General features: G+C 27.9%; 56 protein-coding genes, 1 riboswitch and 1 other annotated feature (2 of these 58 cut by a window edge). Of the genes, 40 read left to right on the top strand and 16 right to left on the bottom strand.

Annotated features, from left to right (window positions below):
- The 3 genes from AC4FQ1_RS09410 to AC4FQ1_RS09400 all read left to right on the top strand — a co-directional run.
- Window positions 1-62: the final stretch of a glutamate-5-semialdehyde dehydrogenase gene (locus AC4FQ1_RS09410; protein WP_491169541.1), read on the top strand. Its footprint begins 1,183 nt before the window's first position; the window shows 62 of its 1,245 coding nt (coding positions 1,184-1,245); the start codon falls outside the window, past its left edge; the stop codon is at window positions 60-62.
- 18 nt (window positions 63-80) lie between these two features.
- Window positions 81-530 (top strand): GNAT family N-acetyltransferase, encoded by a 450-nt coding sequence (locus AC4FQ1_RS09405; RefSeq protein WP_491169540.1) that lies wholly within the window; start codon window positions 81-83, stop codon window positions 528-530.
- Between the two features lie 230 nt (window positions 531-760).
- Entirely contained in the window at window positions 761-1,681 is a 921-nt protein-coding gene (locus AC4FQ1_RS09400) for a TraB/GumN family protein (protein ID WP_491169539.1), read from the top strand.
- A gap of 22 nt (window positions 1,682-1,703) precedes the next feature.
- On the opposite strand, the gene AC4FQ1_RS09395 is transcribed toward AC4FQ1_RS09400, so the two are convergent.
- Together AC4FQ1_RS09395 and AC4FQ1_RS09390 are read right to left on the bottom strand one after the other, a co-directional pair.
- Window positions 1,704-3,011: an FtsW/RodA/SpoVE family cell cycle protein gene (locus AC4FQ1_RS09395; RefSeq protein ID WP_491169538.1), complete on the bottom strand. Its 1,308-nt coding sequence runs from the start codon at window positions 3,009-3,011 to the stop codon at window positions 1,704-1,706.
- Complete coding sequence (locus AC4FQ1_RS09390) at window positions 3,002-3,343, bottom strand: PadR family transcriptional regulator (protein ID WP_491169537.1); 342 nt, start codon at window positions 3,341-3,343, stop codon at window positions 3,002-3,004. The genes AC4FQ1_RS09395 and AC4FQ1_RS09390 overlap by 10 nt, the downstream gene beginning before the upstream one ends.
- A gap of 207 nt (window positions 3,344-3,550) precedes the next feature.
- On the opposite strand from AC4FQ1_RS09390, the gene AC4FQ1_RS09385 reads away from it, so the two are divergent.
- The 5 genes from AC4FQ1_RS09385 (at window position 3,551) to AC4FQ1_RS09365 (ending at window position 10,253) form a co-directional block, all read left to right on the top strand.
- Entirely contained in the window at window positions 3,551-4,327 is a 777-nt protein-coding gene (locus AC4FQ1_RS09385; RefSeq protein ID WP_491149249.1) for an SDR family NAD(P)-dependent oxidoreductase, read from the top strand.
- Window positions 4,328-4,338: 11 nt separating this feature from the next.
- Window positions 4,339-5,142, top strand: coding sequence for an HAD family hydrolase (locus AC4FQ1_RS09380; RefSeq protein WP_491169536.1), 804 nt, complete (start codon window positions 4,339-4,341; stop codon window positions 5,140-5,142).
- A gap of 345 nt (window positions 5,143-5,487) precedes the next feature.
- Complete coding sequence (gene carA, locus AC4FQ1_RS09375; protein WP_491149245.1) at window positions 5,488-6,537, top strand: glutamine-hydrolyzing carbamoyl-phosphate synthase small subunit; 1,050 nt, start codon at window positions 5,488-5,490, stop codon at window positions 6,535-6,537.
- 23 nt (window positions 6,538-6,560) lie between these two features.
- The gene (gene carB, locus AC4FQ1_RS09370) at window positions 6,561-9,776 is read left to right on the top strand and encodes a carbamoyl-phosphate synthase large subunit (RefSeq protein ID WP_491169535.1); all 3,216 of its coding nucleotides are present in this window, start codon (window positions 6,561-6,563) and stop codon (window positions 9,774-9,776) included.
- Between the two features lie 234 nt (window positions 9,777-10,010).
- Entirely contained in the window at window positions 10,011-10,253 is a 243-nt protein-coding gene (locus tag AC4FQ1_RS09365; protein ID WP_303127292.1) for a hypothetical protein, read from the top strand.
- An 85-nt stretch (window positions 10,254-10,338) separates the two neighbouring features.
- Here the strand turns inward: AC4FQ1_RS09365 and AC4FQ1_RS09360 are convergent, their stop codons facing one another.
- The gene (locus tag AC4FQ1_RS09360) at window positions 10,339-12,240 is read right to left on the bottom strand and encodes a type I glutamate--ammonia ligase (protein WP_491169534.1); all 1,902 of its coding nucleotides are present in this window, start codon (window positions 12,238-12,240) and stop codon (window positions 10,339-10,341) included.
- A gap of 255 nt (window positions 12,241-12,495) precedes the next feature.
- Between AC4FQ1_RS09360 and murI the strand changes: the two genes are divergently transcribed.
- From murI to AC4FQ1_RS09320, 8 genes are all read left to right on the top strand, one after another.
- Window positions 12,496-13,269, top strand: a complete 774-nt coding sequence (gene murI, locus AC4FQ1_RS09355; RefSeq protein ID WP_303127296.1) for a glutamate racemase — start codon at window positions 12,496-12,498, stop codon at window positions 13,267-13,269.
- Window positions 13,270-13,502: 233 nt separating this feature from the next.
- Window positions 13,503-13,775 (top strand): STAS-like domain-containing protein, encoded by a 273-nt coding sequence (locus tag AC4FQ1_RS09350; protein WP_303127298.1) that lies wholly within the window; start codon window positions 13,503-13,505, stop codon window positions 13,773-13,775.
- A gap of 197 nt (window positions 13,776-13,972) precedes the next feature.
- Window positions 13,973-14,617: a DedA family protein gene (locus tag AC4FQ1_RS09345; protein WP_303127300.1), complete on the top strand. Its 645-nt coding sequence runs from the start codon at window positions 13,973-13,975 to the stop codon at window positions 14,615-14,617.
- A gap of 141 nt (window positions 14,618-14,758) precedes the next feature.
- The gene (locus AC4FQ1_RS09340) at window positions 14,759-15,283 is read left to right on the top strand and encodes a peptidylprolyl isomerase (protein WP_303127302.1); all 525 of its coding nucleotides are present in this window, start codon (window positions 14,759-14,761) and stop codon (window positions 15,281-15,283) included.
- 12 nt (window positions 15,284-15,295) lie between these two features.
- Window positions 15,296-15,664 (top strand): DUF3783 domain-containing protein, encoded by a 369-nt coding sequence (locus AC4FQ1_RS09335; protein ID WP_491149238.1) that lies wholly within the window; start codon window positions 15,296-15,298, stop codon window positions 15,662-15,664.
- Between the two features lie 6 nt (window positions 15,665-15,670).
- A complete protein-coding gene (locus AC4FQ1_RS09330) occupies window positions 15,671-16,348 on the top strand; it encodes a helix-turn-helix domain-containing protein (protein WP_303127306.1) in 678 nt (225 codons plus the stop codon).
- A 96-nt stretch (window positions 16,349-16,444) separates the two neighbouring features.
- The gene (locus tag AC4FQ1_RS09325) at window positions 16,445-19,906 is read left to right on the top strand and encodes a S8 family serine peptidase (protein ID WP_491169533.1); all 3,462 of its coding nucleotides are present in this window, start codon (window positions 16,445-16,447) and stop codon (window positions 19,904-19,906) included.
- Between the two features lie 60 nt (window positions 19,907-19,966).
- Window positions 19,967-21,199, top strand: coding sequence for a peptidoglycan-binding domain-containing protein (locus tag AC4FQ1_RS09320; protein WP_303127310.1), 1,233 nt, complete (start codon window positions 19,967-19,969; stop codon window positions 21,197-21,199).
- Window positions 21,200-21,243: 44 nt separating this feature from the next.
- On the opposite strand, the gene AC4FQ1_RS09315 is transcribed toward AC4FQ1_RS09320, so the two are convergent.
- Window positions 21,244-22,308, bottom strand: a complete 1,065-nt coding sequence (locus AC4FQ1_RS09315; RefSeq protein ID WP_303127312.1) for a YkvI family membrane protein — start codon at window positions 22,306-22,308, stop codon at window positions 21,244-21,246.
- Between the two features lie 142 nt (window positions 22,309-22,450).
- On the opposite strand from AC4FQ1_RS09315, the gene AC4FQ1_RS09310 reads away from it, so the two are divergent.
- The 4 genes from AC4FQ1_RS09310 to AC4FQ1_RS09295 all read left to right on the top strand — a co-directional run bounded on the left by AC4FQ1_RS09310 (window position 22,451) and on the right by AC4FQ1_RS09295 (window position 25,952).
- Complete coding sequence (locus tag AC4FQ1_RS09310) at window positions 22,451-23,548, top strand: hypothetical protein (protein ID WP_303127314.1); 1,098 nt, start codon at window positions 22,451-22,453, stop codon at window positions 23,546-23,548.
- A gap of 82 nt (window positions 23,549-23,630) precedes the next feature.
- A complete protein-coding gene (gene mnmL, locus AC4FQ1_RS09305; protein ID WP_303127462.1) occupies window positions 23,631-24,560 on the top strand; it encodes a tRNA modification radical SAM protein MnmL/YtqA in 930 nt (309 codons plus the stop codon).
- Between the two features lie 69 nt (window positions 24,561-24,629).
- The gene (locus tag AC4FQ1_RS09300; RefSeq protein ID WP_491169532.1) at window positions 24,630-25,343 is read left to right on the top strand and encodes a 2-phosphosulfolactate phosphatase family protein; all 714 of its coding nucleotides are present in this window, start codon (window positions 24,630-24,632) and stop codon (window positions 25,341-25,343) included.
- Window positions 25,344-25,385: 42 nt separating this feature from the next.
- Complete coding sequence (locus tag AC4FQ1_RS09295) at window positions 25,386-25,952, top strand: DUF1643 domain-containing protein (RefSeq protein ID WP_303127318.1); 567 nt, start codon at window positions 25,386-25,388, stop codon at window positions 25,950-25,952.
- 45 nt (window positions 25,953-25,997) lie between these two features.
- Here the strand turns inward: AC4FQ1_RS09295 and rbr are convergent, their stop codons facing one another.
- Window positions 25,998-26,588, bottom strand: a complete 591-nt coding sequence (gene rbr / locus AC4FQ1_RS09290) for a rubrerythrin (RefSeq protein WP_303127464.1) — start codon at window positions 26,586-26,588, stop codon at window positions 25,998-26,000.
- A 199-nt stretch (window positions 26,589-26,787) separates the two neighbouring features.
- Window positions 26,788-27,966, bottom strand: a complete 1,179-nt coding sequence (locus AC4FQ1_RS09285) for a class I SAM-dependent rRNA methyltransferase (RefSeq protein ID WP_491169531.1) — start codon at window positions 27,964-27,966, stop codon at window positions 26,788-26,790.
- A 147-nt stretch (window positions 27,967-28,113) separates the two neighbouring features.
- Here AC4FQ1_RS09285 and AC4FQ1_RS09280 point away from each other — a divergent pair, with 147 nt between their 5' ends.
- Entirely contained in the window at window positions 28,114-29,349 is a 1,236-nt protein-coding gene (locus tag AC4FQ1_RS09280) for an NAD(P)-dependent oxidoreductase (RefSeq protein ID WP_303127321.1), read from the top strand.
- 49 nt (window positions 29,350-29,398) lie between these two features.
- Here the strand turns inward: AC4FQ1_RS09280 and AC4FQ1_RS09275 are convergent, their stop codons facing one another.
- The 5 genes from AC4FQ1_RS09275 to yedE form a co-directional block, all read right to left on the bottom strand.
- On the bottom strand, window positions 29,399-29,542 hold the full coding sequence (locus AC4FQ1_RS09275; RefSeq protein ID WP_303127322.1) for a hypothetical protein: 144 nt from the start codon (window positions 29,540-29,542) through the stop codon (window positions 29,399-29,401).
- A gap of 63 nt (window positions 29,543-29,605) precedes the next feature.
- Entirely contained in the window at window positions 29,606-29,833 is a 228-nt protein-coding gene (locus tag AC4FQ1_RS09270) for a (2Fe-2S)-binding protein (RefSeq protein WP_303127324.1), read from the bottom strand.
- 193 nt (window positions 29,834-30,026) lie between these two features.
- Window positions 30,027-30,305, bottom strand: coding sequence for a putative Se/S carrier protein (locus AC4FQ1_RS09265; protein WP_491169530.1), 279 nt, complete (start codon window positions 30,303-30,305; stop codon window positions 30,027-30,029).
- Entirely contained in the window at window positions 30,286-30,489 is a 204-nt protein-coding gene (locus tag AC4FQ1_RS09260; RefSeq protein ID WP_303127328.1) for a sulfurtransferase TusA family protein, read from the bottom strand. The genes AC4FQ1_RS09265 and AC4FQ1_RS09260 overlap by 20 nt, the downstream gene beginning before the upstream one ends.
- 10 nt (window positions 30,490-30,499) lie before the next feature.
- Entirely contained in the window at window positions 30,500-31,567 is a 1,068-nt protein-coding gene (gene yedE / locus AC4FQ1_RS09255; protein ID WP_303127330.1) for a YedE family putative selenium transporter, read from the bottom strand.
- A gap of 184 nt (window positions 31,568-31,751) precedes the next feature.
- On the opposite strand from yedE, the gene AC4FQ1_RS09250 reads away from it, so the two are divergent.
- From AC4FQ1_RS09250 to AC4FQ1_RS09220, 7 genes are all read left to right on the top strand, one after another.
- Window positions 31,752-32,921, top strand: coding sequence for an aminotransferase class V-fold PLP-dependent enzyme (locus AC4FQ1_RS09250; protein ID WP_491169529.1), 1,170 nt, complete (start codon window positions 31,752-31,754; stop codon window positions 32,919-32,921).
- The gene (locus AC4FQ1_RS09245) at window positions 32,911-33,810 is read left to right on the top strand and encodes a selenium metabolism-associated LysR family transcriptional regulator (protein WP_491149222.1); all 900 of its coding nucleotides are present in this window, start codon (window positions 32,911-32,913) and stop codon (window positions 33,808-33,810) included. The genes AC4FQ1_RS09250 and AC4FQ1_RS09245 overlap by 11 nt, the downstream gene beginning before the upstream one ends.
- 471 nt (window positions 33,811-34,281) lie before the next feature.
- A complete protein-coding gene (ileS, locus tag AC4FQ1_RS09240) occupies window positions 34,282-37,392 on the top strand; it encodes an isoleucine--tRNA ligase (protein WP_491169528.1) in 3,111 nt (1,036 codons plus the stop codon).
- 163 nt (window positions 37,393-37,555) lie between these two features.
- Window positions 37,556-38,554: a LacI family DNA-binding transcriptional regulator gene (locus AC4FQ1_RS09235; protein ID WP_303127338.1), complete on the top strand. Its 999-nt coding sequence runs from the start codon at window positions 37,556-37,558 to the stop codon at window positions 38,552-38,554.
- Window positions 38,555-38,689: 135 nt separating this feature from the next.
- Window positions 38,690-39,136, top strand: a complete 447-nt coding sequence (locus tag AC4FQ1_RS09230) for a hypothetical protein (RefSeq protein WP_303127340.1) — start codon at window positions 38,690-38,692, stop codon at window positions 39,134-39,136.
- Between the two features lie 17 nt (window positions 39,137-39,153).
- On the top strand, window positions 39,154-40,530 hold the full coding sequence (locus tag AC4FQ1_RS09225; RefSeq protein ID WP_491169527.1) for an MATE family efflux transporter: 1,377 nt from the start codon (window positions 39,154-39,156) through the stop codon (window positions 40,528-40,530).
- Window positions 40,531-40,642: 112 nt separating this feature from the next.
- Window positions 40,643-41,329, top strand: coding sequence for a ferredoxin-like domain-containing protein (locus AC4FQ1_RS09220; protein WP_491169526.1), 687 nt, complete (start codon window positions 40,643-40,645; stop codon window positions 41,327-41,329).
- A gap of 69 nt (window positions 41,330-41,398) precedes the next feature.
- Here the strand turns inward: AC4FQ1_RS09220 and AC4FQ1_RS09215 are convergent, their stop codons facing one another.
- Together AC4FQ1_RS09215 and AC4FQ1_RS09210 are read right to left on the bottom strand one after the other, a co-directional pair.
- The gene (locus AC4FQ1_RS09215) at window positions 41,399-41,668 is read right to left on the bottom strand and encodes an ATP cone domain-containing protein (RefSeq protein WP_303127346.1); all 270 of its coding nucleotides are present in this window, start codon (window positions 41,666-41,668) and stop codon (window positions 41,399-41,401) included.
- A gap of 93 nt (window positions 41,669-41,761) precedes the next feature.
- Window positions 41,762-41,947 carry a hypothetical protein gene (locus tag AC4FQ1_RS09210; protein WP_303127348.1) on the bottom strand — a complete coding sequence of 62 codons (186 nt, stop codon included), beginning with the start codon at window positions 41,945-41,947 and terminating at the stop codon, window positions 41,762-41,764.
- Window positions 41,948-42,069: 122 nt separating this feature from the next.
- On the opposite strand from AC4FQ1_RS09210, the gene AC4FQ1_RS09205 reads away from it, so the two are divergent.
- Both AC4FQ1_RS09205 and AC4FQ1_RS09200 read left to right on the top strand, forming a co-directional pair.
- A complete protein-coding gene (locus tag AC4FQ1_RS09205) occupies window positions 42,070-42,645 on the top strand; it encodes a nucleoside recognition domain-containing protein (protein WP_303127354.1) in 576 nt (191 codons plus the stop codon).
- 15 nt (window positions 42,646-42,660) lie between these two features.
- Window positions 42,661-43,185: a spore maturation protein gene (locus AC4FQ1_RS09200; protein WP_491169525.1), complete on the top strand. Its 525-nt coding sequence runs from the start codon at window positions 42,661-42,663 to the stop codon at window positions 43,183-43,185.
- A gap of 203 nt (window positions 43,186-43,388) precedes the next feature.
- Here AC4FQ1_RS09200 and AC4FQ1_RS09195 read toward each other — a convergent pair whose 3' ends face one another.
- Entirely contained in the window at window positions 43,389-44,552 is a 1,164-nt protein-coding gene (locus AC4FQ1_RS09195) for a dicarboxylate/amino acid:cation symporter (protein ID WP_491169524.1), read from the bottom strand.
- A 235-nt stretch (window positions 44,553-44,787) separates the two neighbouring features.
- On the opposite strand from AC4FQ1_RS09195, the gene AC4FQ1_RS09190 reads away from it, so the two are divergent.
- The 4 genes from AC4FQ1_RS09190 to AC4FQ1_RS09175 all read left to right on the top strand — a co-directional run bounded on the left by AC4FQ1_RS09190 (window position 44,788) and on the right by AC4FQ1_RS09175 (window position 49,220).
- Window positions 44,788-45,228 (top strand): ACT domain-containing protein, encoded by a 441-nt coding sequence (locus AC4FQ1_RS09190; protein WP_303127360.1) that lies wholly within the window; start codon window positions 44,788-44,790, stop codon window positions 45,226-45,228.
- A 19-nt stretch (window positions 45,229-45,247) separates the two neighbouring features.
- Window positions 45,248-46,498 carry an aminopeptidase P family protein gene (locus AC4FQ1_RS09185; protein WP_491169523.1) on the top strand — a complete coding sequence of 417 codons (1,251 nt, stop codon included), beginning with the start codon at window positions 45,248-45,250 and terminating at the stop codon, window positions 46,496-46,498.
- Between the two features lie 84 nt (window positions 46,499-46,582).
- Window positions 46,583-46,758, top strand: a riboswitch (Lysine riboswitch).
- A 122-nt stretch (window positions 46,759-46,880) separates the two neighbouring features.
- Window positions 46,881-48,599: a Na+/H+ antiporter NhaC family protein gene (locus tag AC4FQ1_RS09180; RefSeq protein ID WP_303127364.1), complete on the top strand. Its 1,719-nt coding sequence runs from the start codon at window positions 46,881-46,883 to the stop codon at window positions 48,597-48,599.
- Between the two features lie 144 nt (window positions 48,600-48,743).
- Window positions 48,744-49,220 carry an Hsp20 family protein gene (locus AC4FQ1_RS09175; protein WP_491169522.1) on the top strand — a complete coding sequence of 159 codons (477 nt, stop codon included), beginning with the start codon at window positions 48,744-48,746 and terminating at the stop codon, window positions 49,218-49,220.
- Between the two features lie 22 nt (window positions 49,221-49,242).
- Here AC4FQ1_RS09175 and AC4FQ1_RS09170 read toward each other — a convergent pair whose 3' ends face one another.
- Window positions 49,243-49,731: an FUSC family protein gene (locus AC4FQ1_RS09170; RefSeq protein ID WP_303127368.1), complete on the bottom strand. Its 489-nt coding sequence runs from the start codon at window positions 49,729-49,731 to the stop codon at window positions 49,243-49,245.
- A gap of 139 nt (window positions 49,732-49,870) precedes the next feature.
- Window positions 49,871-50,108, top strand: a binding site (T-box leader).
- Between the two features lie 64 nt (window positions 50,109-50,172).
- Here AC4FQ1_RS09170 and metG point away from each other — a divergent pair.
- Together metG and AC4FQ1_RS09160 are read left to right on the top strand one after the other, a co-directional pair.
- Window positions 50,173-52,134 (top strand): methionine--tRNA ligase, encoded by a 1,962-nt coding sequence (metG, locus tag AC4FQ1_RS09165; RefSeq protein ID WP_491169521.1) that lies wholly within the window; start codon window positions 50,173-50,175, stop codon window positions 52,132-52,134.
- 78 nt (window positions 52,135-52,212) lie between these two features.
- Complete coding sequence (locus AC4FQ1_RS09160; protein WP_491169520.1) at window positions 52,213-53,589, top strand: methionine--tRNA ligase; 1,377 nt, start codon at window positions 52,213-52,215, stop codon at window positions 53,587-53,589.
- Between the two features lie 204 nt (window positions 53,590-53,793).
- Here the strand turns inward: AC4FQ1_RS09160 and AC4FQ1_RS09155 are convergent, their stop codons facing one another.
- On the bottom strand, window positions 53,794-54,468 hold the full coding sequence (locus AC4FQ1_RS09155) for a Crp/Fnr family transcriptional regulator (protein WP_303127374.1): 675 nt from the start codon (window positions 54,466-54,468) through the stop codon (window positions 53,794-53,796).
- A gap of 100 nt (window positions 54,469-54,568) precedes the next feature.
- On the opposite strand from AC4FQ1_RS09155, the gene AC4FQ1_RS09150 reads away from it, so the two are divergent.
- From AC4FQ1_RS09150 to rsmA, 4 genes are all read left to right on the top strand, one after another.
- A complete protein-coding gene (locus tag AC4FQ1_RS09150) occupies window positions 54,569-55,354 on the top strand; it encodes a TatD family hydrolase (RefSeq protein WP_491169519.1) in 786 nt (261 codons plus the stop codon).
- 223 nt (window positions 55,355-55,577) lie between these two features.
- Complete coding sequence (locus AC4FQ1_RS09145; protein WP_491169518.1) at window positions 55,578-56,633, top strand: resuscitation-promoting factor; 1,056 nt, start codon at window positions 55,578-55,580, stop codon at window positions 56,631-56,633.
- 161 nt (window positions 56,634-56,794) lie between these two features.
- Entirely contained in the window at window positions 56,795-57,346 is a 552-nt protein-coding gene (rnmV, locus tag AC4FQ1_RS09140) for a ribonuclease M5 (RefSeq protein WP_303127466.1), read from the top strand.
- A gap of 1 nt (window position 57,347) precedes the next feature.
- A protein-coding gene (gene rsmA / locus AC4FQ1_RS09135) for a 16S rRNA (adenine(1518)-N(6)/adenine(1519)-N(6))-dimethyltransferase RsmA (RefSeq protein WP_491169517.1) crosses the window boundary here: on the top strand, window positions 57,348-57,671 show its beginning. It continues 519 nt past the right edge of the window; only the first 324 of its 843 coding nucleotides appear in the window; the start codon lies at window positions 57,348-57,350; its stop codon lies beyond the right edge, outside the window.

Here is a 57,671-nt window from a genome sequence, read left to right as displayed (position 1 = left end):
TGGGACTTAAAGAGCTAACAACAATAAAATATATTATATATGGTAACGGACAAATAAGATAAAAGTGGTGAGGGTATTAAATGAAACTTTGTATTCAAAAATTTGATGAATTTACAAATGATGATTTATATAAAATACTCCAAGAAAGGTTTGAAGTTTTTGCCTGTGAACAAAAGATAACATGTGAAAATGAATTTGATGGAAAAGACGAGGATTGTATACATTTATATGCAAAAGACGGAGATAAAATAGCTGCATATCTTAGAATACTTCCTAAAGGTGTTGGATATAAGGATGCAGTAGGAATAGGCAGAGTTTTAGTAAAAAAAGAATATAGAGGATATGGTTTAGCAAAAGTTGTTTTAAGAGAAGCTATAAAATATATTAAACATAATTTTAATAATGAAAAAATAAAATTATCTTCTCAGGAGTATATAAGAAGTTTATATGAATCACTTGGATTTGTTGCAATATCAGATATATATGATGAGGCAGGAATACCACATATAAAAATGATGTATAAAGGATAAATTAAAAGCCTTCAGTTTATGAACTGAAGGCTTAATTAAGATAGTATTGAAATAGTAAGTGTGGTCAACTCTAAAATTTTAGTAGCTGCCCTTACTATAATTTTCTGAATATTCAAACAAATTATACTATAAATTTAAGATAAAATCAAATTTATACTATATTATAGTATTTATATTAAAATATGTTACAATTAAATTGAAAAAATATAAAAAATAGGAAGTGGGATGATATGGCAATAAAAAAATATAAAAAAGTAATATATGCTTTTATAGCTATTTTTATTTTTTTAGGTATAGTAATATATTTTTCTAATCTTGATTTAAAATCAGACTTAAAGCCTGAAGCAAAAGGCTTTCAATGGGAAGTTACAAAAAATAATAAAAGTATGTACTTAATAGGGACTATGCATCCTATAAATAAAGAATATAATTATTTCAATAAAAATGTAAAAGATATAATAAGAAAAACTGATGTATTAGCAGTTGAAATAAATCCATCTAAAGAGGAAATAGATAATATTAATGCAAAAAATGTATATATAAATGGACATAGTATAGAAGATGAACTTAATAAAAATCAAATAAAAAATTTAAAAAGTATATGTAATGAAATAGGTATAGATTATAAAGATATAAAAAATTTAAAGCCTCATATAATTATGAATAAATTAGAATCTGTTTTATATTATAAAGCAAATCTTGTAATGGAAACTTTTGATGATATGTTAAAAGATACTATAGTTAGTAAAGGAAAAAGAGTAGTTCAATTAGAAAATATGGAATTTCAAATTGATCTTTTAAGTAAAATTAATGGACTTGAATCATTAAAGTTAAATTTAAATAATTATAAGAAGGGAAAATTTTTAGAAAGTGGAGAAGAAACTATAAAATATTCAAAAGAACTTATGGATGGATATGCTAAAGGCAATAAAGCTATTATGGAAAAGGCAATAGAATTACAAAAGAAAAATCCATTAAGTTATAGGATAATGATAACTAATAGAAATAAAGTTATGGCTAAAAAGATAGATGAGCTTTTTTTAGATAATGAAACATATACTGTAGCTGTTGGTGCATTACATTTCTTTGGTGATGAAAGTATAATAAAGATGTTAGAGAATAAAGGTTATACGGTTAACTCTATAGAATAAAAAAGTGGCTTTAAGCCACTTTTTATTTGCATACATTTAAATTTTCTATATCAGTTAAAGTTTTTACTTTATATATATTTATAACTAAACCTAATAAGATAAAGTTTATAATAGCTGATGTTCCACCATAATTTAAAAATGGTATAGCTATATCAAAAATTGGGAATATTCCTAAGTTTACAAGAATACCAAATATAAATTTAACTGAAAGTGTAGTAAGTACTACTAATATTAAAGATTGATTATAAGAATTCTTAACTTTTAATAAAGCTTTGGATATTTTAAGCAATAATAAACAACTTATTGCAACTGTAAAGAATCCTGCTAAATAACCAAATTTATATATTATAAAAGTAAGTATAAAATCGCTAAGTGATATATTAATAGAGTGTAGATCTAGATTAGGTGCTTGCCCTAAAAGTACTGAATTTTCAAGAACCTCTTTAATTTGAGTATAAACATAACCTGAACCGTAAGGATCTAAGGTTGGATTTAAAAATCCAGTAATTCTATATAATCTATATGGAGCTGATAAAATAAACATTGCAAATAATGAAAATATTACTAATAGTGAAATGATTAAATATTTATTTTTAAAGCCTTTTAATTTAAGTATGGCAAGAACACCGATTAAATAAATCATTACACAAAATAAGTTTCCTAAGTATGTCAATAAGAACCCTGGTAATATAGTCAAAGCAAGCAGTTTTAAGAAATTAAATTTTTTAGTATTATAGTAAGAAAAGTCTTTAATTAAATCACATAATGATAAAAGTAAAAGTATTGGAATTAATTCTGCTAAATTTATAGAAAAAGAACCAATAGTAAAAAAGTATTTTATTCCATTTATATATTGATTAAAAAAACTACCAAACATAATTAAAAAAATAGAAAAACCATATATATATTTTGAATAAGTTTTTATTTTTGAATAGTTAAAGTAACTTGCAAGTAAGAAACATATTAAACCGATAATTGAAAATGTGATATGTCTACTAAGGAAATATGGACTTTGTATATTAGAAACATAATATAATGCTAAAATTCCAACAAGGGAAATAATAATTGCTGTAATTATTATGCTCCATTCAGTATTTGGTTTATGAACTTTATTTAAGCTTTCACCAATTTCTTTGTAGTCACCCATACTTTCTAAAGCCTTTTTTATTGCTATATTTTCATCATTTTCTATTTTAAGATGTATAAGAGCACTTTCTTCTATATGACATAACAATTCTTCTTTGATCTCTTTATGCAGTTTTTTATTTTTTACATTTGAACAAACATTATTTAAATAATTTATAACTAAATCATTATTCTCTAATCGCACAATGGCTTCCCCCTTAAAATTTTATTTACAGTATTACTAAATAAATTCCATTCTTCTTCTTTAGTTTGTAAATGCTTTTTTCCGGTTTTTGTTATAGAATAATATTTTCTTTTCCTTTTGGTTTCACCAGATTTCCAAAAGGATTCTATGAAGCCTTCACCTTCTAATCCATGAAGTATTGGATATAAAGTGCCTTCTTTAAAAGAAAAAATACCGTTTGATGTAGCCTCAATTTCCTTTATTATTTCATATCCATACATTTCTTTTCTATTTAGTAATCCAAGAACTAAAAGAGAAGTGCTACCTTTCATTAACTCCTTATCAACTTTCATAAAACCACTCCTTATTTTAAATTCAGCTTATACCTAGATAATCTATGCATAGATTATCTAGGTATAAGTATAATATTAAAAAATATAAATTGCAATATTTTTCCTAAAATAAATTTTTAAGTCAGCTATTTCGTTGATATTGTATAAAAAGAATGTATAATTTATAAATAAAGAAAATATAAAAACTAATTATGGAAAGGATATTATATGGTAAAGGATAATTACACTTTAATAACTGGTGGGACTAAGGGGATTGGATTTGAACTTGCAAAATTATTTGCAAGGGATAGTAACAATTTAATCATTGTTGCAAGAAATGTTAATGAACTTATTGAAGTTAAAGAGTTTTTAGAAAATAAATATAAAATATTTGTGGAAATATTAGATTTAGATATAAGTGTGGATAACTCCGTTGAAAAAATTATAAATTTTGTGGAAGAAAAAAATTTAATTGTGGATAACTTAGTTAATAATGCTGGAGTCGGAAGTTTTGGTTATTTTGACGAAATAGATGAGAAAAAAGATTTAAACCTTATAAATATAAATATTATAGCATTAACTAAACTTATAAAATATTTTTTACCTAAATTAAAAAAAATGAATGATGGTGGAATATTAAATGTTGCATCAACTGCAGCATTTATTGGGGGACCAAAAATGAGCACATATTATTCTTCAAAAGCATATGTACTGACTTTATCTGAAGCTTTATATGAAGAAGCAAAAGAGTTTGGAGTAACAGTAAGTTGTCTTTGTCCTGGACCTGTAAAAACATCTTTTCAAAAAAATGCTGGAATTATTAAGTCTGAAAAAGCAAGAAAATATTTAATGGATGCAGAAATAGTAGCAAAGTGTGGGTATAATGGCTATAAAAAAAAGAAAGACATTATAATTCCAGGTTTTAAAAATAAAGTTATGATTATAGCTACAAAGTTTTTTCCAAGGAGTATAATAAGAAAAATAATATTTAATACAAATAAGTAGGAGTGTAAAATATGGGGATTTTTGAAGGGTATCTTTTAGTTTCAGATATGGATGGAACTTTATTAAATGATAAAAGAAAAATATCAGATGATGATAAAAATGCTATAAAGTATTTTAAAGAAAATGGAGGTTTATTTACTATAGCAACTGGTAGAATGCTAGAATCAGCTGATAGGTTTGCAAGAGAGCTTGATTTAAGTTTGCCCATAATACTTTATAATGGAAGTAAAGTTTATGATTATACAAGTGAAAAGGTAATTAAGGAGTATTTTTTAGAAGAAGAAAGAAAAGTAGTTATAAATAAATTACTTCAGGAAAATAAAGAAATAGGAATTGAAGTTTATTCTGAAGAAAAAATATATATATTTAAAGAATGTAAATATACAAAAAGATTTACTGGAAAAGGATATAAAGTAATATATGATATAGATGATAGTATTTGGAATGCAAAGTGGACTAAAGTATTAGTTGTTGGTGAAGAAGGTATATTGGATGAACTTGAAGCAAACTTTACAAAATATGATAGTGAAATACCTATAAGAAGTGGAGAAAGGTTTCTTGAAATTGTACCAAAATATACTTCAAAAGGACAGGCTTTAAATGATTTAATAAATGAATATAAACTCAATGATTTAAAGGTTATAACTGTTGGAGATAATATGAATGATAAAGAGTTTTTAGAAAATGCAGACTATGGTTTTATAGTTAAAAACGGAAATAAAAAATTATTAGATAAGGTTAAGTATAAAGCTCCAAGCAACAATGATAATCCTATTAAATTTATAGTAGAATGGATTGAAAATAATATAAAGTAATTAATTATCATAATGATAATTAAATTTTTAAATTTCTTGACATGGAAATTTATATAAACTAAAATAGTAAAAAAAGAATAAATTTAGAAAAGTTAAAGTACACTTTAAATTGGTCCCGTGAGGCCAGAAAGGAGTATAGAACTATGCTATTATTTAATGGAAATATTATAGCTTTGTTTAATAAGTTAAATTTAAATAAGAATGAATATACCAGGGCAATAGGGAGAGCAATTTCAATTTAAAGTAATTTGGTCTCTTTATTGTCCTTTTTGTTATGCAAAAATTTAAATTTATCTTTAAAGTGTATTTTTAGCAAGTAACTTAAATTTTTGAGGAGGGCTAAGCATGAAAGCAAAGCTTATATTAGAAAATGGAGTAATTTTTGAAGGAAAAGCCTTCGGATATCTTAAAGAAAATGTTGGAGAAGTAGTATTTACTACAGGAATGACTGGCTATCAAGAGGTTTTAACAGATCCATCATATCATGGACAAATAGTAACTATGACTTATCCTTTAATAGGAAACTACGGAATAAATTTAGAGGATATGGAATCAAACAAGCCACAAGTGAGTGGATTTATAGTTAGAGAAAAATGTGACATACCTAATAATTTTAGATGCGAATTAACATTAGATGATTATTTAAGACAAAATAAAATTATTGGTCTTGAAGGTATAGATACAAGAGCATTAACTAAAATTCTAAGAAGCAATGGAACAATGAGAGGAATTATTGTATTAGATGATTCTAAATTAGAAGACGTTAAGGGTAAAATTGAGGGTTTTTCAAATAAAGAGGCAGTACATATTGTAAGTACTAAAGAAAAATATGAAATTGAGGGTACAGGAAAGCACGTAGCTGTAATCGACTATGGTATAAAAACTAATATTCTTAGATGTTTTAAAAAGAGAGGATGTAAGTTAACGGTATTCCCATCAAATGTATCATCAGATGAAGTACTTAGTGTAAATCCTGACTTAGTATTTTTATCAAATGGACCTGGAGATCCGGAAGATTTAAAGGGAGAAATAGAAACTATAAAAAATATTATAGGAAAGAAGCCGGTAGTAGGAATATGTCTTGGTCATCAACTTTTAGCATTAAGTTTAGGCGGGAAGACAGCTAAATTAAAGTTTGGACATAGAGGTGGAAATCATCCAGTAAAAGACTTAGAAACAGGAAAAGTACATATAACATCACAAAATCATGGTTATTACGTAAATAACATTCCAAAGGATGTAGAAGTAACTCATGTAAATATAAATGATGAAACAGTAGAAGGAATGAAGCATAAAGTTATGCCAATATATTCAGTTCAATTCCATCCTGAGGCATCAGCTGGCCCTAAGGATTCAGAATATATATTTGATAGATTTTTAAATTATGCACTATAAGATACTTTAGGAGGATTGAAGTTATGCCATTAAATAAAGATATTAAAAAAGTTTTAGTTATAGGATCAGGACCGATTATTATAGGACAAGCAGCTGAGTTTGACTATTCAGGAACTCAAGCTTGCCAAGCGTTAAAGGAAGAAGGAATAGAAGTAGTTTTAATAAATTCAAATCCTGCAACAATAATGACAGATAAAGAAGTTGCAGATAAGGTTTATTTAGAGCCACTTACATTAGAGTTTGTTGAAAAAGTAATAGAAAAAGAAAGACCAGATAGTTTACTTGCAGGAATGGGGGGACAAACTGGGTTAAATCTTGCAGTAGAGCTTTATGATGCTGGAATTTTAGATAAATATAACGTAAGAGTAATAGGTACATCTATCGAATCAATAAAAGAAGGAGAAGATAGAGAGTTATTTAGAGATATGATGAACAGAATAAATGAGCCAGTTATACAAAGTGAAATTGTAACTGACTTAGATGCTGGAATTTCATTTGCAAATAAAATAGGATATCCAGTTATAGTAAGACCTGCATATACACTTGGAGGAACAGGTGGGGGAATTGCTGAAAATGAAGCGGAACTTATAGAAATATTACAATCAGGTCTTCAATTAAGTACTATAGGACAGGTTCTTTTAGAAAAGTCAGTTAAAGGATGGAAAGAAGTTGAGTATGAAGTAATGAGAGATTCATACGGAAACTGTATAACTGTATGTAATATGGAAAATATAGATCCAGTAGGAATACATACAGGAGATAGTATAGTTGTAGCACCATCACAAACATTATCAGATAAGGAATATCAAATGCTTAGAACTGCATCAATTAATATAATAAACGCAGTAGGAATTGAAGGTGGTTGTAATGTACAATTTGCTTTAAATCCAGAAAGTTTTGAATATGCAGTAATAGAAATAAATCCTAGAGTTTCAAGATCATCAGCTCTTGCTTCAAAAGCAACAGGATATCCAATAGCAAAGCTTGCTACAAAAATAGCACTTGGATATGGATTGGATGAAATAAAAAATGCAGTAACTCAGAAGACGTACGCATGCTTTGAGCCTTCATTAGATTATGTAGTTTGCAAAATACCAAAATGGCCATTTGATAAATTTTTTGGAGCTGATAGAGCTCTTGGAACAAAGATGATGGCAACTGGTGAAATAATGGCAATAGGGGCAAATTTTGAGCAAGCTTTCTTAAAAGGCATAAGAAGTTTAGAAATCGGAAGATATTCATTAGATTACAAGAAGTTTAGAGATTTAAGTATGCAAGAACTTAAAGAAAGAGTAATGGTTCCAGATGATGAAAGAATCTTTGCATTAGCAGAAATGCTTAGAAGAGATTATAGAATTGATATGGTATGCCATATAACAGGAATGGACAAGTTCTTTATAGAAAAAATAAAATGGATAGTAGATGAAGAACAAAGATTAAAGTTAAGTAAAATTGAAGATTTAAACAAAGATTGGTTATTAACATTAAAGAAAAAAGGATTCTCAGATAAAGCAATTGCAGACTTCTTAAATGTTAGTCCAGAAGAAGTATATAAATTAAGAAATATATGGAACATTAAACCGGCATATAAAATGGTTGATACTTGTGCTGGAGAGTTTGAAGCACTATCACCATATTATTATTCAACTTATGAACAATATGACGAGGTTAAAGTAACAAAGGATAAAAAGAAGGTTATAGTAATAGGATCAGGACCAATTAGAATAGGACAAGGTGTTGAATTTGACTATGCTTCAGTTCATTGTGTTAAGTCATTAAAGAACATGGGAATAGAAACAATAATAGTGAATAATAATCCAGAAACAGTAAGTACAGATTTTGATATATCAGATAAATTATACTTTGAACCATTAACAGAAGAAGATGTATTAAATATAGTTGAAAAAGAAAATCCAGATGGAGTAATTCTTCAATTTGGAGGACAAACAGCTATTAAACTTGCAAATTTCTTAAAAGAAAAAAATATACCAGCACTTGGTACAACAGCAGATCAAATTGATATGGCAGAAGATAGAGAAAAATTTGATGAGCTATTAGAAGAACTTGGTGTAGCTAGACCAAAAGGAAAGGGTGTATGGTCAGTTCAAGAAGGTTTAAATGAAGCGAAAATTCTTGGATTCCCAGTACTTGTTAGACCTTCATATGTACTTGGTGGTCAAGGTATGGAAATAACTCATGATGAGGAAGAATTAACATACTACTTAACAAATGCTTTTAAAAAAGATACAAAAAATCCAATTCTTATAGATAAATATTTAATGGGTAGAGAAATAGAAGTTGATGCTATATCAGATGGTTGTGATATATTAATACCAGGAATAATGGAACACTTAGAGAGAGCAGGAGTTCATTCAGGTGACAGTGTCACAATGTATCCAAGTCAAAATATAAGTAAAGAAATAAAAGATAAAGTATTAGAATATACAAAGAAACTTGCAACTTCAATAGGAATAAAAGGTATGATAAACATTCAATTTATAGAGTTTGAAGGAAATCTTTATGTAATAGAAGTTAATCCAAGAGCTTCAAGAACTGTTCCTTATATAAGTAAGGTTTCTGGAGTACCAATAGTAGACCTTGCAACAAAGGCAATGCTTGGATATAAAATTAAAGATTTAGGATATGGAGTAGATGTATATAAAGAGCCAAATCTTGTATCAGTTAAGGTTCCAGTATTCTCAACTCAAAAACTTCCAAATGTTGAAGTATCTTTAGGACCTGAAATGAAATCAACAGGGGAAGTCTTAGGAATTGGAAGAAATATAAAAGAAGCTTTATATAAAGGATTTGTTGCTGCTGGTATGTTAAGCAATATTGATAACGGAAAAATACTTGCAACAATTAAGAAACATGATAAGAAAGAATTTTTACCAATGGCAATAGAACTTTCAAAACTCGGATATAAATTCGTAGCAACAAAAGGAACATGTAAATTATTAAAAGATAATGGAATTGAAGCTGAAGAAGTAAGAAAAATCAATGAAGAAAATCCAAATATATTAGATGTAGTAAAGAATAAAGAAGTTGATTTAGTAATAAACACACCAACAAAGGGAAATGATTCAAAAAGGGATGGATTCTTAATAAGAAGGGCTGCTGTAGAGAGAAATATTGGAGTTATAACAGCTTTAGATACATTAAGGGCTATGATAAATGTAAGAAAAGAAAAATTAAATAGGAGGAATGATTTAGAGGTTTTTAATATAGCTGAAATATAAAAATATTAATAAAATTTAAGGTGCTATGCAAATTGTATTTGTATAGCATTTTTTTTATATGACATATAGATATTTTAATCGACAAAGTTTTTGCTATAAAAATAAAAAAATAATTAGGAATATATAATTAAATAAAACATATATTGTTAACATAAGAAAAAAATATGTTGACATGCGAACCTCTGTTCGATAAAATATAATCAAACGTGTGTTCGTATAAAAGGAGTGTTATTTATGAAATCAGATTCAAGCGTTTTTGTAAAATTAAATTACAAAAATATTGGTGAAGTTAGAAGTCTTATTATAGATAGACAAGGTAATTTTGGAGAATCAAAAAAATATTTAATGTGTGCTGGAAAATGCGACAAAAATGGATGGACAATAGTATTTAAAGCAAAAGATTTCAAAGAAGCCGAGGAGATAGTAAATAGTAGCACTTTTAAGAACACGAGACATAAAGCTATTATGTATAACTAAAATAAGCGTTAATTTATATAAATAATGAAGAATAGATATTTAATATCTATTCTTCATTTTAATATTATATATTTATAATTGATAATTAAATATCTAATAGATTTTTTTCATATGAAGAATAAAGATCTCTTAAAGTACTCATTTTACTTTCAATTTCTAAATATAGTTCTGATGCTAATTCAAAATTAGAATTTTTAAATGCTTCTTTGATTTGAGTAAATAAGCATTTCTCGTTATAAGTATCTTTCATTAAGTGGTGTCTTAATTTATTTATTTCAGTCCATCTTGTAATATCTAAATCAAGAGCTTTTTCAGCTGCATGAAGAGCCTTAGTTTCTCTTATTTCTTTCATATAGTTAATTATAACTCTATGTTCTATTTCAGTTGACCATCTATTCAAAGCTGCAATTTTAAAGCTATCAATAATTTGATCAGTAAGTGCTGGATTTCTTTTTAATGCATTTATTTTTTCTTTATTACTATCAAGTTGCATTACATTTTCAACTACAGTTGCAGGTGCTTTTCCAAAATAGCTTATTCTTTCTTCTTCAGTAAAATCTTCAAACACATCTTCTTCAGTTCTATAGGCTCTAGATTTCTCTAGGTAAGTTGCATCTTCACCAGGCTTCTTTGAAAGTTCAGCTAATAACTCATCTTTTGATTTTTTTGATTCTGATGCATATAAAATACCATCTAGCATAGCCATATATGAAATAGCGATAGTAAGATATGTATTTGAATGTGGATTTGGAGATCTAAGCTCGAACCTAGTAGCCATAGGCTTATCTAAATCTCTTATTAATCCAACAAGTATAGTTCTATTTCTTGATGGATTATCAGGTGCTGCGCCTAAAGAAGTAACAGTACAAATAGGTGCTTCAAATCCAGGTTTTAATCTTTTTAATGAATTATTAGTTGAAGATATAAATGGATTCATAACTTCATAATTTTTAAGAATACCCATTATAGCTCCATATCCTATTTCGCTTAAGAAGTGTTCTTTTCCCATATGGAATAAGTTAATTCTTCTTCCATCTTTTAATTTGGCACTAACTCCTAAGTGAGTATGCATACCTGATCCAGCTACACCGTCAATAGGCTTTGCCATAAATGTAACATCAAGACCATTTCTTCTAAATGTTTCTTGTATTAAAACTCTAATAAAAAGTTCGTTATCAGCAGCTTGTAATGCAGATGAGAATTTCCAATCAACTTCAAGCTGTTCCATTATATGATTAAAGTTACCTGAGCTATCAAGTTTTGCTCTAACTCCTCCAACTTCCTTATGACCCATTTCTGGTTCAAATCCATATTTATCCATTAAATCTAAAGTTTGTTCTAAAGCAGTTCTTACACTACCTTTAGTTCTTGTCCAATATTGTTCTTGTAAAACTTGAGATGTTGATAATTCTTCTATTAAAGCAACATCATTAGGTGTTTTAACCCAAAATTCTAATTCTGTAGCAGAAGTTAAATTTATATCTTCTAAGTCATCAATACTTATATTATAAGTAGCTAAAAGATTTGGATTTTTATTAAATTCTTCTAATAAATTCTTTTGGAAGGTTTCAACAGAGGATTTAAGTATAAATCTTGAGTCAACAGGTTTATTATCATGATATAAGAAACAAGGAATTCTAAGTGTTCCGACAGGTTTGTTAGTTGAAGGGTCTATATTATCATAATTATAGTCAATGAACCAATTACAATCTAGATCAGCAATCATATCGACTTTAGCGTTATTTAGAGTAGCTATGTTAGGTAGTACTACTGAAGAACCGTCAGTTTGAACTGCAACGCCATTTAGGAAGGAATCAATATCGTCTAAAAAAAGAGATACTGGTATTTTTTCGTCAGTATCATTTCCTGATAAATCAATTCCAACTAAGGATACAAATTTGATTTGTGGATTTTCTGTTAATATTTCTTTTATACTATTTTTATTATGTGTTTCTTTTGGTAGTGTGTAAATTAAATTGTCAATCATAATATATATTCTAGATATTATGCTATATTTAAAATTATATCTAGAAATAAGTCACATCCTTTCTACAGTTAAGTCGAATGAAATTATGAACATTTCGTTAAATGTTCGGAATTAAAATCTTAGAAAAATTTTACTACAAGATATATTTATAGTCAATAAATGAAAATAAAAATATTTATGTACATATAGATTTATTTTTATTAAAGTTATAGAATATGAAGTATATTAGTTTATAAAGAGTGGAGTGATTAGGCTTTGGATAAAAAACAATTGCCAATAGGATTTTTTGATTCAGGAGTTGGAGGTTTAAGTGTATTAAAAGAAGCTATAAAACTTATGCCAAATGAAAATTACATATATTTTGGAGATTCTAAAAATGCTCCCTATGGAACAAAGGATATGAAAGAGGTTAGAGATTTAACTTTTAATGCGGTTGAATTTCTATTAAGTAAAGGAATAAAGGCTTTAGCTGTGGCTTGTAATACAGCAACTAGCGCAGCTGTTGCTGAACTTAGGAGAGTATATAAAGATTTACCTATAGTAGGAATAGAACCAGCTGTAAAACCTGCAGTTGAATTACATAAAGATGGAGATATAATAATTATGGCAACTCCATTTACATTAACACATAGAAAATTCCAAAGACTTTTAGAAGGCTATAAAAATGAGGCGAATATAACTCCTATGCCTTGTGGGGGATTAATGGAATTTGTAGAACGTGGAGATTTAGATAGTTTAGAACTTAAAAATTATCTTAGAGATAAATTTAAAGACTATAAAGATAAAGATATAGCTGCAATAGTTCTTGGCTGTACACATTATCCATTTATAAAAGAGCGTTTAATAGAAATAGTCGGGAAAGATGTTCCTATAATAGATGGAGGGGAAGGTACAGTGAGAGAACTTAGAAGAAGGATGGGTTTAAAGGATTTAATAAATGATTCAACTGAAAGGGGAAGTATAACTTTCTATAATTCATTAGAAGATAATGAAATAATAAAATTGAGTGAAAGATTATTGAAATCTTAAAAAATAATAGTACTAAATTTAGTACTATTATTTTTTATTAATATGAAACATATTTAATTTTTAATCATATAATTAATTAAGAGAGAAAAATTTTTTAAAAAAGTTTGTTAAATAGTTGACAAATAAAAATGAACTTGGTATATTATAATTGTAAAATGAATTGTCAGAAAATTTGAAAAACAAATAAAATTTAAAGTGTTTATATATAAGAATTAATTTATGAGGTGATTTATATGATTATAAATGTTAGAGAGTTTTTAGGAGAAAATTTTGCTGTTGAAGATGCTATAGTACTAAGGGAACAAATAAAAAATAATTTAAATGAAGAAGTAGTTTTAGACTTTGAAGGACTAGATAGAGTACCAAGTACATTCTTAACTTGTCTTTTTAGTGAATTAATAAATAGAAATGGAAGAGAAACAATTTTTAACGCTATTAATGTTAAGAACTTAACAAACTATAATGATTTTTCAAGAGTAGTAATGGGAACAACATTTTTAAATTAATAAATGGAGTAAAATAATATGAATTTTTATAATCATAAGAAGTTATAGTCTTTTTAAATAAAGATAGTAACTTCTTATTTTTTATAAAAAATTATAATGAAAAAACTAATAAAGTTATCATTTAAAATTAATTCATTATTAACATGTTTGAATTATAATAATAAATAAAAATTTATTATATTATTAGGAGTGATAAAATGAGTATTATAAGTGAAATAATAAGCTTTATACTTCATTTAGATAAATATTTAAACATATTTATTATGAACTATGGTATATGGGTTTATGCTATATTGTTCTTTATAATTTTAATTGAAACAGGGTTAGTTGTTACTCCATTTTTACCAGGTGACTCTTTAATATTTGCATCAGCAGCCTTTGCGGCAAGTGGAGTATTAAATTTAGGAGTTTTATTAATTTTGTTATCATTTGCTGCAATAATAGGTGATACTTTAAACTATAATATAGGTAAATACTTAGGTAGCAAATTGCTTTTAAAAGGAGATTCTAAGTTTATAAAGAAAGAGCATATAGAAAAAACTAATTCTTATTATGATAAGTATGGTGGAAAAACTTTAGTACTTGCAAGATTTATTCCGATTGTTCGTACTTTTGCACCATTTGTTGCTGGAATTGGTTCTATGAAATATAAAAAGTTTATATCTTATAATGCAATTGGTGGAATAGTATGGGTATTTATAGTATCTATGCTTGGGTACTTTTTTGGTAATATATCATTTATAAAAAGCAATTTTTCAATGATATTTATATTTATAGTAATAATTTCAATTGTACCAATTATAATTACCGCTATAAAAGGAAAAGTAGCAAGCAATAATTAGGGTTAAACAATAATTTGTTTAATAAGATTAAATGATATATAATTTCCTTATAATATTTATTATCTATTATTTTTATATGAATTTATATGAAGTATTTGGATAATAATAGATAATAGTTTAATTTTGAAAGGAGAATTTATTATGAAAAATCCAATAGTTACAATTGAAATGGAAAATGGGAAAGTTATAAAAGCAGAATTATATCCAGAGGTAGCAGAAAATACAGTTGATAATTTTATACATTTAATAAATATGGGATTCTATGATGGGTTAATATTTCACAGAGTAATTCCAGGATTCATGATTCAAGGAGGATGTCCAGAAGGAACAGGAATGGGTGGTCCAGGATATTCAATTAAAGGAGAGTTTACAAGAAACGGATTCAAAAATGAATTAAAACACCATAGAGGAGTTTTATCAATGGCAAGAGCTATGCACCCAGATTCAGCTGGTAGTCAATTCTTTATAATGGTTGCTGATGCTCCACACTTAGATGGACAATATGCTTCATTTGGTAAAGTAATTGAAGGAATTGAAGTTGCTGATGAAATAGTTAAAGCTCCAAGAGATCGTATGGATAGACCAAGAGAAGATCAAAAGATAAAGAAGGTTACAGTAGATTTAGGGGATTATAAAGCTAAAGAACCACAAATATTAGAAGATTAAGAGGTGAGCTAAATGGTAAAAAGTAAAGCTTTATTAGTACATGGCTTATCAGAAGAAGAAATAAATTCATTAAAACCATTAGCTAAAATAATAGAAATAAAGCCAGAAATGGTAGAATTAAAAATACATGAAATAGCTTCAGGAAAAGTAGTTGAAGAAATTATTGAAGAAACAGAATTACCTGATGAGAAAGCTATATTATTTAGTGGATTTTCAGATAAGGAAGTTCAAGTTTTGGTGAAGAAAGTAAGAAGTTCTGTTCAAGGCGGGGTACTTGCAGTAGTAACTCCAATGTCACGTAACTGGTCATTTAAATATTTATTAAGCCATCTTATAGAGGAAAGAGAATGGTATAAGAGTCAGAACAAAAGAGGAGTGTAATAAGTTTTGAGTAGAGTTGGGAATAAGATAAAAGAAGCTAGACTTAAAGTTAATATGCCTCAAAAAGTATTAGCTAAAAAGCTTGGTGTTTCAGAGAAATTTATAAATGAAATAGAACTTGGTCGTAGAATTGCTCAAGAGAGTTTAATAAATAAAGCGGCTAAAGTTTTAAATGTAGATTTAAATGATGTAAATATGGTAGTTACAGATGAAGATTTAATGAATGAAAAGAAACTTGCTAAAGATATAAAACCAAGTTTTAAAAAAGATAATAAGTCTGATGCAGTATGGGAAAATGCATTTTCATCTGTTCTAAAAAATGTTCCGATATATGATTATTCTTTAAATAATGCAAAAGGATATAAGGAATTACCAATACACTCTAATAAAATTGAAGGATATCCTCAAGATAAAGTTATCTATATTGAAATTCAAGATGACGATATGAGTGGATTTAGAATGGCAAAAGGTGATTTGGTATTTGGACATTTAGTTACAGAGTTTAGTCAAAATGGTTTTTATTTAGTTCATTATAAAGGCTCAACAAAAATTAGGGAAATAAAAAAATTAGATAATGCAAAAGCTTTATTAATGAGTAATAGAAGTGGACTAATGACTGAAACTGTTGAATTTAAAAACATGAAGTTAATAGCGAAATTAGATAAAATAGAAATAAAACTTTAAAAGTGCATCTATTATAGATGCACTTTTTTTATATCAAAAAACATAGTAAGTCCATATTATACTAATTATATAAATAATTTTGAGGTGAAATATATATTGGAAAATAATATAAATTATTCACTAGGAAAATATAGATCATTAACTAAAGATATAATTAATAGAATTAATAATTTCAAAGGTAAAGTTGTTGAAGGACAAAATTTAATTGAAGTTATAATAATTAGTGGGGATAATGTGGATAATATTTCACAAATTGTGGATAACTTAGGAGGGAAATATGAAAATTTGGGATATGGTTATGGAATAGTAACTGTACCTGTGGATAAGTTATATCAATTAGAACAATATAAAACAATACAATATATTGAATTACCAAAAGAGTTATATATATCAGATTCTAGTAGTAATAGAGCTGCATGTGTTCAAAGAGTTAGAGGAAGTTATGATGTTGATGGTACTGGAGTAGTTATAGGATTTATAGATACAGGAATAGATTACATGCATCCAGCATTTAGAAATGAAGATGGGACTACAAGAATTGAATATATATATGATTTAAGTTTAGATGGTAAAGTATATAATAAAAATCAAATAAATGAAGCTATAAATAGTGTGGATCCAACTAATATAGTTCCATCAATAGATGTAATAGAGCATGGTACACATGTTGCTGGAATAGCTTGCGCAGGTGGGAATATTCCACAAAATAATTATGGAGTTGCTCCAAAAAGTTCAATAATAATGGTAAAGGCAAATAGAGGTAGATTTGCTTTAAGTACTCAAATACTTAGGGGAATTAAATTTTTAGTTGATAAGAGTAAAGAATTGAATATGCCATTAGTTGTTAATATAAGTTTAAGTACAAATGATGGAGCTCATAATGGAAATTCATTATTAGAAAAATATATAAGTACAGTTTGTGACTTAGAAAGAATAACTGTTGTTGTTGCGGCTGGAAATGAAGGAGATGCAGCACACCATGTTGGTGGAGAACTTAGAGATGAGCAAGAGATTTCTATAAATGTTGAAGAAGATGAACCTTATGTTGAGTTAGCTATTTATAAGGATATATTGCCTAAACTATCTATTCAAATTACAAATCCAACTGGTAAAAGTAGTGGAGAAATATTAATTAATAATGGTCTTAATGAAATTTATTTAGATGGAGATAGAATAGTAATATATGCATCTGGCCCCAAGCCTTTTGATTTAGTTGGGGAGATAACTATAGCTTTTATAGCAGGTGGATTTTATTTGATAAATGGTGAATGGAAGATAAAAATAAAGGTTGTAAATGAGTATAGGGGATATTATGATATATGGCTTCCTATTAGAGAAGGATTAAATACTAACACAAAGTTTTTAAAGCCAACTCTTTTTAATACATTAGGAATACCAGCAACAGTTCAGAATGTTATATCAGTAGGAAGTTATAATTATTTAACTAATACAATATCTCCTTTTAGTGGAAGAGGTAAAATTCGAAATACATCATTTATAAAACCGGATATAATAGCGCCAGGTGAAGGAATTATAGCACCAGTACCATTTAATACATTTGATTCAAAAAGTGGAACTTCTATGGCTACACCACATGTTGCTGGTATAGCTGCATTACTTATGCAATGGGGAATAGTTAATGGAAATGATACATTTTTATTTGGGGAAAGACTTAAAAATTATTTAGTAAGAGGAGCTAAAAGAGATAGACCTAGCATAACTTATCCTAGTTCTTTATGGGGTTATGGAACTATTTGTGCATTTAATTCATTTGAAATATTAAGAAATGATTTAAATATTCCAGCACAGAATAGACAAATTAAGAGAATAAGAAAAATTGTTGAGTATGTTGGAGATTTAGAAGCAGCATTATCAAAATATCCAGATGTAAATTTAATTATTTTAGATGAAAATTTTGCTGTAATAGATGTTTTAGAAAGTGATTTAAAGAGGATAGTAGATACAACTAGTGAAATTGTTTATGTAGAAGCATCTCCAGTATATACTTTAAATGATGTTTCTCCAGTTGAAGCATCTGGAGCTACGTTATTTCATGATAATCCATACCTTTCTTTAAATGGAAGAGGTGTTATGGTTGGAATAATAGATAGTGGTATAGATTATATGAATAAAGAATTTATGAGAGAAGATAACACAACAAGAATATCTTATTTATGGGATCAATCTATAGAAGATGGAAAAGCACCTAGTAGTTTTAATTATGGAGTTGAGTTTTCGGAAAATCAGATAAATGATGCAATAAATGCAGGTCTTTCAGGTGGAGATCCATATTCTATAGTTAATAGTAGGGATGAAATAGGGCATGGGACTATGGTTGCTGGAATAATTGGAGCAAGAGGTAGAGAGAGTGAAGAAATAATTGGTGCAGCCCCAGATTGTAATTTTACAATTGTAAAGTTAAGAGAGGCTTCTGAAACCTATCTTAGAAATTTTGGAGTAACTAATAGTGGTATTGGAAGATATGAAAATGTTGATTTAATACTTGGAATAAGATTTATATTAAATAAGGCACGACAACTAAATGTACCTGTTGTAATATATATACCAGCTGGGACTAATGTAGGTTCTCATGATGGAACATCTATACTTGAAAGATTTATAGGAGATGCTTCAAAAAGGAGAGGACTTGCGGTGGTTGCTTGCACTGGAAATGAAGGAGATTCTGATACTCATACATCAGGTAAATTAGAATCAACTGGAGATATAAAAACAATTGAACTTAGTGTTGATAGAAGACAGCAAGAGCTATATATGGAAATATGGTGTAATAAACCTGATAAAATATCTTTATCAATAGTTTCACCTTCTGGAGAATTTATTGATAAAATACCAGCAAGACTTGGACAAATTGAAGAAGTTAGATTTGTTTTTGAAGGAACCAAAATGTCTATACAATATTTTATTCCAGAAGAAATAACTGGGGATGAATTAATAAGAATAAAAATGGAAAATTTAAGAGAGGGTATATGGCAATTTAGGTTAATAGGAGATTATTTAGTTAATGGTGGATATAATGCATGGATACCACAAAGAGAATTATTAGCTCCAGAAACTAAATTTTTAAATCCAAGTCAATATACTACACTTATGTTACCTTCAACAGCAGAAATGGCTATAGTTTCAGGTTATTATAATCAAAATAATAATGCGTCAGTTGGAAAGTCAGGAAGAGGAAATACTAGAGATGGAAGAGTTAAACCAGATATTGCATGTGGAGGAATAAATGCTACTGTACTTGTACCTGGTGGAGGGACTAAGGTTGCATCTGGGTCTTCAATTGGAGGAGCTGTTTTAGCAGGCTGTTGCGCATTACTTCTTCAATGGGGAATAATTGATGGAAATGATCCAGCTATGTATTCTGTGAAAATGAAAACTTATATAATAAGAGGATCTGAAAAGAGAGAAGGAGATACTTATCCTAATAGACAGTGGGGATATGGAATGATTAGTATGAAAGGATTATTTGATAATATAAGAAGTAGAGGATATAGTGAGTTTTATGTTGGTGATATGTTTGTAAGAAAGCCTAATAAATAATTTCACAAATATAAACATTAAAGCATAATCTATTTATAAAGTAATATTAAGGAGTAATTAATGGCTGAAAAGGGTCGATTAAGATTACAATGTTTTAATGGCGATAGCTTTATTCCGTTAGATGGTTGTAAGGCAACTATAACAACTAATGATGGTAATGAAAAAATTGTTGAATTAGTAACAGATTCTTCTGGAAAAACTCAAACTATAGAGCTTGAAACACCACCTTTAGAAAATTCTCAATCTCCATCAGGTGGAATACCATATAGTTTATGTGATATAAAGGTTGAGAGAAATGGATTTGAAACATTTATAGTAAGAGGATGTCAAATATATCCTGTAGAAACTGCATTTCAAGTTTGCAACTTAAATCAAATTAATACAAGTAGAGCAAGTAGACAAGAAGTAATAGTTGTACAACCTAATAGACTTGTTGGAGATTTTCCAAGGAAGATACCTGAGGATGTAGAGAAGGAATTACCACCACCATCAAGTGGAGTAGTTCTTCCAAAGCCAGTTGTACCAGAATTTATAATTGTTCATGAAGGAACACCAAATTCATATGGTGTAAATCGTAGAGTATTATATAGAGATTATATAAAAAATGTTGCATCAAGTGAGATATATTCAACTTGGTCAAGTAATACCATAAGAGCTAATGTTTTTTGTATAATATCATTTACTTTAAACAGAATTTACACAGAGTGGTACAGGTCAAAAGGTAAGAACTTCGATATAACAAATTCAACTGCTTATGATCATGCTTTTAGTTATGGAAGAAATATATATGATAATATTAGCAATATAGTAGATGAGATATTCTCAACATATGTAAGAAGAATAGGAAGAAAACAACCACTTTTAACCCAGTATTGTGATGGAAAAAATGTTAGTTGTCCTGGATGGTTAACTCAATGGGGAAGTAAGGAATTAGGTGATCAAGGAAGAACACCTTATGATATTTTAAAATTTTATTATGGAAACAATATAGAACTTACAACAGCAGAAGTAGTAAAAGGAAGTCCTAAATCTTATCCAGGTTATGATTTAACTGTAGGTTCAAGAGGAGAGCCTGTTAGAGTAACACAAGAATATTTAAATAGGATAGCTACAAACTATCCTTTAATTCCAAAGGTAGCTCAAGATGGAATTTATGGCAGTAGGACACAAAATCAAGTTAAGGTTTTTCAAAGTGTATTTGGATTACCACAAACAGGTATTGTTGATTACAGAACTTGGTATAAAATATCTGAAATATATGTAGGAGTAACAAGAATAGCGGAATTAAAATAATAATTAAAAAAATAAGCACTAGTATAGATTCTAGTGCTTATTTTTTAGCTATTTAAATAAGTTCTATTTTTTAAATAAAACTTAACACATTGAAATACAAATATAAGACTTAAAAATCCGAACAATGGATAAAGTGTAGAAATTAAATTTCCAAATCCTAAAAGAGATATTGGGAATGCTATAAAAATTACTAAGATAACAGACTTTTTAAAATTCATTTTAAATATTTCTTCTAATGTTTTGCTTATTGAATAAACATCAGATACTTCAGTCGAGAACATTTCCAATAATATAACCATAAGTAATAATGCTTGCAATATATAGCTAAAGCGTTGGGATACAAATAATAATGGAATTTCATATTGATAAATATAAGGTTGATTTATAGTTAGAAGTAAATTTATCATGAGACAAAGAATTGTTAAGCCTAAAGCACCAGAAACAACTCCTAATGTCATAGTTTTGGTATTTTTGATTCTAGTACTTAAAGGAACAAGAACACCACTACAGCATAAAATATTATATCCTGCATATAAAATTGTTGATAATACTAATCCTTTATCTTTTGGAGCCTCAAAAGATAATATATTATCAAAAGTTATAAGATCTCTACATAGGATAAAATAAAGTATCGTTATTGTAGTTATTGTAAATATAAGAGTTGGAACAATAAAAGAATTTACTTCAATTAGTCCATTAGTTCCTCTAAATAGGAAAAAAATAGCTATACCCATCATAATTAATGTTCCAACTATTTTTGGAAGACCAAAAAACTGATTAATAAGAGCACCACTTCCAGCAAGAATTATAGATGCGCTCGATATTAAGTAAATAGTTGTTATTCCACCAGTAATTTTTCCAAAAAAGTTTGGACTTATCTTATGTATTACATCTCCATAAGATTTTAGTTTGTATTTCATACCAATTTTTGAAATTATAGTTCCCATGGCAATATAAAATATTCCACAAATTATTATTGATATAAAACTCATTACACCAAATGAAGTGAAAAATTGAGTTATTTCTTTTCCAGAAGCAAGTCCAGCACCAACAACTGTACCAATAAAAACAACTGCAACTTGAAATATTTTAATTAACTCTTTTTTCAAAGTGTTACCTCCTTAAATAAAATTATTCTTAATAACAAATATACAAGCTAAACTTAAGATTTATTCTATTTATAAGTGAATAAGGTATATTTTCTAAGGAAAACTAATTATAAATATATGAATATAAGGAGGTAACTTCATTTTGAATAAAAAAAGAGTTTTAGCTATTTTTATGATTTTAATCTTATGTATAGTAGGATGTAATAAAAATATTAGTCAAAAGGATTCAGAAAACCAATTTAATGTTCAATTGTCTAAAAAGGTTGCAACAAGATATTTAGAATGTCTTAAAAGAAATGATATTGAAGGTGCTAATTCTATGTCAACTTCAAGTCTTGCATCACAAAATAAAGTTAAAGATTTATCTGATATGCCTATACTTTCTTTTTTAGTAGGTAATTTAGTGGAAACTGGAGGTAGTGCATATATTGAATATATTTGTGCAAGAAATAGTAAAAATACATTAAATGCAAGTTTAGATACAGTTACATTACAAGTTGCAAAGGAAGATGGAGAATATAAAGTATCAGATGTTAAGAGTGAGAATATAAAAGAGGTATATGTTGATAAGGATAATTTAAGATCAGTTATAAATGGAGCTGGAAGTGATGAATTAATTTTTAGATTAAATGATTTACCAACAAATATTTATCCTAAAGATATTACACCACCTATAAAAAAAGAAAAAATACCAAGGAATAAATTTTCTTCTTTAGGTATTAGTTATATTGGTGGAAAAATAGGATTTGCTACAACTGATGAAAAGGATAGTTTAATAGGCATTGCTACAGTTGAACAGGAAAAGCCATCAATGGCTAGTATTGGCGAGAGTATAGCTCAGGATTCAGGTACAAATTCTCAGGGCGTTGATGATAAAACATTAAAAGAGATATTTGAGAAACCAACAGCTCAAAAAATAATATGTTATGATATTTTAAGAGATAGTAAAATAGAAGATATTATTTTTACTGAAGGTGATGGAGATTTATTAGTTCAATATACTAAAAAGGGCCAAAAAGGAACTGGATTAAAAATTTATAAAAATCCTGATGGAAGATTGTTATCAATAGAATTTGAAAAGTTATTTCCAATGGATAAGTATAGTATAATTTATGAAATGGCAACAAAAACAGAACTTATAATAAATGTTATACCTGTTGGAGATAAAAATAATATATCTCAAGAAATATTAGGAAAGTATACTATAGATCTTGTTAAAGAAGAGATGAATAAAATATAGAATATTAAATAAAACCATTGAGAAATAAATTTTCACATATGATATTATATTTATAAAGGATATAAACAATTTGGAGGAAATCATTGTGAAAGAATGGAATGGTAAGAGGTATCATAGCTTAAATTATTTTTTAAGAAATAAATTTAATGAAAAAGTATTTAAAATATCATTAGATGGAGGTTTTTCTTGTCCCAATAGAGATGGAACTATAAGTAAAGGCGGATGTCTTTTTTGTAGTGAAAGTGGTTCAGGCGATTATGCTGGAAATAGAGTGTTATCAATAGGAAAACAATTTTGTGATATAAAAGAAATGATGAATAAAAAGTGGAAAGAAGGAAAATATATAGCTTATTTTCAGGCTTTTACTAACACGTATGCTCCAGTTGATGAATTAAGAGAAAAGTATAAGGAAGCAATAAAGCAAGAAGGAGTTGTTGCTCTTGCTATTGCCACTAGACCTGATTGCTTAGGCGAAGATGTTTTAGATCTTTTAGAAGAAATAAATAAGGATGTATATGTTTGGGTAGAACTTGGTCTTCAAACAGTTTCAGATGAAACTGCAAGAAAAATAAATAGAGGATATAAGTTAGATGTATATGAAGATGCAATTTATAGATTAAAGAAAAGAAATATTGATTTTGTAACTCATTGTATATTTGGACTTCCAGGCGAGACTAAAGATGATATGTTAAATACGGTTAAATACATAAGTAAAACTGGATCTAAGGGAATAAAATTTCACTTGTTACATTTAATGAAAAATACTCCTATGGTGAAGTTATACGAAAGAGGAGAATTAGAATTTTTATCACAAGATGATTATATAGATTTAATATGTAAAGGAATATCTATGATTCCAGAAGAAATGGTTGTACATAGACTTACAGGAGATGCTCCAAGGGATCTTTTAATAGGACCAATGTGGAGTCTTAAGAAGTGGGAAGTTTTAAATGCCATAGATAAAGCATTAGTTGATAATGAAATATATCAAGGTAAAGATTTTGAAAAGTAATAAAAAATAGCAAGAAAGCCCAAAGGGCTTTTTTGCATTGTTAAAATAAAAGTGAGGATGGAAATAAATATGAATATAGATGTTATTATTTCAGCAGATAATATAGACGAAAGTAAGGTTAAAGATAAGGTGGTAATTGTTATTGATATGTTAAGAGCAACTACTGTAATAACTACAGCATTTATGAATGGATGTAGAGAAGTTATACCATGCCTTACAGTTGATGATGCGTTAAATGAAGGAAAAAAATTTAATAGAGATGAGTTTGTTTTAGGTGGAGAAAGACAAGCTATGAAAATAGAAGGATTTGATTTATCTAATTCTCCATTAGAATATACAGAAGATGTTGTTAAAGATAAAACAGTTATAATAACAACGACAAATGGAACTAGAGCATTAACTGAATGTAAGAGTGCAAAAAGAATTTTTGTAGCTTCTGTAATAAATGGAGGTGCAGTTGCTAGAAAACTTATGGAAATTGGGGAAGATGTTACAATAATTAATGCAGGAACAAATGGAGAATTTTCAATGGATGATTTTATATGTGGTGGTTATATAATAAATGAAATGATGAGTATAAATGAAAATTTATATTTAACTGATGTAGCAAAAACAGCTAATTATATTTATGAAAATAATAAAAGTTTTCAAAGTTTTATAAAGGATGCAAGACATTATGGCGTAATGAAACAATTAGGATTAATTGAAGATGTAGAATATGCTATGAAAAAAAATATTACTGATATTGTACCAGAATATATAGATGGTCATATTATACAGTAAATTAAGTATTAATTTACAAAGTAATTAAATAAGGGGAAAGGCATGGGTAGGGATAGTTTTCCTAAATTTTTTAAAAAGAAAAATATAAATATAATTGAAGACTCTTCAGAAGAAAATTGTTACAAAATAGAAGTTGAATTATCAGATAGTGGTTCAAATATTCTTATAATATCAAGTTATCCTAAAAAGGCAAACTCAAGAATCTGTATAAGATTTTTAAGAAGAATAATAAGCTTTATTAATGATAAGCATTTTGATTATTTTGAAAAAGGAATAAAAAGTATTTCTATAGTTAATTTATTTTCTTCATATGAAAATAATTTAAATAAAGAAGGATACTTAGATAGTATAAATAAAAATGACGAAGTAATAAGGACATGTATTTCTGATAGCGATGTAATAATTGCAGCTTGGGGAGAGCCTTTAAAAATTGATAAAAAGGTTTACAGAGAAAGGATAACAGATATTTTAGAATTAATAAGAGATGATTTTCTAAATAGTAATATAAAAAAGTTATTCTTAAAGGTAGGAAAGTCAACTAAGCTTGGATATCCAAAACATTGTTTTGCTTGGGATTCTGATGATGAATTAAATAACTTTTTTAATTAAAAAAAAGCCATTAGGGAAATTTCTCTAATGGCTTTTATATTTATTTTAGTAGTTTTCAACAAATAATTCAAAGAATTCTTGTGGATGTAAGCAAGCTGGACATTTTAATGGAGCTTCAGCACCTTCAAATATGAAGCCACAATTTCCGCATTTCCATAATGTATCTTTAGATTCTCTCTTAAATACAATACCTTGATCTATATTTGCAGCTAATTTTCTATATCTCATTTCATGAGCGATTTCAGCTTTAGCAATCATTCTAAATGCAGTTGCAATTTCAGGGAATCCTTCTTCATCAGCTATTTTAGCAAATGTAGGATAAAGGTTTGAATTTTCATCATGTTCCCCTTCTGCTGCATATATTAAGTTTGTCTTAGTATCAGTAGGTAATTCTACTGGATAAGCTGCATTTATTTCAATTCCTTCACCTTGGAAGTCATCTTTTAAAAATTTATAGAATCTTTTAGCATGTTCTTTTTCATTTTCAGCAGTTTCCATAAATATATTTGAAATTTGACGATATCCTTCTTTTAATGCAGCACTAGCAAAATAAGTATATCTTGTTCTTGCTTGACATTCTCCTGCAAAAGATTTCATTAAATTTTCAGCTGTTTTAGTACCTTTTAAACTTTTCATCATAAACTCCTCCTAAGATTAAATCAAATATTTATGTCGGATAATTATTATTCGTTAATCATTAATTTTATTATATATCTATCTATATTTATATTCAATATTTGGGAGGTTAACAATTAAAGTTTAAATTTAACAAATTAAATATTTAAAAGAAAATATATTAACAATTTGTACAGCCTTTTAATTCATTAATATAAATTTAAATAACTTGGAATACGAAAAATTTTAGGTAATATGATTCATCTGAATTCCAAAGTATTGGGTGATCTGATGATTGAGTTCTAAATTCTATTTGTCTTAATGTTCTGTGAGCATCATGGGCTGCATCTGCTATGGTAGTTTTAAGAAGTTCTTCAGACATATAATGAGAACATGAACAAGTTACAAAATAACCGCCTTCTTTAACCATTTTAAGACCTCTAAGATTTATCTCCTTATATCCTCTTTTTGCTCCATTTATAGTATTTCTTGATTTAGTAAATGCAGGTGGATCAAGTATTACAACATCAAATTTTTTACCTTCTTTTGACCATGAAGGTAATACATCAAAAGCATTATGACATTCAAATTTTACTGTATCTTGAAGATTATTAAGCTCTGCATTTTTAGTTGCACAATCAACAGCGTGTTGTGAAACATCTATACCAAGAACTGATTTAGCACCGGCTATTCCAGCATTAAGGGCAAATGATCCAGTATGAGTAAAGCAGTCTAAAACATCCTTGCCCTTGCAAATTCTATGTATTGCTGCTCTATTTTCTTTTTGATCTAAAAAGAAACCTGTTTTTTGTCCGTTTTCTAAATCAACAATATATTTAACTCCATTTTCAATAATTTGAACATTTGTATCAAAAGGTTCTGTTAAAAATCCTTTTGTTTGTTCAAGTCCTTCTATCTCTCTAGTTTTAAGGTCACTTCTTTCATAAACCCCTTTAGCACCATATTCTTCAATTAATATTTTAACGATAATGTCTCTATATTTATCCATACCTAAAGTAGAAATTTGAATAACGTAATAATCTTCAAATTTATCTATAGTAAGACCAGGAAGAAAATCTGCTTCACCAAATATAAATCTACATGAAGAAGTATCAATTACAGTTTTTCTATAATCCCAAGCGGCTTTAAATCTTTTTTTGAAAAAATCTTCGTTTATTTCTTCATTTAAATTTCTTGTCATTATTCTTATTGCAATTTTACTTGCATCATTTATGTAGCCTTTTCCTATGAAATAATGTTTATGATTATAAACTTCAACAATATCTCCATTTTTATATTCTCCATCATATTCTTTTATTTCATCTGTATATATCCAAGGTCTACCTTGCTCAGCTTTTGCCTTTTTGCTTAATTTATGTAAATAGAATTTACTAGCCATTTATATTAGCTCCCTTCAAAATAATTCTTTAAAGATTATAACATAACTTTTTTATAGATAATGTAATAAAATCACTTGTTTTTTTCTCATAATGATAATATAGTATAAAAAAGATTTAAAAAAGATTAACTTTTTTGGGAGGACGTCATGAATTTATTTTTAAAAGAAGAAGCAAATAGATGTTTGTTATGTAAAAAACCTAGATGTAAAGAATTTTGTCCTATAAGTACGCCTATTCCTGAAATTATAGAACTTTATAGGGAAGAAAGATTTAATGAAGCTGGAAAGATTTTATTTGAAAACAATCCATTATCAGCTATATGTGCCATAGTTTGCCCTCATGAAGATCAGTGTGCAGGAAATTGTATAAGAGGAATAAAAAGTGAACCAATTCCTTTCTATGAAATAGAAGAAGAAATATCAAAAAATTATTTAAATAATATAAAATTAGATAAAATTAATGGTACTAAAGATAGAATTGCTATAATTGGTGGAGGACCAGCGGGAATAACAATAGCTTTTACTTTAGCTGAAAGGGGTTTTAAAGTTACTATATTTGAAGCTCATGAAAAAATAGGTGGAGTATTAAGATATGGTATACCAGAATATAGATTACCAAATTCATTAGTTGATAAATATGAAGAAAAATTAGTAGAACTTGGTGTGAAAATAAGACCTAATATAATGATAGGACCAGTTATAACTTTAGATAGATTATTTGAAGACGGATATAAAGCTGTATTTATTGGAACTGGTGTATGGAATGCTAAAAAGTTAAATATAAAAGGTGAAACTTTAGGCAATGTTCATTATGCAATTGATTATTTAAAAGCACCAGATGTTTATAACTTAGGAGATACAGTTTGTGTTATAGGAGCTGGAAATGTGGCTATGGATGCTGCAAGAACAGCAAAGAGAAATGGTGCAAAAAATGTGTACATAGTTTATAGAAAGCATTTTGATCAAATGACAGCAACTAAAAAGGAAATAGAAGAAGCTAAAGAAGATGGAGTAGAGTTTAAATTATTTAGAGCTCCAGTTGAAATATTAGAAGATGGAATTAAATTTGTTAAAACTGAAAATGTAGAAGTAGATGGAAAAATTCAAACAAGAACTTTAGATGGACAAGAAGAATTCATATCATGTGATTCAACAATAGTTGCTATAAGTCAAGAACCAAGATCAGTCATAGTTTCAAGTACAACTAAGTTAGAAACTAATAAATGGGGACTTGTAATAACAGATGAAGAAGGACATACAACAAGAAAGGGTGTCTTTGCTTCAGGGGATGTTGTTACAGGTGCTAAAACAGTAGTTCAAGCAGTTTCACATGCTAAAATAGTTGCAAATGCTATAGAAAAATATTGTGAAGAAAATAAATAGTAATTATATAACAAAATAAGCCATAACAAAAAGTTATGGCTTATTTTTATTATTTCATTGGGTTTTTGTTAGTTGAAGTCCATTGGTTATTTCCCTCTGTTTTAGGTTCTCTTTTAGATGCGGGAACACCATTAACTTCTACTGGAGTTGATATCCATTGATTGTTTACGGCACTTTTAGGTTGTTTAGGCATAAGTAATTCCTCCTTTCCTAACACTAATAGTTTTAGCAATAGGAAAGATTTAATTCGAGGAATTTATTTGTATTCGCCTTCATTATATTTGTCTATTAATTCTTGTATTTTAAATACACACCTAGCACCACCACAACATCCTGTTCCGGCACCAGTTGCTTCTTTAACTTCAGATATAGACTTAGCTCCATTTCTTATTGCATCTTTAATTGTTGCTCTATTTATAGCCTTACATACACAAACTTTAGTTAATTTATCCATTATTTCAGGTTTAACATTATTATTTTCCATAGCATACTCCTTTCCATAGTTTATTTATAAGTTAAAATTAAGTTAGTAATTTATTTTTATTTGATTGAATCTATACAATTAAATTTAAACATTAATACAATTAAAAATCAATAGTAAATAATAAGAATTATTTATTAGTTTTCGGTTTATAATAAAATAAGAATTACTTAAACTTAAGCAATTCTTATTTTATTTAAATATTTTCAGCTTTATATATAGTTTTATATTTTTTATCAATTAATTGAACTATTTGTTCAATTTCATCATTATGCTTTAAATTATCACAACATAAGTATTCTTTTTTAAATTTAACACAAGTTCCACAAGATGAACTTAAATCTCTTGGAACAGGCATTATTATCATTTCTAAAAATTCTTTTTCATAAATTTTTTTAAACCTTATTGCTCCAAAATGTGAAAAGAATGTAGCTATATATGTATTTGTATTACATTTAGTTTTTCCTAAGTTCAATTTTATACTCTCCATTATTTTCTTCGTAAAATACTTTATAATTTTTAGAATTAGCAAAACGAGTTATATTTTCAAGAGCAGGTTGACAATCAACAAGTATAGTATAATTATCTTCATTTGATTGTAGAGCTTTTTTTAATATAAGAACTGGTTCTGGACATGAGCGTCCTCTTGCATCAATCATAATTACCCTCCTAAGCTTTTTGTTTTTTTGTATTATAAATTGCAATTATAAGCATTATTATAAATCCAATTATTACAGCTAACTTACCATTTAATGTAGGTCCTTTTGCTGAAGATGCTAAAGCAAAATTATGAGCAAAAGCTGCACCTACTATTAAACCGATTACAGTTATAGCTGAATCCGTATTACCTTCACCTGTTAATATAAGTTGTCTAAGTGGACATCCACCTAAAAGAACAGAACCGAAACCTGTTAAAACCATCCCTAGCATATTCCAAAGGCCATCGGTATGTGCAACTGGTTGACCTGTAAAACCTGGATTAAAACCACCAACAATTAAGCTCATAACAAAAGCAGATATCAATATAGAAATAAATCCATATAGCATATTCCATTGACCAAATAGGACTAAATCTCTAATACCACCAACCATACAAAGTCTAGTTCTTTGTGCTAGAATTCCTACAATAACTCCTGCTGTAAGAGAAATTAAAATAGCGGCATGTTTTGCTCCAGGACCTTTACCAGCAGGTGTAAATAAAATAAATGTTGGAGCGGCTATAAGAAGTATTAAAAGAACAATTTGAACAATTGGAACTATTGAACCTTCAAGAGGTGTTAATTTATAAGTTCTTTTTAAAGAATATCCTTTGTTTAAGAAATAAATTCCTAAAAGAATTCCAAGAATAAGACCTATAAGACCAAAGATTGCATTTAAGTCACCACCTGCAATACGAAGAATCATTCTAAAAGGACAACCTAAAAACATTAAACAACCAATCATAATAAAAAATCCTAATATAAATCTAGTAATTGGTGAAGAGCCACCTCTTGGTAAAAACTCTTTTTTAGTAAGTGAAATAATAAAAGCACCTAAAACTAATCCTATAATTTCTGGTCTTATATATTGAACGGCTTCTGCTCTATGCAAGCCAAGGGCCCCAGCGGTATCTCTTAAAAAACATGCAATACAAAATCCCATATTTGCTGGATTTCCCATTAATACTAGTGATACAGCAATTAATCCTATAATAATTCCTGCTAAAATAATACGTAATTTTTCATTTTTTAAATTCATAGTTATATCCCCCTTATAATAGAAATTTTAACATGGTTTTACAAAAATGAATAATTCATTAATTCAATAATTATATTACTTTTATTGATTTTATCTATAAATATTTCGACAAAATTAAAATTTTAAATTATAATATTTATAATAATTTACATTAAAGGATATATTATGGAAAAGGGAGAGTTTTATGAGAATTAATGAGAAAAATATAATTTATTTTGATAATGCTAGCACATCATTTCCAAAGCCTAATTCTGTATCTAAAGCGATGTTTGATTTTATTAATGAATATGGCATTAATATTAATCGTGGTGGATATAATAAGGCTTATGAAATAGCAGACTTGATTTTTGATACTAGAGAAAATATAGCAAAAATGTTTAATTTTAATGATTGTAAAAATGTAATTTTTACATCAAATATTACTACAAGTTTAAATTTTATTTTAAAGGGATATTTAAAAAAAGGAGATCATGTATTAGTTTCTTCAATGGAACATAATGCAGTTATGAGACCTTTAATACAACTATCATCACAAGGAGTTATGTTTGATAGAATTCCTTGTAATGATAAAGGGGAAATTCTTTTAGATAAAGTAAAACCTCTTATAAAAAATAATACTAAAGCGATTATAATTACACACGCATCAAATGTATGTGGTACATTACTTCCTATAAAAGAAATAGGAGAAATATGCAAAGAAAATAATCTTAAGTTTTTTGTTGACTCTGCCCAAACAGCAGGAGTTTTTGATATAGATATGAAAAAAATGAATATAGATATTTTAGCTTTTACAGGACATAAAGGATTGCTAGGACCACAAGGAATTGGTGGATTTATTACAACTGATTTTATGGCTGATAAGCTGACTCCATTAATAAGTGGTGGGACAGGTAGCGCTTCTCATAGTGAAGATATACCAAACTTTCTTCCTGATAAATTTGAATCAGGAACATTAAATATTCCAGGTATTTTAGGACTTAATGCTGGAATTAATTATTTAAATAAAATAGGTATAGATAAAATTAGAGATAAAGAACTTAAACTTACAGATAAGTTTATTAAAGAGATTAAGAGTATTGATAAAGTTAGAATTATAGGAAAAAGTTGCATAAATGGACGAGCTGCTGTTGTTTCTATTCAACCAATTGAAAAAGACCCAGCTCTTATATCACATATTTTAGATGAAGATTATGGAATAATGACTCGAGTAGGACTTCATTGTGCTCCAAATGCACATAAAACCTTAGGTACATATCCAACTGGAACTATTCGTTTTTCTTTTAGTCATTTTAATACAGAGGAAGAAGTTTATTATGCAATCGATGCTTTAAGGAGGATTGTATATGGAGCTTAAACAACTTGAGGCTTTTGTTACTGTTATTGATTATAATGGTTTTTCAGAGGCTGCAAAACAATTATGTCTTACACAACCAACGATAAGCACGCATATAAAGTCTCTTGAACATGAATTAAATGCGAAACTTATTAGTAGAACAACAAAAAAGATAACTGTAACTAAAGAAGGTGAAAAGCTTTATGATTATGCTGTTAGTATGATGAAGCTTAGACAAAAAATTTTAGATGAATTTACTTCTTCCAAAAAGAATATTATTAATATAGGTGCATCTACTATACCGTCATCTTATATATTACCTGAGATATTATGTGAATATAGAAAATTAGAACCTAATACTTCTTTTAATGTATGGCATTCTCATAGTGAAGGAGTCTTAAAGGAACTTTCAAATGGAAATCTTGATATAGGTTTTGTCGGAACAAATACAAATGATAAAGAATTTATATATGATCCTTTTTTTAGTGATGAACTTGTTGTTGCAGTTCCTAATAATCAACATTATGAAAAATTTCTTTATAAAAATTTTGATATAAAAAATTTACTTAAAGAGCCAGTTATTATGAGAGAAAATGGTTCAGGAACTAGAAGGGAAGCTTATAAATTTATAGAGAGTATTGGGATTTCACCAGATTCTTTAAAAATTATAGCTAGTATGAATGATCAAGAAGCTATAAAAAATTCAATAGCAAATGGAATGGGTATTTCAATTGTATCTAGTAAAGTAATATACGATATGGTTAAAACTAAAAAAATAATATCATTACCTATCGGAGAAAAAGAAACTTATAGATACTTGTACATAACGTATAAAAAGAATAAAATATTGCCAAAACACATTAAGAAGTTTATAAAATTTATAAAGAAATATTATAATGATAAATATTAAATTAATATATAAAGAATAAATCATTAATAATATATTTCAAATATATAGAAATTTACATAATTGACTTTTTAATATGCATAATATATAATGTCTTTAATAAAGACAGTGATTAGGAAAAGTAGTTAATTTTTTTACTTAAAGAGAGTAGTTGGTTGGTGTAAAGCTATAGTAAAAATTAATGAAAATCACCTAGGAGTTGGTGGCCGAACAGTAAATATTACTTATTAAGTTAACACGTAATTCTGCGTTAAAGAATAGAGTATGTTAGTACTTGAATAGTTGATTTCAATTAAAATAGTAAGAGAGAAAACTTATTATTATATTATTGATACTTTATCAATATAATTGATTTTGTAATACCATGGGTGGTATAGCGAGTAATTTACTTCGTCCTATAGTAAGGATGAGGTTTTTTTATTTATATATAGAAATATTTTAACAAAAAAAGCAATTAGAGAAAGGAGTTTTGACATGTACAAAAAAGTAGAACTTACAAATGGTTTTGTAGGTATGGAAAAAGAAGTAGCTGACCTTTGGAAAGCTAGAAATGTAATTAAAAGAAATTTTGACATGAATCAAGATGGTGAATATTTTACTTTTTATGATGGACCGCCAACAGCAAATGGAAGACCTCATGTAGGACATATTTTAACTAGAGTTATGAAGGATATAATCCCAAGATATAAAGTTATGAAGGGATTTAAAGTTATAAGAAAGGCTGGTTGGGATACTCACGGATTACCAGTTGAGCTTGAAATAGAAAAGAAACTTGGAATTTCAGGTAAAGAGCAAATAGAAGAATACGGAGTAGAAAAATTCGTAAAAGAATGTAAAGAAAGTGTTTTCACATATGTTAACATGTGGGAAAAAATGACTGATAAAATTGGTTACTGGGTTGACATGGAACACCCATATGTAACATATCATAATCCATACATTGAATCAGTATGGTGGGCATTAAAACAAATGTGGGATAAAGATCTTTTATATAAAGGTCATAAAGTTATGCCATATTGTCCAAGATGTGGAACAGGTCTTTCATCACACGAAGTATCACAAGGATATAAAGATGTTAAGGATTTAACTGCAGTTGCTAAATTTAAAGTAGCTGGAGAAGAAAATAAATATATACTAGCTTGGACAACAACTCCTTGGACATTACCTTCAAACGTAGCATTATGTTTAAATAAATCATATGATTATATTGAAGCTAAGGTTGGAGATGAAACGTATATTTTAGCTAAAGAGTTAGCACCAAAAGTACTTGGTGAAGAATTTGAAGTAATTAAAGAATTTAAGGGTGCAGATATTTTAGGAATGAAATATGAGCAATTATTACCATTCCACAAGCCGGAAGGTAAAGCATTTGAAGTAATTCATGGAGATTTTGTAACTCTTACAGATGGTACAGGAATAGTTCACATAGCACCAGCTTATGGTGAAGATGATAATTTAGTTGCTAAAAAGAATAATATGGCATTTATAAATTTAGTTGATGCAGAAGGTAAGTTCGTTGCTGAAGTAACACCTTGGGCTGGAAAATTTGTTAAAAAGTGCGATCAAGCAATTTGTGATTACTTAAAAGAAGAAAATAAATTATTTAAAGCTGAAAAGCATACACACTCATATCCGCATTGTTGGAGATGTGATACTCCACTTCTTTACTATCCAAAGGATAGTTGGTTTGTTTCTATGACAACTTTAAGAGATAAGTTATTAGCTAATAACGATAAAATAAATTGGTTACCAGATAATATTAGAACAGGAAGATTTGGTAAGTTCTTAGAAAATGTTATAGACTGGGGTATTTCAAGAGATAGATATTGGGGAACTCCACTTCCAATTTGGGAATGTGAATGCGGACATAGAGAATGTATTGGAAGCATTGCTGAATTAAAGGAAAAAGGAATAGATGTTCCAGAAGATATAGAATTACACAAACCATTTATAGATAGAGTTGAGTTAACTTGTAGCCATTGCGGTAAAAAAATGAAGAGAACTCACGAAGTTATTGACTGTTGGTTTGATTCAGGATCAATGCCATTTGCTCAACTTCATTATCCATTTGAGAATAAGGAATTATTTGATCAAAATTTCCCAGCTCAATTTATATCAGAAGCTGTTGACCAAACAAGAGGATGGTTCTATACATTACTTGCAATTTCAACTGCAATATTTGATAGAAATCCATTTGAAAACTGTATAGTTTTAGGTCATGTCCTTGATAAAAAAGGATTAAAGATGAGTAAATCAAAAGGTAATGTTGTAGATCCATTCGATGTACTTGATGCACAAGGTGCAGATGCTACAAGATGGCATTTCTATACTGCAAGTGCACCATGGCTTCCAACTAGATTCTCAATAGATGATGTTGCAGAAGCTTCAAGAAAGTTCTTAAGCACATTATGGAACGTATATTCATTCTATGTACTATATGCTGACTTAGATAAATTTAATCCAACTAAATATGCTGATTTTGAGTCAGATAATGTAATGGATAAATGGATACTTTCAAAATTAAATACATTGATTAAAACTGTTGAGACTGGATTAGACGAATACAATATAACAGGTTCAGCTCTTGCGATTGAAGAGTTTACAGATGAATTATCAAACTGGTATGTAAGAAGAAATAGAGCAAGATTCTGGTCAGCAGAATTAACTGATGATAAGATTGGAGCTTATGTAACATTAAATAAAGTACTTGTTACTTTAGCTAAAGTTGCAGCACCATTTGTTCCATTTATAACAGAAGAAATTTATCAAAACTTAGTTGTTAATATGGATGAAAATGCTCCAGAAAGCATACATTTATGTTCTTGGCCAAAGGCTGATGAATCAGCTATAAATAAAGAACTAGAAAAGGAAATGGATTTAGCTTATACAATAGTTAAGCTTGGAAGAAGTGCAAGAAATGGAGCTAACGTTAAGAATAGACAGCCACTTTCAAAAATACTTGTTTCAACAAAATCACTTCCAGAATATTATGGTGATATTATAGCTAATGAACTTAACATAAAAGAAATTGAGTTTGGAGCAGACCTTTCAAAATATGTTAATTTTGAAATAAAACCTAATTTACCGGTTTTAGGAAGAAAATTTGGTAAATTAATACCTGGAATAAGAAAAGAAATAGCTTCAAGAAATCAAATGGAACTTGCTCAAAAAATCCAAAATGGTGGAGTTGAAGTTATAAATGTAGATGGAACAGAGATACCTTTAGATGCAGAAAGTGTTCTTGTAACTATGCAAGGTTTAGAAGGATTTGCTTTTGCTGGAGAAGGAGATACTGGTGTTGTTCTTGATACTCATATAACTGAAGAGTTAAGAGAAGAAGGTCATGTAAGAGAAATGATTTCAAAAATCCAAAACATGAGAAAAGAAAAAGGATTTGAAGTTGCGGATAATATAAATCTTTATGTTGCAAATAATGATATGTTAATTGATGTAATTAAAAAGTTTGAAGATACTATTAAAAAGGAAACTTTAACAAAAGATATAGTATTTAATGGAGAATTTGATTATACAGAAGTAACTATAAACGGTGAAAAACTAGATATGACTGTAGAAGTTGTAAAATAAAATATTAAAAAAGCTAGAAAGTTAATGCTTTCTAGTTTTTTTTATTTATTAATATATATTTACATAATTTTTAGAGAAACTATAATTAAAGAAGGGGTTTTCTTGAAATAAAGCGAATATATTAGTATAATAAATTATCAAATATGATTAGGAGTGATAAATTATGGCTACTTCTATTAAGGATGTTGCAAGAGAAGCTGGGGTTTCAATTGCTACAGTTTCAAGAGTTTTAAATGACATAGATGTTGTGAATGAAGACACAAAAAAGAAGGTTTTAGATGCTATAAAGAAATTAGGATATAGACCTAATATAGTTGCAAGAAGTTTAAAAACGCAAAGAACAAAAACAATAGGAATATTAATACCTGATATATCAAGTCAATTCTATCCAGAGATAGTAAGAGGAGCTGAAGATGTATCTAATATATATGATTACAATATAATACTTGGAAATTCTGACTTTGATGTAGAGAAGGAAAAAGAATATTTAAGAGTATTAAAAGAAAAGATGGTTGATGGAGTAATCTATATGAGTAGTTCATTACAAGATGAAATTTTAGATTTAATAAATGAGTTAGATTTAAAAACAATTCTTGTTGAAACTAAAGATAAAGAAGGAAAATTACCTAGTGTAACTATTGATAATATAGAAGCTGCATATGATGCAACAAAATATTTAATAAATAAAGATTTAAAAAATATTGCTTTTGTAGGTCTTGATAAAGATGAAATGAATGCATGGAGCGATAGATACATAGGTTATGAAAAAGCTATAACTGAGTCAGGGGAAAAGTTAAATGAAGAATTAATTCATTTATCAGGGCTTAAAGTTAAGTGTGGATATGAAGCGGCTGAAAAGTTTATAAAATCTGATTATAAGGTAGAAGGTATAATATGTGCTACAGATGAGTTAGCAATGGGAGTTATAAACGGATTAAGAGATAATGGAATAAGAGTTCCTGAAGATGTTAGTGTTATGGGATTTAATAATAATTTTGTTGGAGAAATATTCTATCCAAAACTTACAACTATGAATCAACCAAGTTATGATATGGGTTCAGTTGCAATGAGAATGCTAATAAAACTTCTTAACAAACAAGAGTTAGAACAAGCACACTATGTTTTACCACATAACATAATCGAAAGAAATAGTGTAAAATAATATATGATGATTTAAATGAGCTATCAAAAGATAGCTTATTTTTTATAAAAAATTTATGCTTTTATTTAGTTCTGATAAAAATTTAAGTTTATGATATAGTATATTTATGAAAAATGAAGGGAGGATATAATTTTAGTGAAAAAAAGATATATAATAGCTATTATTTTAGTTATTGTAATAGGAGTTTTTTCTTTTTTTATTTATAAAAAATATGAGGAAAAACATAAATATGATTCTATAAAGTATGGTAGAGCTGAATATGTAACTAGTATGAATGAAATCAATAAGTCACTTCCAACTATAATACTTTTTAAAAGTGTTATGTCAGAGCATAGTTTTGATGCAGAAAAAAATCTTAAGTTGTTACATGATAAATATGGAAATCAATTTAATATAGTTCATGCAAGTGCAGATAGTTTGGATAATGATGAAGCAGTAAATCTTGCAAAAAAATATAATGTTACAGGAGTTCCAACTTTTGTAGCATTAGATAAGAACTGCAATTTAATAGAAAAAAAAGAAAATGTTTATTCAGAAAAAGCTATAAAAATTATACTTAAAGATATGGGAGTAAATATATAATATTAGGAGGGGAATATATGAATAAGCAAAAAAGACTTGGGGAAGAAAAGATATCGAAATTATTAAGAATATTTTCAGTGCCTGCAATAGTAGGTATGATAGTAAATACTTTATATAACATTATTGATAGAATGTATATAGGTAATATAAAGGGTGTGGGTCAACTTGCCATAACAGGTGTAGGGATTACTATGCCTATAATGACTATAATATTAGCTTTTGGTATGTTAGTTGGAATTGGAACTGCAGCAAGAGTTTCTCTAAAGCTTGGAGAGCATAATAAAGAATCTGCAGAAAAACATTTAGGAAATGCATTTACATTAATAGTTATAATAAGTATTTTAATTACTATAATAGGATTAATATTTTTAAATCCGATATTAAGAGTGTTTGGTACTAGTAATGCTACTGAAGTATATGCAAGAGAGTATATGCAAATAATATTTGTTGGAACTATAGTAAGCATGCTAAGTTTTGGATTAAATCACTCTATAAGAAGTGATGGAAATCCTAAAATAGCAATGTTTTCAATGCTTATTGGAGCTTTAACAAATATAATATTAGATCCTATTTTCATATTTGCTTTAGGAATGGGGGTTAAGGGAGCTGCTATAGCAACTGTAATTTCTCAAACAGTTACAACTATATGGATATTATATTATTTTACAAAGGGTTCTAGCATAATAAAGTTAAAATTATGTAATTTAAGACTTGATAAGGCTATAATTATTAGTATTTTTTCAATAGGAATGAGTCCTTTTAGTATGCAAGTAGCTGCAAGTATAGTCCAAGTTCTAGCAAATAATTCATTAAAAGAATATGGTGGAGACCTTGCAATTGGAGCTATGACAATCGTTTCAAGCATTTCTATGATATTCTTAATGCCTATATTTGGATTAAATCAAGGTTCACAACCTATAATAGGGTACAATTATGGAGCTAAAAAATATCATAGAGTAAAGGAAACTGTAAAATATGGGTCAATAATTGCAACTATAATAGTTGTTTGTGGATGGATTGTAGTACAATTAACCCCAGAAGTTTTAATTAAAATATTTAACAGTGACCCAAATCTTGTTAATATAGCTAAAAATGGTATAAGAATTTACTTATTTATGTTACCAGTTATAGGATTTCAAATAATAAGTTCAAATTATTTTCAATCAATTGGTAAGGCTAAAATATCAATGTTTTTAAGTCTTCTTAGACAGGTTATATTACTTATACCTTGTCTTTTAATTCTTCCAAAAATATTTGGATTAAATGGAATATGGCTTTCAGGAGCTATAAGTGATGGATTTTCATCACTTATAACAGGAATTCTTTTTTATAATTCTGTTAAAAAATTAAAAGAAGTAGATGAGGTTAATAAAATAGCATCAGAAATTAATTAAAAAGTGACTTTAAATGTCACTTTTTTTATTTTGATGTAACAATAGTTACAAACATAATTTTAAGGTTAATATATAATAAAAGCATAGTATATTTTAATATGGAGGATTAAATATGAGCAATATGGTAAATGGTATACCTAATATGGTAAGTGGAACTCATTATGGTAATCTTCAGAAGGTTAGAAATGGTAAGAGAACTTTTGGAATAACACCACATATTCCAGGAGGTTTTATAACTATAGAAAATTTAGAGAAGATAACTAATGTAGCAAAAAAATATAATGGTGTAATTAAAATAACATCAGGTCAAAGAATTTTAATAACAAACCTTAATGGAGAAGACTTACCTGAAATATGGAAAGAACTTGGAATGGAACCAGCTGTTAGAAAGCAAAATTCGGTTAAAAATGTTGAAATGTGTCCAGCTGGTTATTGTAAAAGATCAAAGTTTAATACTATAAGTACTGGAATGAAGTTACTTAATAAATATCAGAATATGGATATGCCTTGTAGAACAAAAATTGGAGTTGCAGGATGTAAAAATGCATGCGGTAGTGTATATTCAAAAGATATTGGAATAATTGCAGATAAAACAGGATTTTTAGTTACAGCTGGTGGGTCAGCAGGCTATAATCCAAGATTGGCTGATATAATAATTCAAGATGTTTCTGAAGATGAGGCTTTAAAAATAGTAGATAATATTTTTAAAGTTTATAAGTCACTAGGAGAAGCAGGAGAAAAACTTGGAGATTTTATTGAGAGAATAGGAATAGATAATTTTAAGGAAAAGGTTTTATAATATAAAAAATAAGAAGGCTGTAGAAATAATCAATGAATGATTACTTTTACGGTCTTCTTGCTTTTAAAATTAATGATGTTTATTTTGGTATGCGTGTTTAATTTTTGAAAAGCCGTTTAAAGATAAAACTTTACATACTGATTTAATTAATTCTTTTCTTTCTGCAGCTCTACAATCGTCAGTTGTAACATCTAAAACATTTTTAACGTCTGTAACTAAGGAATCTAAATCTCCAGTCGTTATTGAAAAATTAGCATCCATAGCAGCGCTTAATATACTATGCCTTATTTTTTCATCATCAAATGGAACAACCTTATCGTTTTTATTTACTATTTCCATTTAAATTACCACCTTTCATATAAATTTTAAACAAATAAAAGAAGCTTAAATAAATAAGCTTCCATTGTTATCTTAACCTAATAAAATTAATTATTAAAGGATACCTTCTGTTTTAAGAATATCTTCTAATTGTTGAAGTTTATTATTTAAAGATAAGAATTTTTCTTTTATATCATCTCTTGATATTTCATCTTTATCGATACCTTCTTCTAAGGCTTCTACAGTTTTTAATGCTTCATCAATATCTTGTTGAACTAATTTAAGATTTTCTTCTCTCATATAAGATTCTCCTTTGGTATATCTTTTTAAAATTATGTTTATACTTTAATCCTATCACTACTAAAACTGTTGTGCAAGGCATATATTTAACTGTTAACAATAGTTATTTTATGGAGGAATGAATGATTAATTATATTTGGTTTGCAATGATATTTTTTGGAATAATTTTTGCTTTATTCACTGGAAATGGAGATAAAATAACTGAAGCAATAGTTTTAGGAAGTGAAAGTACAGTTTCTTTTTTAATTGAACTTGTAGGAATAATGTGCTTTTGGTGTGGAGTAATGAAAATAGCTGAAAAGAGTGGCCTTACAGCACAAATTGCAAGAATTTTAAGACCTTTATTAAAGAAACTTTTTAAAGAAGCAGCAACAGATGAAAAGGCACTTGGTGCAATTGTTATGAACTTAACTGCTAATATGATGGGACTTTCAAATGCAGCAACTCCTTTTGGAATAAAAGCTATGGAAGAAATGGATAGATTAAATAAAAAAAGCAGTGTTGCATCAAATGATATGGCTTTGTTTTTAGTTATGAATGCAGCTTGCATACAATTAGTTCCTACAACTGTAATATCTATAAGAGCAGCAGCGAATTCTGTAAATCCAGGAATAATAATATTACCTGCAATTATATCAACAACCATAGCTGCAATAGTTGGGGTTGTATGTTGCAAAATACTACAAAGATATTTTTAGGTAGGGGGTTTTAATATGTTTTCATATATTACAAAAAGTATTATTCCTATAATAGTTGTTATAATACTTTTTTATGGAATGATTAAAGGGAGAAAAGTGTATGAGTGGTTTATAGAAGGAGCTAAAGAAGGTTTATTTGTATGTATGAGAATTTTTCCGTATCTTTTGGCTATGATTGTAGCTGTACAAATATTTAAAAGTGCAAATCTTTTGGATTTAGTAAATAATATAATTTCACCACTTTCTAGAGCTATAGGATTACCAGAAGAAGTAGTTCCTTTGATTCTTATAAAACCAATATCAGGTAGTGGAGCAGTGGGTATGTTTACTGAAATTATTAAAACATATGGAGCAGATACGTTTATTGGTCTTGTAGCATCTGTAATTATGGGAACAACTGAAACTATATTTTATACTATAACTGTATATTATGGAGCTGCAAAAATTAAAAAAATAAGGCATACATTGTGGGCAGCTGTAATTGCAGATATAACAGCTATAATTGCTGCTATTACTGTTGTTAATTGGATAATACTATAATGTAGTATGTTTTAAATTTTTAATATTATCTTTAAGAAAACTTTTATTGTTAATAAATTTTAAAATCTAATTTTCTTAACATATATTTAGACTTAATATACAATAATTATAAGTAATTACTTTAAATAAAAATTTCCATAATTTAATTGAAGAATAAAAAGGAATCTTAAATTAATATATTTAAGATTCCTTATTTTATAAAATTATTTATTTTCTTTAAATTTAAATTTATTAACTATTAATGCAATTGCATTATCACCTGATACATTACAAGCTGTTCCAAAGCTATCTTGAGCAATATAAAGGGCAATCATTAATGCAAGTTGTGCATCATTAAAGCCTAAGTTAGTTTGTAATACACCAAGAGCAGCCATAACAGCACCACCAGGAACACCAGGAGCTGCAATCATAGTAACACCTAACATTGCTATAAATCCAAAAAATTGTGGAAAATTAAAAGGCATTCCATTAAGTAACATTACTGCAATTGAACAACAAGTTAAAGTAATAGTACTACCAGATAAATGGATTGTAGCACAAAGAGGTATAACAAATTCTCTAACACCTTTAGAAACTCTATTTTTTTCTGCAACTTCAAGGTTTACTGGTATTGTAGCAGCTGAAGATTGTGTTCCAAGAGCTGTTAAGTAACCAGATAATTGATTTTTCATTAAAGTAAAAATATTTTTTTTGTTTAAAGCTCCAGCAATTGTAAATTGAGATGATATAACAAAAAAGTGTAGAGCTAATATTATTAAAAATACTTTCCAAAATACTGAGAATATAGATTGAACCTGACCTGTATAAGTCATATTTGCAAATATTCCTAATATATGAAAAGGAATTAAAGGAATAATTATAGCATTGATAACTTTTTGAATAATTTCTTGAAATTCTAATGATGCATTATATAAAGTACGACCTTTTACATAAGCTATACCAAGTCCAAGTAAAAAAGCAATAAGCAATGCAGTTGTAACTGACATAACAGGTGGCATATCAACTACAAATAATGGTTTAAGTAAACTATGTTCAGGATTATTTGCAGTAAAACTTAAGGATTTCTTAACGAATTTTGGAAATAAATTTGAAGCAACAAAAAATGCTAATAAACCTGAAAGTAATGTTGATAAATAAGCTAATAAAGTTGTAAGTCCTAGCATTTTTCCTGCTGATTTACCTAAGTCTGCAATACCTGATACAATAAATCCTATTATTATAAGTGGGATTATAAAACCAAGAAAGTTTCCAAAGATAGAATTAAAAGTTGCCAATAATCTTATGAAATTTTCTGGCATAAATTTACCGAATATGAGACCAAATATAATTGCTAATATTAATTTTGGAATAAGTCCTAAATTTCTCAAATGTATCCCTCCTGTGGACAAGTGTATTTTGTATGTATTATAATAGTATAAAGTTGAATTTGTCTATTTATTTATTAGTTGGGGCAATAAAATAGAGTAAATGATTAATATTAGGAGAAAAACAACACTTACATATTATAATGGATAATATGCTCTAAATTCCAAATAATAATCATAAATTTAATTATGATTAAAATACACAAATTAAAATTTGTCTTTAGATTGGGGGGGTTATATGTCAGATGAAAAATTTTATATTGTAAATGAGCAAGTATTACCAAATATATTTTATAAGGTTATAGAGGTTAAAGAATTACTTCATACAGGAAAAGTAAAAGATATATCAGAGGGAGTTAAAAAGGTTGGAATAAGCAGAAGCACTTATTATAAATATAAGGATTTTGTATATCCAATGGCGGAAGGTGTAAATAGTAAAAAAATTACGATTGTGCTTTTACTAGCTCATAAATCGGGAGTGCTTTCAAGAGTTCTAGACTTTATTGCAACAAATGAGTTAAATATATTAACAATTAATCAAGATATACCAATAAATATGACTGCAAATGTTACTATAACATTAGATGTCTCTAAAATAAGAGGAGATGTTAAAAACTTTTTATACAAAATCAGTGAGCTTGATGATGTAATAAAAGTTAGAATACTAGCCGTAGAATAAAAAGTATGGAGGGATAATTATGGAGAAAGAAGTTTTTGAATTTAACAGAAAGAGGGTACTTGAAAAGTTAGAGGAAAATTCTTTATTAATTCTTTTTGCTGGAAATGCACCAAAGAAAACTGCTGATGAAAAATATAGTTTTACACCAAACAGAAATTTTTATTATTTAACAGGAATTGATGAAGAAGATCATATTATTGTTATGGGTAAATTAAATGGCAATATAATTGAAAAGATGTTTATAAAAGAAATAGACCTTGAAAAAGAAAAGTGGCTTGGTAAAACAATAAGAAAAGAAGAAGTTTTTAATTTAAATAGTATAGAAGATATAGGATACTTAGGAGAGTTTAGAGGATTTTTAAATAAAATAATAAATGAAAGTATTGATATAAATATATATTTAGATTTAGAAAGAGATGAGTTTAACAGTTTACCAACAGTAAGTAGTACATTTGCTAAAAAGCTTAGAAATAAGTATCCACAAGTGAATATAAAAAATGTATTTCCAATATTTGCACCAATAAGACTTGTAAAGAGTCCATCTGAAATAAAAGAAATGCAGAAGGCTATTGATATAACAATTAAAGGTGTTGAATCAATAATGAAAAATATAAAACCTGGAATGCTTGAATATGAATTAGAAGCATATTTTGAATTTGAATGCAGAAAAAGAGGAGTTCGTGATTATGCATTTAATACAATTGCAGCAGCTGGAAAGAATGCAACTATATTACATTATGTAGATAATAATTCAGAAGCTAAAGATGGAGATTTAATTCTTTTTGACTTAGGAGCACAGGTTAATTATTATAATGGAGACATTTCAAGAACATTTCCTGTAAACGGTAAGTTTACAAAAAGACAAAAGGAAGTTTATGAAGCTGTACTTAGAGTAAATGAGAAAGTTATATCAGAGTTAAAACCAGGTATTAATTTCTTAGATATAAATAAAAAATCTAAAGAGTGGATTGCAGAAGAATGTATTAATCTTGGATTAATAGAAAATAAGGAAGAAGTATCAAAATATTATTGGCATAGTATAGGACATAGCTTAGGTTTAGATACTCATGATATAGAAAATCCAGGAAGAAATACAGTTTTAGAACCAGGTATGGTATATACAGTAGAACCAGGCATATATATAGGAGAAGAAGGTATTGGTGTAAGAATAGAAGATGATGTACTAATAACTGATGATGGATGTGAGGTATTAACTAAGGATATGATAAAATCAGTTAGTGAAATAGAAGAATTTATGAAAAATTGTTAATAAAATAAACAAAAAATTAAAAGATATATTGATATATATATATTTATATTATATAATTATATTAATTTAAAAGTGAATAATTTGCGAAGAGATAGAGGCGCGGTCTTTAAGAGTAATGTTATTGAGATAAGCACTATGATATAACATGAAAGGAAATACCGCCGAAGGATATAACTAATGCTTTAATGTTATAATCCTGGGCTTATGCATAATATGCATAAGACTGTCACAAATTATATTTGTGGTGAGCTATCATTCAATGGATTCTTACGTTATATATTTAGAACCTTGAGTGTTATCTCAAGGTTCTTTTTGACTTTAAAGTAAAATGATGGGCCTCTAAAAATATTCACAAATTTTATTTTAATAGGGGGATTCAATCATGAAAAAAAGAAATTATTTAGTATTTTTATTTACCTTTATACTAATGATGAGTATGACAACAGTAGCATTTGCATCAGAAATTGATCCAGGAACTGTAAATGCAGAAAGGTTTGGTATATGGACTATAATACCACCTTTAGTTGCAATTGTACTTGCATTTATTACAAAAAATGTTGTAGTATCTTTGTTTATTGGTGCATTAGCTGGATGTTTTATGATTCAAGTCGTAGATCAAAATGCATTTAATGCATTGATACAAGCCTTTTTAGATTTTATACAAAGAGTCCTAAATTCTTTAGCGGATCCTTGGAATGCTGGAATAATACTTCAAGTTTTAGCTATTGGAGGAGTAATAAATCTTGTTGCTAAAATGGGAGGTGCTAGAGCTATAGCAGAAGCACTTGCAAAAAGAGCAAAAACTCCAAGGAGTGCTCAACTTGTTACTTGGTTTCTAGGTCTTTTAGTATTTTTTGATGATTATGCAAATTCATTAATAGTAGGTCCTATAATGAAGCCTGTTGCAGATAAACTTAAAGTTTCAAGAGAAAGGTTAGCTTTTATAATTGATGCAACAGCAGCACCAATTGCAGGACTTGCAATAATATCAACTTGGATAGGGTTAGAAGTAGGACTTATAAATGATTCATTTACTCAAATTGGAGTTAAAGTTGATTCTTTTGGTGTTTTTCTTCAAACTATTCCATATAGATTTTATAATATTTTAATACTTGCATTTGTAGTTATTACATCTGTTATGCTTAGGGATTTTGGACCTATGAGAAAGGCTGAAGTTAGGGCTAGAAAAGGTATTAAGGATAAAAAATCGGAGCTTGAAAGTATAAGTACAGAAGATGAGATGAAAGTAAAAGAAGGAGTTAAGCTTAGTATTTGGAATGCAATAATCCCAATAGGAGCACTTATAATATCAGCTCTTATAAGTTTTTATTATAGTGGATATACAAGTATAATAGGTGGAACTGATGTAGCACTTAGAGAAGTTGTAACTAATGCACCGTTTTCTTTTACAGCAATAAGAGAAGCATTTAGTGCAGCTGATGCATCAACAGCACTTTTCCAATCAGCAGTATTTGCATCAATAATAGCAATTGCTATGGGAGTTTGTAAAAAGATATTTACTGTGTCAGAAGCTGTTGAAGTTTGGGTAGATGGAATGAAAGGTCTTATAATAACTGGAGTAATTTTATTACTTGCATGGTCATTAAGTTCAGTAATAAAAGATTTGGGAACTGCTAAATATTTAGTTACATTATTATCTGGATCAATACCATCATTTTTACTTCCAAGTATTATATTTATATTAGGAGCTGTAATATCATTTGCTACCGGAACTGCATATGGAACAATGGGAATACTTATGCCTCTTGCAATTCCTCTAGCTCATTCAATATCACCAGATATGAGCTATATAGTATTAAGTACAAGTGCTGTACTTACAGGAGCAATATTTGGAGACCACTGTTCACCAATATCAGATACAACAATACTTTCATCAATGGGAGCTGGATGTGATCATATAGAACACGTAAAAACACAAATGTGGTATGCACTGTTTGTTGCAGGAGCCACAATAATATTAGGTTATATACCAGCTGGATTAAATGTTCCTGTTTATATAATATTACCTGTTGCAATAATAGTACTTGTAATTGCTGTTAAGTTTATAGGAAAACCAGTGGATGAAGTTGTGGAAAATTAATATATTAATTTTTAAAAGTGTGGATAATTTCCACACTTTTTTATTAGAATAATTAATAACTTACCTAATATATAAATTAAAATGTGTCAGTATAATATTTATATTAATAAGTTATAATAAGAAAAATTTTATAAGAGGGATATTATGAATAGAAGAATAGGAAATAGAAATATTATTAATAACATAGGAGATTTTTCTAATATATTTAGTCAAACATTTTCTAAGTTTTTTAGTAATATAAATATTGGTTCAATTGAAGAATTTTTTAATGAAGGTGATTTTATAAATGTAAATATGAAAGAAGATGAATCTAAATATATAATAGAAGGAGTATTTCCAGGGATAGATAAAAAAGATATAAAAGTAGATTATAAAGATGATTATATATATATAAATATAAATCGAAGGCAAGTATTTTCTAATGGTTATAATATGTCTATGGTTGTATCAGAATTTGGTGATGGATTTTCTAGAGAATTTTTTGTTCCAGATTCAGATATATCATCACTTAAGGTATCATTTAAAAATTATAGATTAAAATTAGAAATACCTAAACTAAATTATAGATTACCAGTTGATCAGAGTGAGATTATTGATGTTGTAGATTATAAAGAAGAATAAAGCTATAGTTTTTACTATAGCTTTATTCTTTCTCCTCAGGTGGATTAAAATATTTATTTATTAGTATTGCTACGATTATACCTATTGCGGTATCTATGCTTCTTCCAATGGCATAAGCATAAGATTGAGGTCCACTATAATTAATCATTATACCTATAAGTACTATACATGCAATTGTAACTGATCCTGGTTTATTAAAAAGGTTACAAGTGTAAATTACAGCAACTATACCAAGTCCAGTTATAAATGCGCTATAATCATATAAGAAGGTAAATTTAATCATAATAAATATAATTAACATACCAAATATACCACCAATTATAGTGCCGATAAGTCTATTTTTACCCATGGTAAAGGAACTTGAGACTGTATCCTTCATACAAATAACAGCAGCAATACATGCATAAAATGCGTTTTCTCGTCCTAGAAATTGAAATATAATCATACAAACAGTAACCGCAAGAGCTGTTTTTATATTACGTAAACCAACCCTATGCACGTTTAACTTCATAATTAAAACCCCCAAAATAGATTTTTAAATATTATAACACATAGAAGTAAATAATTTTATTAATAAAGATTACAATTTAAAAACAATTGACATATAAAAATATATAGAATATTATATATTTAAAATATTAAAATTAAAGATAAATGCTATGAAAAGAAGAGTAGTAAAAGTATGTATCTAAAGAGAGCTAGCAATTTGCTGAAAGCTAGTGTTATAGACTTTTATGAATATGGCCTTGGAGCACATCCTTTGAGCTTAGAGAGTTAGAAGGATACGGGAACAACCGTTATATTGTAAGGTAAATTTTATTACCTATTGAGTTTTTTGTCGTGAGGCAAAGGAGAAATAGAGTGGTACGCGTATATAACGCCTCTATGCATTATGCATAGAGGTTTTTTTATAGTAAAAGATATATTTATATAAATAAAGGAGGATTTTAAGATGTGTAAGAAACCATATTATATTACTACACCTATATATTATCCATCAACGAAGTTACATATAGGTAACACTTATACAACAGTTGCAGCTGATGCAATAGCAAGATTTAAGAGATTAACAGGATATGATGTAATGTTCTTAACAGGAACAGATGAACATGGTCAAAAAATTCAAAGAATAGCTGAAGAAAAAGGTATAAAACCTATAGAGCATGTAGATGAAATAGTTGCTGGAATAAAAGACCTTTGGAGCATGATGAATATAAGTTATGATAAGTTTATAAGAACAACTTATGATTATCATGTGGAAGCAGTTCAAAAAATATTTAAAAGATTATATGATCAAGGAGATATATATAAGAGTTCATATGAAGGGTTATATTGTACTCCATGTGAATCATTTTGGACAGAAAGTCAATTAGTAGATGGAAAGTGCCCAGACTGTGGAAGACCAGTTGAAACTTCAAAAGAAGAAGCTTATTTCTTCAAAATGAGCAAATATGCTGATAGATTAATTAAATATATAGAAGAACATCCACATTTCATACAACCAGAATCTAGAAAAAATGAAATGTTAAATAACTTCTTAAAACCAGGATTACAAGATCTTTGTGTTTCAAGAACTAGCTTTGATTGGGGAGTTCCAGTAACATTTGATGAAAAGCATGTTGTTTATGTATGGATTGATGCATTATCAAACTATATAACTGCATTAGGATATGGAAGCAATAACACAGAATTATTTGATAAATACTGGCCAGCAGATGTTCACTTAATAGGCAAGGATATATTAAGATTCCATACAATTTATTGGCCAATAATGTTAATGGCTTTAGATTTACCATTACCAAAACAAATATTTGGTCATGGATGGTTACTTGTTGATGGTGGAAAGATGAGTAAATCAAAAGGTAATGTAGTTGATCCAGTTACATTAGTAGAAAACTTTGGTGTAGATGCTGTTAGATATTACTTATTAAGAGAAATACCATTTGGAGCAGACGGATTATTTAACAACGAAATATTTATAAAGAAAATAAATTCAGATCTTTGTAATGACCTTGGAAATTTACTTTCAAGAACAGTTGCAATGATAGAAAAATATTTTGATGGAGTTATTCCAGCACCAGTAGGTAAGGAAGATGTAGATGATGAGCTAATTAACTTAGCATTAGAAACTCCAAAGAAGGTTTCAGAATCAATAGATGCATTAAAGCTTCCTGAAGCTTTAGAAAATGTATTTGAATTAGTTAGAAGAGCTAATAAGTATATTGATGAAACAACTCCATGGATATTAGCAAAGGATGAAGATAAAAAGGAGAGACTTGGAACAGTTCTTTATAATTTAGCAGAAGCTTTAAGATTTACTTCAGTTTTATTATCATCATTCTTACCAACAACTTCAGAAAAAATAAATGAACAATTAGCTGTTACAGCAACTGATTGGAATTCATTAGAAGGATTTGATGGAACTGCTCCTGGAACAAATGTTAAAAAAGGAGATAGTTTATTCCCAAGAATAGATGTTGATAAAAAGCTTGCTGAACTTGAAGAGTTAAGAAAAGCTCAAATAGAGGCTAATTCTAAAAAAGAAGAAGTTAAAGAAGACGTTAAAGAAATGCAACCAATTAAAGAAGAAATAACAATAGAAGATTTTGAAAAAATAGATTTAAGAGTAGTTAAAGTTTTAGAGTGTGAGCCAATAAAGAAAGCTAACAAATTACTTAAATTAAAAGTTGATTTAGGTGGAGAAGTTAGACAGGTAGTTTCAGGAATAGCAAAACACTTTAAACCAGAAGATTTAATAGGAAAAAATGTTGTACTTGTTGCAAACTTAAAACCTGTTAAGTTAAGAGGTGAATTATCACAAGGTATGATAATTGCTGCATCAAATGACGATGATAGTATATTAAACTTAGTTAATCCAGGAGATAACTTACCAACTGGAAGTATAGTAAGATAAATAAAAAAACACTAGATAGGAAGTCAGCTTGTATAAGGTTGGCTTCTTTTTGTATAAAATAGGAAGGGGTTTGAGAAAATGAATATAGTAGTAGGTAATGCGTGGCCATATGCTAATGGAAAGTTGCATTTAGGACGGATAGCAGTTTTTCTTCCAGGGGATATATTAGCAAGGTATCATAGAATGATGGGAGATAATGTAGTATTTATATCGGGCAGTGATGCACATGGTAGACCAGTAAAGTTAAAGGCTTTAGAACTTGGAATAACACCAGAAGATACACTTAAAAAATATAATGATGAATTTATAGAATGTTTTAATAAATTAAATTTTTCATTTGATTTATTTACCAATACGGATACTAAATATCATAAGGAAAATGTAAAAAAATTCATACAAAAATTATATGAAAGTGGTTATATATATGAAGAAGTTTATGAAAATAATGATAAGAATTTAATATTTTCACTTTCAAAATTAGAAAATGATGTAAAAAGAATATTTATAAAACAAAATGACTGGAGAAAAAATGCTGAAACAATAACAAAAAGATATTTAGATGAAGGATTAAGAGATAGATCTATAACAAAAGAAATTGATTGGGGGATAGATGTACCTTTTAAAGGTTTTTCAAATAAAAAGATATTCGTTTGGATTGAAGCTCTTATGGGATATTTAACTGCAACAAGCAAATGTATAGAAAATAAATTAGATAATAAGTTATCTGATTACTGGGATAGTGAGGATAGTAAAGTTTATTTAGTTCATGGAAAGGATAATATACCATTTCACACAATAATTTTTCCTGGAATATTAGTAGCATTAGGTTTTAAAAATCCAAATATAACTATAGTTTCTAGTGAACATTTAAAACTTGAAGGTAAAGATTTTTCTACAAATAAAAATTGGGCCATTTGGGTAGATGAAATATTAGAAAAATACAATGTAGATTCATTAAGATATTATTTAATAAATAATGGACCTGAAGAGACTATAACAGATTTTAAATGGAGAGATTTTATAAATTTAAATAATAGAGATTTAGTTTTTGAATTAGATAGTCTCTATAAAAAAACAATAAAAACAAGTGATTTTTCTTATTTAGATAATATAGAAAGAGATAAAATGTTGGATTTATATTTTAGTGTTGGAGAGAAAATAGAACAATGTAAATTTAAGTCTGCAATTAGGCAAATTTTTGCATATATAAAGGAAGAAAATAAAAAAAATAATCCAAAGGTTGAAAGTATTATAAATTTAGCGAATGTATTAGAGCCATTTTTACCAGAAACATCAAAAAAGATAAAAGATAATTTTGAAGTAAGTGGTGGAGAGTGGAATTTAATAAACGTAAGGAAAACATCTATTATAAAATCATATAAATCATTATTTGAATTAATAGATAGGAAAAATATTATAGATGAAATAAAAAAATTAAAAGAAAATAAAATATAAAAAAATCCTAGAATATCTAAAATAGGGGGACTAGATATTCTAGGAACCAATCAATTAAGATGGTTATAAGGGGTAAATAATAATGCTTTAACTACTTTACAATTAAATAATAACTTAGTAATATGTCAGTTTTGTGTCAAAATATATAATAAAATATTAAATGATAATTATTCTAAATAAATAATAATGAAAATATTAATAAAATTAGATTGTTATTTTGTCGAAATTCAATATTTTAATTGTTTTTCTATCATAGTCAATTATTTCTTCATTTTTCATTCTGATTAATTCTCTAGATAATGAAGGTCTTTGAACTCCGAAGGAGTTTGCTAGAGCTTGCTTTGTCATATTTAAGTTTATTATATTACTATTTTGTTTTTTTGATTCAATCAATAAAAATTCACAAATCATAGCTCTTAATGATTTTGATGACACTTGTTTTAATTTTTGACTTAATAATAGTGCCTTGTTAGATAATAGTGCTAAAAATGCTAATAATAATTTTTGGTTTTCTTGAAGTAAAGAAGTTATTTTCTTTTTATTTATATGAAGAATTAAACTATTATTTTTACTAACTACATCCATAGGATAAGTATTCTTGTTTCCAAATAATAAATTTTCACCAAACATATTAGAAGCTTCAAGGGTTGAAACAATTAAAACATTTCCATTTTCATCATTTTGTTGAATTTCAACTACACCAGATATTACTATGCTTAAATTATTGCAAATATCATTATTAAAAAATATAACTTCTTCTTTAGAGTATTTCTTTATTGATACTAAAGGGTCTGATATAATCGCTTCTATTTCTTCAAATTCAAAATCTTTGAACAACAATGATGATTTTATTATATTTATTAATTGCGTGTTTTTCATGTGTTTCAAATCCTTTCACTAATGTATATATTTTTTCAAAGTGCTTATATTGTATAATAATATATGTAATAAAATTTTAAAAGAGGGAGATTTGCTATTAATGGATAATAAATACAAAATATTTGATACACATGCACATTATGATTCTGAGGATTATGATGTAGATAGAGAAGAAATTTTAAATGAATTAAAAAATAATGGGGTTATTGGAATTTTAAACTGTGCTTCTTCATATGAAAGTATAGAAGTAACTTATAAGCTTACACAAACATATGATTTTATATATGGCGCATTAGGAATTCATCCTGAAAATGCTAATGAATTAACAGATAAAGTATTAAAAGAATTAAGAGATTTAATAAAGTCAAATGAAAAAATAGTTGCTGTTGGTGAAATTGGATTAGATTATTATTGGGAAGAAAATCCTCCAAAAGAAGTTCAACAAGATGTATTTAGAAAACAAATGAAACTTGCAGAAGAATTAAATTTACCTGTAATAATACATGATAGAGATGCACATAAAGACACATTATATATAATGAAAGAATTTCCAAAAGTTAAGGGTGTAGTTCATTGTTTTTCAGGAAGTGTAGAGTTTGCAAAAGAATGTATAAAATTAGGATATTACATAGGTTTTACTGGTGTTGTTACATTTAAAAATGCAAAAAAAATAGTAGAGGTTGCAAAAGAAATTCCAGTTAACAGAATGCTTGTAGAAACTGATGCTCCATTTATGGCTCCAGTACCAAATAGAGGAAAGAGAAACAGATCTGATTATATAAAAGAAGTTATAGAGAAAATAGCAGAAATAAGAAGCATGAATCCAGAAGAGTTAAATATTGAGCTTAATAACAATTTTTACAACTTGATTAATAAGGAAAAATAATGTAAACTTAAATGGAATTAATTTACAATTAATTCTCGGAGATACTTAAACAATATACCATGGACGCAGGGAACTCATTTAGTGCTAAATTATAATAAAAAAAATATATGCATAGCACTGCATTTTCAAGGTTTAGCGCTAGTAAGCAAGAGAGTGTAGATTTGACAAGGTACTAAAAACTAAGTATAATGCAAAAGACACTCTTGCCAAAGGAGGGAAATCAATGGTAGAAAAATTTAAAACTTTTATGAAGAAAAGTTTTTCTAACGGTCCGAAGGCAAAAATAGTGATATTAACTGCAGCTATTGCTGTAGTCATAGTAGCCACTACAGTTGCTACAATGAGAAAGACAGTTAAATTAAGTATTGACGGAAAAGAAGAAACATTTATCACATATAAAGGGACTGTTAAAGATGCGTTGCAAGATAAAGGAATAGGTTTATCAAATTATGATAAGGTGCAACCATCCTTAGAATCCAAAATTAAAGAAGGTCAGGAGATTGCAGTTGATAAAGCTGTGCCGATCAATATTAAGTTTGCAGATAAAGATGTTAAAATTTATTCAGCAGAAGACAATATTGAAGATGTTTTATTAACTAGTAATGATCAACTTAAAAAACAAGGAGTAGAATATGTAGATGGTATAGATGAAGTTAAACCAGAACTAAATACTCCAATTACAGAAAATATGGATGTTAGTATTGTTAAGGTAGAAAGCAAGAAGGTTACAGAACAAAAGGCAATACCTTATGATACAGTAACTAAGAGTGATGAAAGCCTTGAGAAAGGTAAGAAACGAATTGAAGCTGAAGGTAAAAACGGAAAGCAAGAGGTTACTTACGAAATAGTATATAAAGATGGAAAAGAAGCTTCAAAGAAAGAGGTAAGTAGTAAAGTTGTTGCAACTCCTGTTAATGCAGTGGTTGTACAAGGTACAAAGAATCCAGTTAATTATATACCAAATAGAGGTGATTCAGTACAATATAAGAAACACTTAGTTATGGAAGCAACAGCATATTCTGGTCATAGTACTACTGCAACTGGTGTTGCTCCTGTGTACAACCCTGGTGGAGTTAGTACAATAGCAGTAGACCCAAGAGTTATTCCTTTAGGAAGCTTAGTATATGTAGAAGGTTATGGATATGCTAGAGCGTCAGATACTGGTGGGGCTATAAAAGGAAATATAATAGATGTTTATTTAAATAGTTCATCAGAATGTAATCAATGGGGAAGAAAATATGGAGTAGATGTTTATATAGTATCTTATCCGGGTGAATAGTTTGATTTTAAAGAGATAACAGATTAGTTATCTCTTATTTTTTTGTATATAATAGTTATGTATTATTATTTGACATGATGTATATATATATGTAAATTATTTATATATGAGTGCTAAGAATAAATGATTAGCGAAAGGAAGTAAAGCTTGTGGATAAGAAAATTATAAAAGAAGTTATAGTAGTTGAAGGTAGAGATGATATAGATGCAGTAAAGAAAGCTGTAGATGCTGAACTTATTGCTGTTGGTGGATTCGGAATAAATAAAAGGGTTATAGATAGAATAAAAGAAGCTCAAAAAAGAAAGGGAGTTATAGTTTTAACTGATCCAGATTTTGCTGGAGAGAAGATACGTAACATAATTGCAAAGAGAGTAAAAGGAATAAAGCATGCATATATAGCTCAAGAGGATGGATTAAAAGATGGAGATATAGGTGTAGAAAACGCATGTCCAGATGTTATAATAAGAGCCTTAGAAGGTGCAAAGGTTACGCTAGAAGAAAAGCATAATGAATATGGTATGGAGGATATGTTTTATTTTAAACTTGCAGCTGATGAAAAGGCTAAGGATAGAAGAATGGCTTTAGGTAAAGAACTTGGAATAGGATATGGAAATGCTAAACAAATGCTATCTAGACTAAACAATTACGGAATAGACAAAGAAGAATTTGCAAAGGCTATGCAAAAAGTAGAAAAAGAAATAGGAGAAATTTAATATGGAAATAAAAGATTATAAAACTCAAGAACTTGTAAAAAAGTACAATTTTAAATTTTCGAAGAGCTTAGGACAAAACTTTCTTATAGATGACTCAGTTCTTACTGATATAGTTCAAGGCGCTGATGTTAATGATGAAGATTTAGTAATAGAAATAGGACCAGGGGTTGGAACTTTAACTGCTCAGCTTTTAAATAAAGCTAAAAAAGTTGTTTCAATAGAATTAGATAATGATTTAATTCCTATATTACAAGAAGAACTTGGAAGTCATCCAAATTTTTCATTAGTACATAAGGATGCTTTAAAGGTAGATTTCAATGAAATA

This window comes from Clostridium sp. TJA020 (assembly GCF_058310295.1).
This window is presented reverse-complemented; position numbering and strand designations above follow the sequence as displayed.

Excerpts from the sequence above, each read along its gene's own strand:
- AC4FQ1_RS09180 (WP_303127364.1), top strand. The coding sequence starts at position 46,881 with ATGAAAAAAAGAAATTATTTAGTATTTTTATTTACCTTTATACTAATG.
- AC4FQ1_RS09275 (WP_303127322.1), bottom strand. The coding sequence starts at position 29,542 with ATGCCTAAACAACCTAAAAGTGCCGTAAACAATCAATGGATATCAACT.
- AC4FQ1_RS09220 (WP_491169526.1), top strand. The coding sequence starts at position 40,643 with ATGAGCAATATGGTAAATGGTATACCTAATATGGTAAGTGGAACTCAT.
- AC4FQ1_RS09385 (WP_491149249.1), top strand. The coding sequence starts at position 3,551 with ATGGTAAAGGATAATTACACTTTAATAACTGGTGGGACTAAGGGGATT.
- AC4FQ1_RS09225 (WP_491169527.1), top strand. The coding sequence starts at position 39,154 with ATGAATAAGCAAAAAAGACTTGGGGAAGAAAAGATATCGAAATTATTA.
- AC4FQ1_RS09280 (WP_303127321.1), top strand. The coding sequence starts at position 28,114 with ATGAATTTATTTTTAAAAGAAGAAGCAAATAGATGTTTGTTATGTAAA.
- AC4FQ1_RS09340 (WP_303127302.1), top strand. The coding sequence starts at position 14,759 with ATGAAAAATCCAATAGTTACAATTGAAATGGAAAATGGGAAAGTTATA.
- AC4FQ1_RS09145 (WP_491169518.1), top strand. The coding sequence starts at position 55,578 with ATGGTAGAAAAATTTAAAACTTTTATGAAGAAAAGTTTTTCTAACGGT.
- AC4FQ1_RS09285 (WP_491169531.1), bottom strand. The coding sequence starts at position 27,966 with ATGGCTAGTAAATTCTATTTACATAAATTAAGCAAAAAGGCAAAAGCT.
- carB (WP_491169535.1), top strand. The coding sequence starts at position 6,561 with ATGCCATTAAATAAAGATATTAAAAAAGTTTTAGTTATAGGATCAGGA.
- AC4FQ1_RS09250 (WP_491169529.1), top strand. The coding sequence starts at position 31,752 with ATGAGAATTAATGAGAAAAATATAATTTATTTTGATAATGCTAGCACA.
- AC4FQ1_RS09205 (WP_303127354.1), top strand. The coding sequence starts at position 42,070 with ATGATTAATTATATTTGGTTTGCAATGATATTTTTTGGAATAATTTTT.
- AC4FQ1_RS09170 (WP_303127368.1), bottom strand. The coding sequence starts at position 49,731 with ATGAAGTTAAACGTGCATAGGGTTGGTTTACGTAATATAAAAACAGCT.
- AC4FQ1_RS09400 (WP_491169539.1), top strand. The coding sequence starts at position 761 with ATGGCAATAAAAAAATATAAAAAAGTAATATATGCTTTTATAGCTATT.
- AC4FQ1_RS09245 (WP_491149222.1), top strand. The coding sequence starts at position 32,911 with ATGGAGCTTAAACAACTTGAGGCTTTTGTTACTGTTATTGATTATAAT.
- AC4FQ1_RS09150 (WP_491169519.1), top strand. The coding sequence starts at position 54,569 with ATGGATAATAAATACAAAATATTTGATACACATGCACATTATGATTCT.
- carA (WP_491149245.1), top strand. The coding sequence starts at position 5,488 with ATGAAAGCAAAGCTTATATTAGAAAATGGAGTAATTTTTGAAGGAAAA.
- AC4FQ1_RS09200 (WP_491169525.1), top strand. The coding sequence starts at position 42,661 with ATGTTTTCATATATTACAAAAAGTATTATTCCTATAATAGTTGTTATA.
- AC4FQ1_RS09235 (WP_303127338.1), top strand. The coding sequence starts at position 37,556 with ATGGCTACTTCTATTAAGGATGTTGCAAGAGAAGCTGGGGTTTCAATT.
- AC4FQ1_RS09335 (WP_491149238.1), top strand. The coding sequence starts at position 15,296 with ATGGTAAAAAGTAAAGCTTTATTAGTACATGGCTTATCAGAAGAAGAA.
- AC4FQ1_RS09405 (WP_491169540.1), top strand. The coding sequence starts at position 81 with ATGAAACTTTGTATTCAAAAATTTGATGAATTTACAAATGATGATTTA.
- AC4FQ1_RS09360 (WP_491169534.1), bottom strand. The coding sequence starts at position 12,240 with ATGATTGACAATTTAATTTACACACTACCAAAAGAAACACATAATAAA.
- AC4FQ1_RS09185 (WP_491169523.1), top strand. The coding sequence starts at position 45,248 with ATGGAGAAAGAAGTTTTTGAATTTAACAGAAAGAGGGTACTTGAAAAG.
- AC4FQ1_RS09295 (WP_303127318.1), top strand. The coding sequence starts at position 25,386 with ATGGGTAGGGATAGTTTTCCTAAATTTTTTAAAAAGAAAAATATAAAT.
- yedE (WP_303127330.1), bottom strand. The coding sequence starts at position 31,567 with ATGAATTTAAAAAATGAAAAATTACGTATTATTTTAGCAGGAATTATT.
- metG (WP_491169521.1), top strand. The coding sequence starts at position 50,173 with ATGTGTAAGAAACCATATTATATTACTACACCTATATATTATCCATCA.
- AC4FQ1_RS09215 (WP_303127346.1), bottom strand. The coding sequence starts at position 41,668 with ATGGAAATAGTAAATAAAAACGATAAGGTTGTTCCATTTGATGATGAA.
- AC4FQ1_RS09380 (WP_491169536.1), top strand. The coding sequence starts at position 4,339 with ATGGGGATTTTTGAAGGGTATCTTTTAGTTTCAGATATGGATGGAACT.
- AC4FQ1_RS09390 (WP_491169537.1), bottom strand. The coding sequence starts at position 3,343 with ATGAAAGTTGATAAGGAGTTAATGAAAGGTAGCACTTCTCTTTTAGTT.
- rbr (WP_303127464.1), bottom strand. The coding sequence starts at position 26,588 with ATGAAAAGTTTAAAAGGTACTAAAACAGCTGAAAATTTAATGAAATCT.
- AC4FQ1_RS09190 (WP_303127360.1), top strand. The coding sequence starts at position 44,788 with ATGTCAGATGAAAAATTTTATATTGTAAATGAGCAAGTATTACCAAAT.
- AC4FQ1_RS09175 (WP_491169522.1), top strand. The coding sequence starts at position 48,744 with ATGAATAGAAGAATAGGAAATAGAAATATTATTAATAACATAGGAGAT.
- AC4FQ1_RS09365 (WP_303127292.1), top strand. The coding sequence starts at position 10,011 with ATGAAATCAGATTCAAGCGTTTTTGTAAAATTAAATTACAAAAATATT.
- AC4FQ1_RS09270 (WP_303127324.1), bottom strand. The coding sequence starts at position 29,833 with ATGGAAAATAATAATGTTAAACCTGAAATAATGGATAAATTAACTAAA.
- AC4FQ1_RS09210 (WP_303127348.1), bottom strand. The coding sequence starts at position 41,947 with ATGAGAGAAGAAAATCTTAAATTAGTTCAACAAGATATTGATGAAGCA.
- AC4FQ1_RS09260 (WP_303127328.1), bottom strand. The coding sequence starts at position 30,489 with ATGATTGATGCAAGAGGACGCTCATGTCCAGAACCAGTTCTTATATTA.
- AC4FQ1_RS09160 (WP_491169520.1), top strand. The coding sequence starts at position 52,213 with ATGAATATAGTAGTAGGTAATGCGTGGCCATATGCTAATGGAAAGTTG.
- AC4FQ1_RS09350 (WP_303127298.1), top strand. The coding sequence starts at position 13,503 with ATGATTATAAATGTTAGAGAGTTTTTAGGAGAAAATTTTGCTGTTGAA.
- AC4FQ1_RS09300 (WP_491169532.1), top strand. The coding sequence starts at position 24,630 with ATGAATATAGATGTTATTATTTCAGCAGATAATATAGACGAAAGTAAG.
- AC4FQ1_RS09345 (WP_303127300.1), top strand. The coding sequence starts at position 13,973 with ATGAGTATTATAAGTGAAATAATAAGCTTTATACTTCATTTAGATAAA.
- AC4FQ1_RS09320 (WP_303127310.1), top strand. The coding sequence starts at position 19,967 with ATGGCTGAAAAGGGTCGATTAAGATTACAATGTTTTAATGGCGATAGC.
- ileS (WP_491169528.1), top strand. The coding sequence starts at position 34,282 with ATGTACAAAAAAGTAGAACTTACAAATGGTTTTGTAGGTATGGAAAAA.
- AC4FQ1_RS09155 (WP_303127374.1), bottom strand. The coding sequence starts at position 54,468 with ATGAAAAACACGCAATTAATAAATATAATAAAATCATCATTGTTGTTC.